Origin of the sequence: Enterobacter sp. BNK-22 (genome assembly GCF_048684805.1) — a bacterium.
Classification (GTDB): Bacteria; Pseudomonadota; Gammaproteobacteria; order Enterobacterales; family Enterobacteriaceae; genus Enterobacter; species Enterobacter quasiroggenkampii.
The window spans coordinates 1-57,276 of sequence record NZ_JBLQTT010000001.1 but is presented as its reverse complement, the minus strand read 5'-3'; the positions used below and the strand labels follow the sequence as shown (position 1 = coordinate 57,276).

At 56.0% G+C, this 57,276-nt stretch carries 51 protein-coding genes, 1 tRNA gene and 3 rRNA genes (1 of these 55 only partly in view); 15 read left to right on the top strand and 40 right to left on the bottom strand.

Translation table 11 applies throughout. From position 1 onward, the window contains the following. The 7 genes from hscA to trmJ all read right to left on the bottom strand — a co-directional run. A protein-coding gene (gene hscA / locus ACMGGE_RS00275) for a Fe-S protein assembly chaperone HscA (protein WP_420293223.1) crosses the window boundary here: on the bottom strand, nt 1-905 show its 5' portion. 946 nt of this gene lie to the left of the window's left edge; 905 of the gene's 1,851 nt are visible here — the first part of the coding sequence; it begins with the start codon at nt 903-905; its stop codon lies beyond the left edge, outside the window. Between the two features lie 14 nt (nt 906-919). Continuing rightward, on the bottom strand, nt 920-1,435 hold the full coding sequence (gene hscB, locus ACMGGE_RS00270; protein ID WP_024908642.1) for a co-chaperone HscB: 516 nt from the start codon (nt 1,433-1,435) through the stop codon (nt 920-922). 80 nt (nt 1,436-1,515) lie between these two features. Continuing rightward, the gene (iscA, locus tag ACMGGE_RS00265; protein WP_003860659.1) at nt 1,516-1,839 is read right to left on the bottom strand and encodes an iron-sulfur cluster assembly protein IscA; all 324 of its coding nucleotides are present in this window, start codon (nt 1,837-1,839) and stop codon (nt 1,516-1,518) included. 13 nt (nt 1,840-1,852) lie between these two features. Then, nucleotides 1,853-2,239 (bottom strand): Fe-S cluster assembly scaffold IscU, encoded by a 387-nt coding sequence (iscU, locus tag ACMGGE_RS00260; protein WP_003860661.1) that lies wholly within the window; start codon nt 2,237-2,239, stop codon nt 1,853-1,855. A gap of 24 nt (nt 2,240-2,263) precedes the next feature. Then, a complete protein-coding gene (iscS, locus tag ACMGGE_RS00255; RefSeq protein WP_217187350.1) occupies nt 2,264-3,478 on the bottom strand; it encodes a cysteine desulfurase in 1,215 nt (404 codons plus the stop codon). A gap of 119 nt (nt 3,479-3,597) precedes the next feature. Beyond that, a complete protein-coding gene (gene iscR / locus ACMGGE_RS00250) occupies nt 3,598-4,089 on the bottom strand; it encodes a Fe-S cluster assembly transcriptional regulator IscR (RefSeq protein WP_045399615.1) in 492 nt (163 codons plus the stop codon). A 231-nt stretch (nt 4,090-4,320) separates the two neighbouring features. Next, nucleotides 4,321-5,046, bottom strand: a complete 726-nt coding sequence (trmJ, locus tag ACMGGE_RS00245) for a tRNA (cytosine(32)/uridine(32)-2'-O)-methyltransferase TrmJ (RefSeq protein WP_008502159.1) — start codon at nt 5,044-5,046, stop codon at nt 4,321-4,323. A gap of 131 nt (nt 5,047-5,177) precedes the next feature. Between trmJ and suhB the strand changes: the two genes are divergently transcribed. Beyond that, a complete protein-coding gene (suhB, locus tag ACMGGE_RS00240; protein WP_003860668.1) occupies nt 5,178-5,981 on the top strand; it encodes an inositol-1-monophosphatase in 804 nt (267 codons plus the stop codon). 59 nt (nt 5,982-6,040) lie between these two features. Here the strand turns inward: suhB and ACMGGE_RS00235 are convergent, their stop codons facing one another. Then, entirely contained in the window at nt 6,041-7,021 is a 981-nt protein-coding gene (locus ACMGGE_RS00235) for a nickel/cobalt transporter (RefSeq protein ID WP_420293222.1), read from the bottom strand. Beyond that, complete coding sequence (locus tag ACMGGE_RS00230; protein WP_167211952.1) at nt 7,012-7,650, bottom strand: DUF1007 family protein; 639 nt, start codon at nt 7,648-7,650, stop codon at nt 7,012-7,014. The genes ACMGGE_RS00235 and ACMGGE_RS00230 overlap by 10 nt, the downstream gene beginning before the upstream one ends. A 125-nt stretch (nt 7,651-7,775) precedes the next feature. Here ACMGGE_RS00230 and csiE point away from each other — a divergent pair, with 125 nt between their 5' ends. Then, a complete protein-coding gene (gene csiE, locus ACMGGE_RS00225; RefSeq protein ID WP_420293221.1) occupies nt 7,776-9,053 on the top strand; it encodes a stationary phase inducible protein CsiE in 1,278 nt (425 codons plus the stop codon). Here csiE and ACMGGE_RS00220 read toward each other — a convergent pair whose 3' ends face one another. Further along, nucleotides 9,054-10,193, bottom strand: coding sequence for a 3-phenylpropionate MFS transporter (locus ACMGGE_RS00220; RefSeq protein ID WP_045908544.1), 1,140 nt, complete (start codon nt 10,191-10,193; stop codon nt 9,054-9,056). It abuts the gene before it with no gap. 173 nt (nt 10,194-10,366) lie between these two features. Here ACMGGE_RS00220 and ACMGGE_RS00215 point away from each other — a divergent pair, with 173 nt between their 5' ends. Continuing rightward, complete coding sequence (locus tag ACMGGE_RS00215) at nt 10,367-10,789, top strand: DoxX family protein (protein ID WP_420293220.1); 423 nt, start codon at nt 10,367-10,369, stop codon at nt 10,787-10,789. A gap of 54 nt (nt 10,790-10,843) precedes the next feature. Here the strand turns inward: ACMGGE_RS00215 and glyA are convergent, their stop codons facing one another. After that, nucleotides 10,844-12,097, bottom strand: coding sequence for a serine hydroxymethyltransferase (gene glyA / locus ACMGGE_RS00210; RefSeq protein WP_008502165.1), 1,254 nt, complete (start codon nt 12,095-12,097; stop codon nt 10,844-10,846). A gap of 304 nt (nt 12,098-12,401) precedes the next feature. Here glyA and hmpA point away from each other — a divergent pair, with 304 nt between their 5' ends. Beyond that, nucleotides 12,402-13,592, top strand: a complete 1,191-nt coding sequence (gene hmpA, locus ACMGGE_RS00205) for an NO-inducible flavohemoprotein (protein WP_420293219.1) — start codon at nt 12,402-12,404, stop codon at nt 13,590-13,592. Between the two features lie 79 nt (nt 13,593-13,671). Here the strand turns inward: hmpA and glnB are convergent, their stop codons facing one another. From glnB to purL, 5 genes are all read right to left on the bottom strand, one after another. Then, on the bottom strand, nt 13,672-14,010 hold the full coding sequence (gene glnB / locus ACMGGE_RS00200) for a nitrogen regulatory protein P-II (protein WP_003860685.1): 339 nt from the start codon (nt 14,008-14,010) through the stop codon (nt 13,672-13,674). Nucleotides 14,011-14,090: 80 nt separating this feature from the next. Continuing rightward, nucleotides 14,091-15,428, bottom strand: coding sequence for a two-component system response regulator GlrR (glrR, locus tag ACMGGE_RS00195; RefSeq protein WP_045908542.1), 1,338 nt, complete (start codon nt 15,426-15,428; stop codon nt 14,091-14,093). Continuing rightward, nucleotides 15,415-16,152, bottom strand: a complete 738-nt coding sequence (gene qseG / locus ACMGGE_RS00190; protein WP_420293218.1) for a two-component system QseEF-associated lipoprotein QseG — start codon at nt 16,150-16,152, stop codon at nt 15,415-15,417. The genes glrR and qseG overlap by 14 nt, the downstream gene beginning before the upstream one ends. 1 nt (nt 16,153) lies before the next feature. Continuing rightward, on the bottom strand, nt 16,154-17,581 hold the full coding sequence (qseE, locus tag ACMGGE_RS00185; RefSeq protein WP_048029580.1) for a two component system sensor histidine kinase QseE/GlrK: 1,428 nt from the start codon (nt 17,579-17,581) through the stop codon (nt 16,154-16,156). Between the two features lie 532 nt (nt 17,582-18,113). Next, on the bottom strand, nt 18,114-22,001 hold the full coding sequence (purL, locus tag ACMGGE_RS00180) for a phosphoribosylformylglycinamidine synthase (RefSeq protein ID WP_126534756.1): 3,888 nt from the start codon (nt 21,999-22,001) through the stop codon (nt 18,114-18,116). 267 nt (nt 22,002-22,268) lie between these two features. On the opposite strand from purL, the gene mltF reads away from it, so the two are divergent. Then, nucleotides 22,269-23,819: a membrane-bound lytic murein transglycosylase MltF gene (gene mltF / locus ACMGGE_RS00175; RefSeq protein WP_048029578.1), complete on the top strand. Its 1,551-nt coding sequence runs from the start codon at nt 22,269-22,271 to the stop codon at nt 23,817-23,819. Here the strand turns inward: mltF and tadA are convergent. From tadA to murQ, 4 genes are read right to left on the bottom strand one after another with little or no spacing between them, the layout of a single operon-like run. Continuing rightward, nucleotides 23,707-24,213: a tRNA adenosine(34) deaminase TadA gene (tadA, locus tag ACMGGE_RS00170; RefSeq protein ID WP_214608234.1), complete on the bottom strand. Its 507-nt coding sequence runs from the start codon at nt 24,211-24,213 to the stop codon at nt 23,707-23,709. The genes mltF and tadA overlap by 113 nt on opposite strands. A 57-nt stretch (nt 24,214-24,270) precedes the next feature. Beyond that, nucleotides 24,271-24,906, bottom strand: coding sequence for a phosphatidylglycerophosphatase C (gene yfhb, locus ACMGGE_RS00165; RefSeq protein WP_045908537.1), 636 nt, complete (start codon nt 24,904-24,906; stop codon nt 24,271-24,273). 3 nt (nt 24,907-24,909) lie between these two features. Next, nucleotides 24,910-26,271: a PTS transporter subunit EIIC gene (locus tag ACMGGE_RS00160; protein WP_045908536.1), complete on the bottom strand. Its 1,362-nt coding sequence runs from the start codon at nt 26,269-26,271 to the stop codon at nt 24,910-24,912. A gap of 11 nt (nt 26,272-26,282) precedes the next feature. Continuing rightward, nucleotides 26,283-27,176, bottom strand: a complete 894-nt coding sequence (murQ, locus tag ACMGGE_RS00155; protein ID WP_420293217.1) for an N-acetylmuramic acid 6-phosphate etherase — start codon at nt 27,174-27,176, stop codon at nt 26,283-26,285. A 117-nt stretch (nt 27,177-27,293) separates the two neighbouring features. Here murQ and ACMGGE_RS00150 point away from each other — a divergent pair, with 117 nt between their 5' ends. Both ACMGGE_RS00150 and ACMGGE_RS00145 read left to right on the top strand, forming a co-directional pair. Next, nucleotides 27,294-28,142 carry a MurR/RpiR family transcriptional regulator gene (locus ACMGGE_RS00150; protein ID WP_023294330.1) on the top strand — a complete coding sequence of 283 codons (849 nt, stop codon included), beginning with the start codon at nt 27,294-27,296 and terminating at the stop codon, nt 28,140-28,142. Between the two features lie 46 nt (nt 28,143-28,188). Continuing rightward, nucleotides 28,189-28,449, top strand: coding sequence for a YfhL family 4Fe-4S dicluster ferredoxin (locus ACMGGE_RS00145; protein ID WP_008502177.1), 261 nt, complete (start codon nt 28,189-28,191; stop codon nt 28,447-28,449). Here the strand turns inward: ACMGGE_RS00145 and acpS are convergent. The 12 genes from acpS to rseD form a co-directional block, all read right to left on the bottom strand. Then, the gene (acpS, locus tag ACMGGE_RS00140) at nt 28,446-28,826 is read right to left on the bottom strand and encodes a holo-ACP synthase (protein WP_008502178.1); all 381 of its coding nucleotides are present in this window, start codon (nt 28,824-28,826) and stop codon (nt 28,446-28,448) included. The two genes, ACMGGE_RS00145 and acpS, sit on opposite strands and share 4 nt — an antisense overlap. After that, on the bottom strand, nt 28,826-29,557 hold the full coding sequence (gene pdxJ / locus ACMGGE_RS00135) for a pyridoxine 5'-phosphate synthase (protein ID WP_045908533.1): 732 nt from the start codon (nt 29,555-29,557) through the stop codon (nt 28,826-28,828). The genes acpS and pdxJ overlap by 1 nt, the downstream gene beginning before the upstream one ends. Nucleotides 29,558-29,590: 33 nt before the next feature. Beyond that, nucleotides 29,591-30,298, bottom strand: a complete 708-nt coding sequence (gene recO, locus ACMGGE_RS00130) for a DNA repair protein RecO (RefSeq protein WP_023333058.1) — start codon at nt 30,296-30,298, stop codon at nt 29,591-29,593. A gap of 17 nt (nt 30,299-30,315) precedes the next feature. Continuing rightward, nucleotides 30,316-31,221: a GTPase Era gene (era, locus tag ACMGGE_RS00125; RefSeq protein ID WP_008502181.1), complete on the bottom strand. Its 906-nt coding sequence runs from the start codon at nt 31,219-31,221 to the stop codon at nt 30,316-30,318. Continuing rightward, a complete protein-coding gene (gene rnc, locus ACMGGE_RS00120) occupies nt 31,218-31,898 on the bottom strand; it encodes a ribonuclease III (RefSeq protein WP_003860711.1) in 681 nt (226 codons plus the stop codon). The genes era and rnc overlap by 4 nt, the downstream gene beginning before the upstream one ends. 222 nt (nt 31,899-32,120) lie before the next feature. After that, nucleotides 32,121-33,095: a signal peptidase I gene (gene lepB / locus ACMGGE_RS00115; protein WP_045908532.1), complete on the bottom strand. Its 975-nt coding sequence runs from the start codon at nt 33,093-33,095 to the stop codon at nt 32,121-32,123. A gap of 15 nt (nt 33,096-33,110) precedes the next feature. Next, nucleotides 33,111-34,910 (bottom strand): translation elongation factor 4, encoded by a 1,800-nt coding sequence (lepA, locus tag ACMGGE_RS00110; protein ID WP_008502183.1) that lies wholly within the window; start codon nt 34,908-34,910, stop codon nt 33,111-33,113. A gap of 184 nt (nt 34,911-35,094) precedes the next feature. Beyond that, nucleotides 35,095-35,571, bottom strand: a complete 477-nt coding sequence (rseC, locus tag ACMGGE_RS00105; protein WP_032653064.1) for a SoxR-reducing system protein RseC — start codon at nt 35,569-35,571, stop codon at nt 35,095-35,097. Then, nucleotides 35,568-36,521: a sigma-E factor regulatory protein RseB gene (gene rseB / locus ACMGGE_RS00100; RefSeq protein WP_023308851.1), complete on the bottom strand. Its 954-nt coding sequence runs from the start codon at nt 36,519-36,521 to the stop codon at nt 35,568-35,570. Before rseB ends, rseC begins: the two co-directional genes overlap by 4 nt. Continuing rightward, nucleotides 36,521-37,171 (bottom strand): anti-sigma-E factor RseA, encoded by a 651-nt coding sequence (gene rseA, locus ACMGGE_RS00095; protein WP_008502186.1) that lies wholly within the window; start codon nt 37,169-37,171, stop codon nt 36,521-36,523. Before rseA ends, rseB begins: the two co-directional genes overlap by 1 nt. Before the next feature lie 31 nt (nt 37,172-37,202). Next, nucleotides 37,203-37,778, bottom strand: a complete 576-nt coding sequence (rpoE, locus tag ACMGGE_RS00090; protein ID WP_006176728.1) for an RNA polymerase sigma factor RpoE — start codon at nt 37,776-37,778, stop codon at nt 37,203-37,205. Beyond that, nucleotides 37,775-37,858, bottom strand: a complete 84-nt coding sequence (rseD, locus tag ACMGGE_RS00085) for a rpoE leader peptide RseD (RefSeq protein WP_223605340.1) — start codon at nt 37,856-37,858, stop codon at nt 37,775-37,777. The genes rpoE and rseD overlap by 4 nt, the downstream gene beginning before the upstream one ends. A gap of 343 nt (nt 37,859-38,201) precedes the next feature. On the opposite strand from rseD, the gene nadB reads away from it, so the two are divergent. After that, a complete protein-coding gene (nadB, locus tag ACMGGE_RS00080) occupies nt 38,202-39,821 on the top strand; it encodes an L-aspartate oxidase (RefSeq protein WP_045908531.1) in 1,620 nt (539 codons plus the stop codon). On the opposite strand, the gene trmN is transcribed toward nadB, so the two are convergent. After that, nucleotides 39,806-40,543, bottom strand: a complete 738-nt coding sequence (trmN, locus tag ACMGGE_RS00075) for a tRNA(1)(Val) (adenine(37)-N(6))-methyltransferase TrmN (RefSeq protein ID WP_048226267.1) — start codon at nt 40,541-40,543, stop codon at nt 39,806-39,808. The genes nadB and trmN overlap by 16 nt on opposite strands. Before the next feature lie 132 nt (nt 40,544-40,675). Between trmN and srmB the strand changes: the two genes are divergently transcribed. After that, nucleotides 40,676-42,004, top strand: coding sequence for an ATP-dependent RNA helicase SrmB (gene srmB / locus ACMGGE_RS00070; RefSeq protein ID WP_023344704.1), 1,329 nt, complete (start codon nt 40,676-40,678; stop codon nt 42,002-42,004). A gap of 50 nt (nt 42,005-42,054) precedes the next feature. Here the strand turns inward: srmB and grcA are convergent, their stop codons facing one another. Further along, the gene (gene grcA / locus ACMGGE_RS00065) at nt 42,055-42,438 is read right to left on the bottom strand and encodes an autonomous glycyl radical cofactor GrcA (protein WP_420293216.1); all 384 of its coding nucleotides are present in this window, start codon (nt 42,436-42,438) and stop codon (nt 42,055-42,057) included. Nucleotides 42,439-42,752: 314 nt separating this feature from the next. Between grcA and ung the strand changes: the two genes are divergently transcribed. Beyond that, a complete protein-coding gene (gene ung / locus ACMGGE_RS00060; protein WP_023333064.1) occupies nt 42,753-43,442 on the top strand; it encodes a uracil-DNA glycosylase in 690 nt (229 codons plus the stop codon). 40 nt (nt 43,443-43,482) lie between these two features. On the opposite strand, the gene ACMGGE_RS00055 is transcribed toward ung, so the two are convergent. Further along, the gene (locus tag ACMGGE_RS00055) at nt 43,483-44,583 is read right to left on the bottom strand and encodes a tRNA/rRNA methyltransferase (RefSeq protein ID WP_045908529.1); all 1,101 of its coding nucleotides are present in this window, start codon (nt 44,581-44,583) and stop codon (nt 43,483-43,485) included. A 204-nt stretch (nt 44,584-44,787) separates the two neighbouring features. Between ACMGGE_RS00055 and trxC the strand changes: the two genes are divergently transcribed. From trxC to ACMGGE_RS00030, 5 genes are all read left to right on the top strand, one after another. Continuing rightward, nucleotides 44,788-45,207, top strand: a complete 420-nt coding sequence (trxC, locus tag ACMGGE_RS00050; protein WP_045908528.1) for a thioredoxin TrxC — start codon at nt 44,788-44,790, stop codon at nt 45,205-45,207. Between the two features lie 69 nt (nt 45,208-45,276). Next, nucleotides 45,277-45,975 carry a tRNA-uridine aminocarboxypropyltransferase gene (gene tapT, locus ACMGGE_RS00045; protein ID WP_420293215.1) on the top strand — a complete coding sequence of 233 codons (699 nt, stop codon included), beginning with the start codon at nt 45,277-45,279 and terminating at the stop codon, nt 45,973-45,975. Between the two features lie 35 nt (nt 45,976-46,010). Continuing rightward, entirely contained in the window at nt 46,011-48,674 is a 2,664-nt protein-coding gene (locus ACMGGE_RS00040) for a bifunctional acetate--CoA ligase family protein/GNAT family N-acetyltransferase (RefSeq protein ID WP_196346716.1), read from the top strand. 110 nt (nt 48,675-48,784) lie between these two features. Next, nucleotides 48,785-50,140 (top strand): CDP-diacylglycerol--serine O-phosphatidyltransferase, encoded by a 1,356-nt coding sequence (gene pssA, locus ACMGGE_RS00035; RefSeq protein WP_023294337.1) that lies wholly within the window; start codon nt 48,785-48,787, stop codon nt 50,138-50,140. A gap of 45 nt (nt 50,141-50,185) precedes the next feature. Continuing rightward, a complete protein-coding gene (locus ACMGGE_RS00030) occupies nt 50,186-50,509 on the top strand; it encodes a YfiM family lipoprotein (protein ID WP_045908525.1) in 324 nt (107 codons plus the stop codon). Here ACMGGE_RS00030 and ACMGGE_RS00025 read toward each other — a convergent pair. The 5 genes from ACMGGE_RS00025 to ACMGGE_RS00005 form a co-directional block, all read right to left on the bottom strand. After that, nucleotides 50,506-51,801 carry an MFS transporter gene (locus tag ACMGGE_RS00025; RefSeq protein ID WP_045908524.1) on the bottom strand — a complete coding sequence of 432 codons (1,296 nt, stop codon included), beginning with the start codon at nt 51,799-51,801 and terminating at the stop codon, nt 50,506-50,508. The two genes, ACMGGE_RS00030 and ACMGGE_RS00025, sit on opposite strands and share 4 nt — an antisense overlap. A 209-nt stretch (nt 51,802-52,010) precedes the next feature. After that, nucleotides 52,011-52,126 (bottom strand): 5S ribosomal RNA (rrf, locus tag ACMGGE_RS00020). Nucleotides 52,127-52,197: 71 nt separating this feature from the next. Next, nucleotides 52,198-55,102 (bottom strand): 23S ribosomal RNA (locus ACMGGE_RS00015). A 183-nt stretch (nt 55,103-55,285) separates the two neighbouring features. Continuing rightward, a tRNA-Glu gene (locus ACMGGE_RS00010) sits at nt 55,286-55,361 on the bottom strand. 85 nt (nt 55,362-55,446) lie between these two features. Continuing rightward, a 16S ribosomal RNA gene (locus tag ACMGGE_RS00005) occupies nt 55,447-56,988 on the bottom strand. The 16S, 23S and 5S rRNA genes sit together here with 1 tRNA gene alongside, the layout of an rRNA operon. Nucleotides 56,989-57,276 lie beyond the last annotated feature (288 nt).

The following is a 57,276-nucleotide window of genomic DNA, read 5'->3' as shown; positions in this document are numbered from 1 at the left end:
TCGCTGAACTGATCGCGGGTGATATCACCCTGCCAGCCCGCAACATTGACGGTAACCGTCTGCGCATCGCTCAGGGCGATTTTGGCGTCGATGGCCGCATCCAGCAGTTCACGCTGTACGCGCGCATCGCTGCGATCGCTGATGCCCGCCTGCTCGCGGATGTAGTCCGCCAGCAGATGGTCGAAGTCATCACCTCCCAGCGCGGAATCCCCGCCGGTCGCCAGCACTTCAAACACCCCGCGGCTCAGGCGCAGGATAGAGATATCAAACGTCCCGCCGCCGAGATCGTAAACCGCGATCACCCCTTCCTGACCGGAATCGAGGCCGTAGGCAATCGCCGCCGCCGTCGGTTCGTTCAGCAGACGCAGCACATGCAGGCCCGCCAGACGCGCGGCGTCTTTGGTGCCCTGACGCTGTGCATCGTCAAAGTAGGCAGGAACGGTGATCACCACGCCGTCCAGATCGCCACCGAGCGTTGCCGTAGCACGCTCAGCCAGCGCTTTGAGGATGTCAGCAGAAACACGAATCGGGTTCAGCAGACCGGCCGCGGTCGCAATCATCGGCAGGCCGTTTTCACTTGCCTGCAGCTGATACGGCAGATGCGGGTAGCGGGTCTGAATATCGGCCAGCGAGCGGCCGATCATGCGCTTGACGGAGCTGATGGTATTCGCCGGATCGCGCGCGGCGTTAGCGCGGGCGTCATAGCCTACCGCGTGACCCTGATGCTGGTAGTGGACCACGGAAGGCAGCAGATGGCGCCCCTGCTCGTCAGCCAACGTTTCCGCCTGGCCGCTGCGCACGGTCGCCACGAGGGAATTGGTGGTGCCCAGATCAATACCCACCGCCAGACGACGCTGGTGCGGTGCGGCACTTAAGCCAGGCTCACTAATTTGTAATAAGGCCATAATTGCTTCCGAAATTAAAAATCGAGCAGCTTTTCTTCGAGTTGTTCAGCACTGCTTCGCAGTTTATCGAGAAAACGGAGTTTGCGCACAGTATCTGCCGCCACGTCCCAGGTCTCGTTGTTCAGTTGCTCCACCATCTGCTGATGGCGGGTATCGAACATGCCCTTTACGCGCGTAATAAAGCTTTCCAGACGCGCTTCGTCTTTGGCCTGTTCAATCTCATCGAGCTCTTCGCGAAGCTCCAGCTGCTCCATCAGAAACGCCGTGTCACGCACGGTGTGCTGTTCGCTCGCCAGATCAAAACCGTGGAGCGAGAGCAGATATTCAGCGCGCGCCAGCGGATGGCGCAGCGTCTGCCAGGCCTGGTTGATGGTGGCAGAGTGAGAAACCGCAGCCAGCTGCTCTGCCTGAGTACCGCTCGCGAATTTGTCCGGATGGTACTGACGCTGCAGATCCTGAAAACGGATCGTCAACGCCTGGAGATCAATCGGGTATTGAGCGGGTAGTCCGAAGAGAGTGAAGTAATCCATAACAATCTCAGGGGTAGCCTGTTAAAACAAACCCCACGCGTAGCGGGTAACGCCACGGTGGGGTTTCGGATGACGCGCGGTTAAACGTGGAAGCTTTCGCCGCAACCACACTCGTCTTTGACGTTCGGGTTCGTGAATTTGAACCCTTCGTTCAGGCCTTCTTTAACGAAGTCCAGCTGAGTGCCGTTGAGGAATTGCAGGCTTTTGCCATCGACCACCACCTTCACGCCCTTGTCTTCAAACACGGTGTCGTCAGACGCCGGTTCGTCAACAAACTCCAGTACGTAAGCCATACCAGAACAGCCGGAGGTACGTACGCCCAGTCGCAGGCCAAAGCCTTTACCACGGTTCGCCAGAAAAGAGCTTACTCGCGCGGCAGCGCTGTCGCTAAGGGTAATCGACATACTCAAACCTCAATTATTTTGCTTCACGTTTGCTTTTGTAATCCGCAATGGCGGCTTTGATCGCGTCTTCTGCCAGAATTGAGCAGTGAATTTTCACCGGTGGCAGTTCGAGTTCTTCAGCAATATCCGTGTTCTTGATTGCCTGTGCTTCGTCCAGAGACTTGCCCTTCACCCATTCGGTGACCAGGGAGCTGGACGCGATAGCAGAACCGCAGCCGTAGGTCTTGAAGCGCGCGTCTTCAATGATACCTTCATTGTTGACTTTAATCTGCAACTTCATCACGTCGCCACACGCTGGCGCACCGACCATGCCGCTACCAACAGATTCATCGCTGTTGTCAAAAGAGCCAACGTTGCGTGGGTTTTCGTAATGATCGATGACTTTTTCGCTGTATGCCATGATTGAATTCTCCTTATGTACCGATTAGTGATGTGACCATTCAATGCTGTTCAGATCCACGCCCTGCTTGAACATTTCCCACAGTGGAGAAAGGTCGCGCAGACGGCCAATGGAGTTGCGAACCAGCTTGATGGTGTAGTCAATCTCTTCTTCGGTAGTGAAACGACCTAAAGAGAAACGGATAGAGCTGTGTGCCAGCTCGTCAGTCATACCCAGCGCACGCAGCACGTAGGATGGCTCAAGGCTTGCAGACGTACAGGCAGAACCGGAAGAAACCGCCAGGTCTTTGAGCGCCATGATCAGCGACTCGCCTTCAACATAGTTGAAGCTGACGTTGAGGATGTTCGGTGCGCCCTGCTCGAGATCGCCGTTCAGATACACTTCTTCCATATCTTTCACGCCGTCCCACAGACGGTTACGCAGCGTGCGCAGGCGTGCCATCTCGGTTTCCATCTCTTCTTTTGCAATGCGATAGGCTTCGCCCATGCCCACGATCTGGTGAACAGGCAGCGTACCGGAACGCATGCCGCGCTCGTGACCGCCACCGTGCATCTGCGCTTCGATGCGGATACGGGGTTTACGACGAACGTACAGCGCGCCAATCCCTTTCGGGCCATAGATTTTGTGGCCGGAGAAGGACATCAGGTCCACTTTCAGCTGGCTCAGGTCGATAGGCAGTTTGCCCACGCTCTGGGTCGCGTCCACGTGGTAGATGATACCGCGCGCACGGCACATTTCGCCGATGGTCGCGATGTCTTGTACCACGCCGATTTCGTTGTTGACGTGCATGATGGAGACCAGAATGGTGTCCTCACGCATGGCCGCTTCGAGCTCTTTCAGATCGATGATGCCGTTGCTCTGTGGCGCCAGGTAGGTGACTTCATACCCTTCACGCTCCAGCTGACGGCAGGTGTCCAGCACGGCTTTGTGTTCGGTTTTGCTGGTGATGATGTGCTTGCCTTTTTTCTGATAAAAGTTGGCTGCACCTTTGATCGCCAGGTTGTCGGATTCGGTCGCACCGGAGGTGAAAACAATCTCACGCGGGTCGGCACCCACCAGGTCAGCAATCTGATTACGGGCGATATCAACCGCCTCTTCAGCATGCCAGCCAAAACGGTGTGAACGGGAAGCTGGGTTACCAAAGTTTCCGTCCAGGGTCAGACACTGCATCATTTTCTCGGCAACACGCGGGTCCACCGGCGTGGTTGCGGAGTAGTCGAGATAAATCGGTAATTTCATTGCTCTATAAACTCCGTACATCGCTTCAATGCAAGGAATCAGGCAACCGGCTGGATGTACGACCGAGTACACGGGGCGAGTCTTCGCCCCGGCCTGATTCTGAAATACTTATCGTTTTATTACGCGCGTAATTTGACGTCGATAGCGTCCTGCGCGCGGGTGCTGCGTTGGGAATCATGGCCGTGCTGACGGCCCGATACGTCCAGAACTTCCTGGTTATTCACCAGCTCACCGAGGGTGATGTTGTTCAGGAAGCCGGTCAGACGGTCGCTCAGATCGCGCCACAGCGCGTGGGTCAGGCACTTATCGCCGCCCTGGCAGCCGCCTTTACCCTGGCAACGGGTCGCGTCAACGGATTCGTCAACTGCGCTGATCACTTCGCCAACTGCAATACTGCCCGCGTCTTTACCCAGCAGATAACCGCCGCCTGGGCCACGAACGCTGGAAACCAGTCCATTTTTACGCAGTCTGGAGAACAGCTGTTCCAGATAAGAGAGGGAGATCCCTTGTCGTTCAGAAATATCAGCCAACGGAACCGGGCCCGCTTCGGAGTTGAGCGCAACGTCCAGCATCGCGGTCACGGCATAACGCCCTTTAGATGTCAGTCTCATGTCTTACTTAACCTCAAACTCGCCCCTGCCCGGGGTTTTTTATTGTAAAATGGGGTATTGCATAGCAGGGCCAAGTCTGACATTCCTGACTAAAATGGTCAACTATTTACTTGACTGTTTTAGTCAGGTATTTAACCTTCCGTGCCGTTTTTTGTCGGGTGGCGCTTCGCTTACCCGACCTACGGTTTTGTAGGCCGGGTAAGCGAAGCGCCACCCGGCGAACAGACGACACTACTCTTTATTCTTTTGCTCAATCGACGCCAGGATCCCGCGCAGGATGTTCAGCTCCTGGCTTTCCGGACGCGCGCGGGTAAACAGACGGCGCAGCTTATTCATCACCTGACCCGGGTGGCCTTCGCGGATAAAGCCGGTCGAGAGCAGCGTCTGCTCCAGGTGACCGTAGAAACGCTCAAGGTCGTCCACCAGCGGGTAAGCCGTCTCTTCTTTAGGCTCAACCTCTTTTTCCTGCGTTGCCAGCCACGCCATACGCACTTCATAGGCGATAACCTGCACCGCCATCGCCAGGTTCAACGAGCTGTACTCCGGGTTTGCCGCAATCGCGACGTGATAATGACACTTCTGCAGTTCATCGTTGGTCAGGCCAACGCGCTCGCGGCCAAACACCAGTGCAACCGGTGCCTGTTCTGCTTCCGAGACACTTTTCAGGCCGCATTCACGCGGATCGAGCATTGGCCACGGCAGCGTGCGTGAACGCGCGCTGGTACCGACAACGAGGCTGCAGCCAGCCAGCGCTTCGTCAAGAGTATCGACGATCTGGGCATTGCCGATCACGTCGCTGGCCCCGGCCGCCAGCGCGATAGCCTGCGAGTCAGGTTTCACCAGCGGGTTAACCAGCCACAGGTTCGTTAAGCCCATGGTTTTCATAGCGCGGGCAACGGAGCCCATGTTGCCGGTATGCGATGTTTCGACCAGCACAATTCGAATGTTTTGCAGCATAATTTTTAATGTCTGAATTCAGTGTCTGAAGAATATTTGGGCATATTATCATAAACGGGAGACATAATCCGATCCCGCTGCTATACTCTGCGCCGATTTTCCTGTTCTTTAACATCCAGTGAGAGAGACCGATGCATCCGATGCTGACCATCGCCGTGCGCGCAGCGCGCAAGGCGGGTAATGTAATTGCCAAACACTACGAAACGCCAGACTCCGTAGAAACCAGCCAGAAAGGCAGCAATGATTTCGTGACTAACGTCGATAAAGCCGCAGAAGCGATTATTATCGAAACGATCCGCAAATCTTACCCACAGCACACCATCATCACCGAAGAAAGCGGTGAACATGAAGGTACCGATCAGGATGTTCAATGGGTTATCGATCCACTGGATGGCACCACCAACTTCGTCAAACGCCTGCCACACTTCTCTGTGTCTATCGCAGTACGCATTAAAGGCCGTACTGAAGTCGCCGTTGTGTACGATCCAATGCGTAACGAACTGTTCACCGCGACCCGCGGTCAGGGCGCGCAGCTGAACGGCTACCGTCTGCGCTGCAGCAACGCACGTGATCTGGACGGCACCATCCTGGCGACCGGTTTCCCGTTCAAGGCGAAACAGCACGCGACCACCTATATGAATATCCTGGGCAAACTGTTCACCGAATGCGCGGACTTCCGTCGCACCGGTTCTGCTGCGCTGGATCTGGCCTACGTGGCAACCGGCCGCGTTGACGGTTACTTCGAACTCTCACTGAAGCCATGGGATTTTGCTGCGGGCGAGCTGATCGCGCGTGAAGCAGGCGCCATTGTTTGCGACTTCACCGGCGGCCATAACTATATGTCTACCGGCAACATCGTTGCGGGTAACCCACGCGTTGTTAAAGCCATGCTGGCCAACATGCGTGATGAACTGAGCGATGCGCTGAAGCGTTAATCCAGTTTGTTAAGCCCGGTGGCGCTACGCTTACCGGGCCTACAAAATCCCTCAGTACGCTAGAAAGGCCGTAATCCCCTTCCCACCGGTACCGCACTCATCCACATCGTCACCGCCGCCGCCAGCAGAATCACCCCACCCGCCAGCGCAAGCGTGGTCCACCCTATCTGTCGCCACAGCACCGGCGTTTTATTGCCGCTGAGTTTGACCGCCAGCTGACGGAAGCTGTGTACCAGCAGCGCTAAAGACGAAATGGTAAGAGAGGTTCCAGCCGCCATCGCCAGCGCGGACAGCATGCCCCAGCCAAACACGCCTATCACCTTACTGAACAGCAGCACCATGATGGCACCCGAGCACGGGCGCATGCCCATCGAGAGAACGATCATCAACCGCGCGCGCCAGTCGTCGCCGTTCTGTAATTGTTCCTGCGTGGGTAAATGCTGATGTCCGCAGCCGCAGTGTTCATCATGAACGTGGTGCGGCGTAAAGGCTTTGAATGTCGGTTTTTGCAGCAGCACGCGCAGCTTTTTCAGCGCCCGCCAGCAGAGGATCAGCCCCAGCACGCCCACCAGCGCGTAGCTCCCTTTCTCCAGCCAGAAGCTGCTCATGTGCAGCTGGCGCGCCGGAAGCTGCAAAAGTGAAAGCACAACAACGACCAGCGCAATCGCCACGCCGCCCTGCAGCAGCGAGGAGGCCAGAGTCAGGCCGATGCTCGATTTCAGCTTTGACGGATGGGTGGCGAGCCAGGTCGTAATCACGATTTTGCCGTGCCCCGGCCCCAGCGCGTGCAGAACGCCATAGACAAAACTGAACGCCAGCAGGGATCCGCCCGCTTTGGTCGGGTTCTCCGCCACCGCCTTCAGCAGTCCGCTCATCTGCTGGTTGACCTCACGCTGCCAGATAATGCTTTTCATCATAACCTGCGGCCAGGCCTGCCACAGCCACAGCGCGCCGCAAACCGCTAACAGCAAAAAGAGCGCCAGCGGCCAGAGATACAGCCAGCGGCGAGGTTTCCGAACCGGAGAGGAGATCACTGACATTGTAACGTCACCTCCTGTGCGAACTGTTTACCCAATTCCATATCCTCGGGTGGGGCATCGTCCTTGTCGAGTGAGACCGCAAAGTTCAGCATCTCTTCGCTGGGCTTCGGGGTATGAACGCCAATTTTGCAGCTTTTTTGCAGCGCGTCCGGCAGCCGTACGTCGCTGTCTTTGTCATAGCGCATATCAACATAGTAAGTGGGATCAAAAGTGGAAAACGTGTACGTTTGCCCGGCCAGCGGCTGAGGATGCGCCAGCGGAAGCACGAACGTCAGCACCGCCTGGTGCCCTTCACGCGTCATCCCGTATTCCGTTGGTCGGTTCAGAAATTTGACCTTTTGGCCGTTATGCCAGAACTCGGTGAAGTAGTGCTGGCCGAGCACGTTGGCCATTACTTCCGCTGCCAGCTTTTTCCAAATTTCATCGCCGGGCTTCGCGTTTCCCGCGTCATAGAGCAGGTCAGCCGAGGTGATTTCATCCATCGTCCAGCGCATTTTCAGGCCGCTCAGCTGCGTGCCGTCGGTAACCAGCTCGGTTTTGAGGTCAATAAAGCTGTGAGGGTGTGCGCTGGCAGTTAAGCTGATAACCGCCAAAAATAACGCCATCGCACATTGTTTAACTGTTTGCATCAATTCCTCACGTCAAAAATTCTGTGATGTTCCCCAGCAATCCTGAATGAAAGGCCTGCCGGCGCGCTTTTCAGCGCTCATCCTTTAGCTATTCTTATCAAACATTCACACTGGATACCCGACAGATGATGCCGACGCTTGAAATTCCATCTGTGCTTTCCAGTTCGCAGCGCCGCTGCCAGGTGCTTTTGATGCTTTACCTGCCCGATGCTGCCGTCACCGCACAGAGCATAATCGCTGCCAACGGCGTGGACGACGCGATGGCACGGCAAGATATAGCCGAGACGCGCGATGAAATCCAGCGCTATCACCGGCTGGATATCGTTACGCACCACGACGGCTGCTACCGGATTGAAGGCACAGCCCTGAATCAGCGTTTATGCCTGCTGCACTGGCTGCGCCGGGCGCTACGGCTTTGCCCGCAGTTCGTCTCGCACCAGTTTACCCCCGCATTAAAAACCGCGCTTAAACAACACGGCATCGCGCGCCCGCTTTACGACGATGCGAACCTGCGGGCGCTGATCGGCTTCTGCTCACGCAAGCTGCAGCGCCAGTTTGAATGCCGCGACGTCCAGTTTTTACAGCTCTATCTGCAATACTGCCTCATTCAGCACCAGCTCGGGAATACGCCGCAGTTTTCCCACGTTCAGCGCAGCTGGACCCAGTCGAGGGGGGAGTATTTTACAGCGCAGGAGATCGTGCGCCACTGGAGACGGCGCGTCCCGCAGGGTGCCCACGGGGATGAACAGCTGTTTCTGGCGCTGCTGTTTATGATGCTCCGCACGCCCGATCCGGTGCTTGATAAGCACCAGCAGGATCAGCGTCTGCGCCGGGCCATCGTGCGCATGGTGGCCCGCTTTCGTTCCCAGACGGGGATGAACTTCAGCGATGAGCAAGGGCTGACCGATCAGCTGTATATCCATCTGGCTCAGGCGCTTGACCGTTCGCTGTTTGAAATCGGCATCGACAATAGCCTGCCGGAGGAGATCCACCGCCTTTATCCCCGACTGTTACGCACGACGAAAGAGGCGCTGTTTGAGCTGGAGGCGGAATTTGGGCTACGTTTTTCCGATGAAGAGATGAGCCTCGTGGCGGTGATTTTTGGGGCCTGGCTGATGCAGGAGACTGACCTGCATGAAAAACAGGTGATCCTGCTGACGGGAGAAGACAAAGCCTGTGAGGAGCAGATCGAACAGCAGCTTCGCGAGCTGACGCTGCTGCCGCTCAACATTCGCTATCTGACGCTGCAGGCTTTTCAGAAAGAGGGAGCGCCGCGCGAAGCCGCGCTGGTTATCACCCCCTATCCGACTGCCCTGCCGCTGTTCTCGCCGCCGTTGATTCATGCCGTTGAGACATTGAACGCGCAGCAGCAAGAACATATTCGCGCCATGCTGGAATCGTAGTTACGCGCGTGCGGCCACTTTCGGTCGAACAAACATTGCCGGTAGCGCCACCAGAGCCATTACCCAGAACACGCCATGCCCCAGATGCTGGTAGAGGAACCCTGCAAAGACCGTCATGATCGCGATACTGCCCCCCATTGCCACTGCCGAATAGACGGCCTGCAGGCGAATCACGTCCCCGCCCTCGCGCGCAGCGATATAGCGCATGGCCGCCAGATGGCACACGGTAAAGGTGCCGCAGTGAAGAATTTGCGCCACAATCAGCCACGGCAGATCGGTCGTCCAGCCCATAATCCCCCAGCGCGCCACCCCGCACACGGCGGAAAGCAGCAGCAGGTCACGCGCGCCAAAGCGGCGGAACAGTTTTTTGCTCAGGGCAAAGATAATGACTTCGGCCACCACGCCCAGCGACCACAGATAGCCCACGGCGGAAGCGGAATATCCTGCGCCTTGCCAGTAGATGGCGCTGAAACCATAGTACGCCGCATGTGCCCCCTGAAGGAGGCACACGCACGCCAGAAAACGCCAGCTCTGCGCGACCAGGCTCCGCCATGCGGGCCAGCCAGCGCTCTCCTGATGGCGGCTTTCCCCTTGCGGCATCACCGACGGTCGCAGCAGCATGCCCAGCAGCATCGAGGCAATACCGATACTCAGCAGGGCAAGAATGGCGCGGTAATCGTACAGGCTGACCAGTTTGCCCACCAGCGCCGAGCCAATCACAAAGGCGATAGAGCCCCACAGGCGCACGCGACCGTAATCCATGGTGATCTGCTTTTGCCAGGTGTTCGCCAGGGCATCCGTCAGCGGCACCAGCGGTGAGAAGAACAGGTTAAAGCCGACCATCACCACCATCAGCCAGGCAAACTGATGGCTGACCCAGAAGCAGGCCACAAAGACCAGGGTCAGCAGAGCCAGAATGCGTACGGCCTTGATCAGTAAGGAGGGATCGCTGACGCGCGGGGCGATCAGCAGGCTGCCGAGGAAACGCGCCACCAGCCCGGCCCCCAGCAGGACGCCGATGGTCTCGGGCGTCAGGCCGATACCCTTAAGCCAGACGCTCCAGAAAGGCAGAAAAATGCCGTAGCTAAAGAAATAGGTGAAATAACTGAGCGCCAGCCAGCGCGTGGAATGCAAGACCATGAATCCCTCCCGAAATCGAGGCCATAGTCTGGCGAGAATATAAAAATTAAGCAAGTAGATAGCCTGCTATAAATTAACGAAAATTTAACATCTTGTGCAATCGTCTGGCTTATGGCAGGGAATGGAAATATGTATTACGTTTAAATTACTCCACTTGCAGAGGTTTTTCTGCCATGAACTCACTACGTTATCTCGATTTCGGCCAGTCACGTCACCTGCTGCTGCTCATTGGCCGCATCGCGCTTGTCGTGCTGTTTATAATCTTTGGTTATCCAAAAGTGACGGGGTTTAGCGGCACCGTACAATACATGACCTCGCTGGGCACGCCGATGCCCATGCTGGCGGCCATTATTGCGGTAGTCATGGAAGTGCCTGCCGCCATTCTGATCGTACTGGGCTTTTTCACCCGTCCTCTCGCGGTACTGTTTGTGTTCTACACTCTCGGAACGGCGGTGATTGGGCATCATTACTGGGATATGACCGGTGATGCGGTCGTACCGAATATGATTAACTTCTACAAGAATATCAGTATTGCTGGCGCCTTTATTTTGCTGGCGATTGTCGGACCTGGCGCCATCTCCCTGGACCGGCGTTAAGCCATAAAAAAAGGCCGCATGCGCGGCCTTTTTTATTTCTGCAAAGCAGAGGAATTATGCGTAAACCGGGAAGCGTGCGCAGATATCCAGAACTTTACCTTTGACGCGCTCGATGACGGCTTCGTCATTGATGTTGTCCAGAACGTCACACATCCAGCCAGCCAGCTCTTTCACTTCTGCTTCTTTGAAGCCGCGGCGAGTCACGGCCGGGGAACCGATACGGATACCGGACGTCACGAACGGGCTCTTCGGATCGTTTGGCACGCTGTTTTTGTTCACGGTGATGTTGGCGCGGCCCAGGGCTGCGTCAGCTTCTTTACCGGTCAGGTTCTTATCAACCAGATCCAGCAGGAACAGGTGGTTTTCAGTCCCGCCGGATACCACTTTGTAGCCACGGTTCAGGAACACTTCCACCATCGCTTTGGCGTTCTTAGCAACCTGCTGCTGGTAAACCTTGAACTCTGGCTCCATCGCTTCTTTCAGCGCGACCGCTTTTGCCGCGATAACGTGCATCAGTGGGCCGCCCTGCGCGCTTGGGAACACCGCGGAGTTCAGTTTTTTGTACAGCTCTTCGTCACCGCCTTTCGCCAGGATCAGGCCACCGCGTGGACCCGCCAGGGTTTTGTGGGTGGTGGTGGTCACAACGTGAGCGTGTGGAACCGGGTTCGGGTAAACGCCTGCAGCGATCAGACCCGCAACGTGCGCCATGTCAACGAACAGGTAAGCACCGATGCTGTCTGCGATTTCGCGCATTTTTGCCCAGTCAACGATACCGGAGTAAGCAGAGAAGCCACCGATGATCATCTTCGGTTTGTGCTCTTTAGCCTGCTTCGCCATGTCTTCGTAGTCAATTTTACCGGACTCATCAATACCGTAAGGGATGATGTTGTACAGTTTGCCGGAGAAGTTAACCGGGGAGCCGTGAGTCAGGTGGCCGCCCTGCGCCAGGTTCATACCCAGAACGGTATCGCCCGGCTGCAGCAGCGCGGTGTAGACCGCGAAGTTAGCCTGAGAGCCAGAGTGCGGCTGGACGTTTGCATAGTCAGCGCCAAAAAGTTCTTTCGCACGATCGATAGCCAGCTGCTCAACGATATCAACGTACTCGCAACCGCCGTAATAGCGTTTGCCCGGGTAACCCTCAGCGTATTTGTTGGTCAGCTGAGAACCCTGCGCCTGCATAACGCGCGGGCTGGTGTAGTTTTCGGAGGCGATCAGTTCGATGTGCTCTTCCTGACGTACTTTTTCCTGCTCCATAGCCTGCCACAGTTCGGCATCATAATCGGCAATGTTCATTTCACGCTTTAACATCCGCATCTCCTGACTCAGCTAACAAGTAAATTTTGGCCTGAAAAGGCAGTCCTGTTGGACGACGGGCAACAGTATAACTGATTAGTTCTGTGATAACAGGTCTTGACAAACGATTTTACGCAAACGTTTTCCTACCCGCCACGCAAGGGTTTGAGGAATAAAGCCCTCGCCCTTTCCAGCGGATTTCTTTTCAGGTTTGTGATGCATATTTTTCATCTTGCAAAGAACCATTTACAACGCAGGGGTATTTTTTATAAGATGCATTTAAAATACATCATTAAAGTGACATCAAAAGGACGCGCTCATGCTCGACGCTCAAACCATCGCTACCGTAAAAGCCACCATTCCCCTGCTGGTGCAAACCGGCCCTAAACTCACCGCCCATTTCTACGATCGCATGTTCACGCACAACCCGGAGCTCAAAGAGATTTTCAACATGAGCAACCAGCGTAACGGCGATCAACGTGAAGCGCTGTTCAACGCCATCGCGGCGTACGCCAGCAATATTGAAAACCTGCCAGCGTTGCTGCCTGCGGTGGAAAAAATCGCGCAGAAACATACCAGCTTCCAGATCCAACCCGAGCAGTACGACATCGTGGGTGGTCACCTGCTGGCAACGCTGGACGAGATGTTCAGCCCGGGCCAGGAGGTGCTGGACGCGTGGGGTAAAGCCTACGGGGTGCTGGCAAACGTGTTTATCAACCGTGAAGCGCAGATCTACAGCGAAAACGCCAGTAAGAACGGCGGCTGGGAAGGCACGCGCGCGTTCCGCATCGTTGAGAAAACGCCGCGCAGTGCGTTAATCACCAGCTTCGAGTTTGAGCCGGTGGACGGTCAACCGGTGGCCGATTACCAGCCAGGGCAGTATCTGGGCGTGTGGCTGAAGCCTGAAGGTTTCCCGCATCAGGAGATACGTCAGTATTCTCTTACCCGCAAGCCAAACGGTAAAGGCTACCGCATTGCGGTGAAGCGTGAGGACGGCGGTCAGGTTTCCAGCTGGCTGCACAACGAAGCGAACGTGGGCGACGTGGTCCATCTGGCCGCGCCAGCGGGCGACTTCTTTATGGCCGTTGAAGCCCATACGCCGGTCACGCTGATCTCTGCGGGCGTCGGCCAGACGCCGATGTTGGCGATGCTTGATACGCTGGCAAAATCACACCACGGTGCACAGGTTAACTGGTTCCATGCCGCCGAAAACGGCGACGTGCACGCTTTTGCGGATGAGGTGAAAACGCTCGGGGCCTCCCTGCAGCGTTTCACCGCGCACACCTGGTATCGCCTGCCGACGGAAGCAGACCGCGCAGCTGCCCGCTTTGACAGCGAAGGTCTGATGAATTTAAGCCAGATGGAAGGGGCGTTTAGCGCGCCGGACATGCAGTTCTACGTCTGCGGGCCGGTGGCGTTTATGCAGTATGCCGCGCAGCAGCTGGTGGGGCTGGGAGTAAACAAAGACAGCATTCATTACGAGTGCTTCGGCCCGCATAAGGTGCTGTAATCGCCGGCGGCGCTTCGCTTGCGCGGGCCTACGAAGAGTTTTGTAGGCCGGGTAAGCGCAGCGCCACCCGGCAAGAACGTTAAATCGCGGCGTCGTCTTCTTCGCCGGTACGGATACGGATCACGCGCGCCACGTCAAAGACGAAGATTTTACCGTCGCCAATTTTGCCGGTTTGCGCCGTGCGGATAATGGTGTCCACGCAGGTGTCCACGATATCGTCGCTGACCACGATTTCAATTTTCACTTTCGGCAGAAAGTCGACCATGTATTCTGCGCCACGGTAAAGCTCGGTGTGACCTTTCTGACGACCAAAACCTTTCACTTCCGTCACGGTCATCCCGGTGATGCCGACTTCCGCCAGCGCTTCACGCACATCATCCAGTTTGAAAGGTTTAATAATCGCATCAATCTTTTTCATGGTGGGTCCTTAAACTCTTGCCTGTAAGCTGCCTCGTAATCGATTGCTCACAGTACCATATTCAGGCGAATTTTGCGGTACTACTCTTTAAAATCGTTCGCTTCCAGCTCGTGACGCGAGAGCAGCTTGTAAAACTCGGTGCGGTTGCGACCGGCCATCCGCGCCGCGTGGGTCACGTTACCTTTGGTGATCTGCAGCAGCTTGCGCAGATAGTTCAGCTCAAACTGGTTACGCGCTTCGGCAAAGGTCGGCAGCGCCGTGTTTTCCCCTTCCAGCGCCTGCTCCACCAGCGCGTCGCTGATGACCGGTGAGGAGGTCAGCGCCACGCACTGCTCAATCACGTTGACCAGCTGACGCACGTTACCCGGCCAGCTTGCGGCCATCAGCCGCTTCATCGCATCGGTGGAAAACGCGCGCACGAACGGTTTATGACGATCGGCCGCCTGGCGCAAAAGATGGTTCGCCAGCAGCGGGATGTCTTCCGCACGTTCGGCCAGCGCCGGGATTTTCAGGTTGACCACGTTCAGACGGTAGTAGAGATCTTCGCGGAACTCGTTGCGGGCCATCACTTTTGGCAGATCGCGGTGGGTAGCGGAGATAATTCGCACGTTAATATCGATATCGCGGTTGCTGCCCAGCGGGCGCACTTTGCGCTCCTGCAGCACGCGCAGCAGCTTGACCTGCAGCGGCGCGGGCATGTCGCCAATCTCGTCCAGGAACAGCGTGCCGCCTTCCGCCGCCTGGAACAGCCCTTCACGGCTGCTTACCGCGCCGGTGAATGCGCCGCGGGCATGACCAAACAGTTCAGATTCAAGCAGCTGCTCCGGGAGCGCGCCGCAGTTAATCGCAATAAAGGCGTTCTTGCTGCGCGGGCTGGCGTTATGAATCGCCTGCGCGAGGATCTCTTTTCCGGTTCCGCTCTGGCCGTTGATGAGCACGCTGACGTCAGACTGCGCCACCATCCTCGCCTGTTCAAGCAGGCGCAGCATCACGGGACTGCGGGTGACGATAGGCTCCCGCCACGCTTCATCCCCCGCCGGAGCGGCATGTTCCAGCGCGCTGTCGATAGCCTTATACAGCGCATCTTTGTCCACCGGCTTGGTCAGGAAGCTGAATACCCCCTGCTGCGTCGCGGCAACCGCATCCGGGATCGACCCGTGCGCGGTCAGGATAATCACGGGCATACCCGGCTGCTGCTTCTGGATCTCCGCAAACAGCTGCAGGCCGTCCATTTCATCCATCCGCAGGTCGCTTATCACCAGATCGATTTTCTCGCGGCTGAGAATTTTCAGCCCCTCCAGCCCGCTTTCCGCGGTCACGACGCTGTAGCCTTCACTCACCAGACGCATCCCCAGCAGCTTTAACAGACCGGGATCGTCATCCACCAGTAAGAGATGGGCTGGTTTACGGCTCGTCATGCTTCACATCCTCTTGTTTCGGCGCATCGCTGTCCGGCGCAGCGGATGAACTCCCCGGCTGATATTTACGCGACGAGAGCTGTCGTTCGATATCGGTCAGGTTCTCCAGCTTACGCGTCGTGGTATCCAGTTGCGTACGTAAATGTTGCTGCTGTTGACGCAGTGTATCAAGCTCGCTATCGGTTGACTGTTGCAGCTTGCTGTAGCGGGAGCGCTCTTCAGAAAGCTGAAGCTGTAGCGTCTGTCCCTCGCGCCAGAGCTGGTATACCGGGCGGATCTGTACCGGAAGATTGACCACAAACGTGTCCAGTCGGGTCACGTTGGCGCGGCGTTCGACGGGAGTGATTTTCGCATCCGCCAGCAAAATCCCACGCTTGAACGCGTCCTGCCAGGTATCATCATCCAGCATCGCCGCTTTCGCGCGGGCGTCAACCGGCGCCAGACGCTGGGCGCAGTCTATCCCGCGCAGCCAGAACAGCGGGTTACTTTCGACGTCATGGCCTGAGAGGTTCCAGATGTCGTCACAGCGGGTTGAGAGGAAATCGGCCAGCTGGTTATCGGGCCATTTATCTTCTTGTTTATCGCTAATCGCGCTTTGCGGCACATGGGAAATACACCCAGCCAGAAATAAACAGGGCAGGCTCAGGCGAAGCGTGCTGCGGGAAAACACCGCGCGTACGGCGCGGGAAAAGACGTGTGACATACTCACCAGACATAGATTCATTTTATTGATTTTTCCGGCTCAGGGGCAGTTCAATACGGAAGCAAACATCCGAACGTTCGTCCGTGGCAATGTTTAGCTCACCCTGCATGCGTCGTATGCAGTCCCGGGCGATGCTTAAGCCCAGACCACTGCCTTTCACCGCACCTTTCCGCTGATGACTCCCCTGGAAAAAGGGCTCGAAGATCATGGTTTTTTCGTCATCGGGGATCGGGGTGCCGGTGTTAGCGACGTCTATAAACACCCGGGAACCCTTCGTATAGCTTCGGATATAAATGTTACCGGATTCAGTACCATAGTGCACCGCATTGGAATAAAGATTATCCAGAACGCTCATTAGCAGCATGGGTTCAGCGAGACAGGTCGGCGCATTCAGCTCTACACCGGTATGCATCATTTTAGCTCTTGCTGGCAAGCTATGGGCGGAGATCACCATATCCACCAGCGGTTCAATGTCGACGTTTTCCAGTACAACCGCCCCGTCAGCCAGCTTGCGGTTGTAATCCAGTAGTTGCTCAATCAGCTTCTGCAGATTGCGGCTGCTGTTATCCAGGATCTCGACAATTTCTTTCTGTTCGGGGGTAAGCGGCCCTGCCACTTCGTCCGCCAGCAGTTCCGTCCCTTCGCGCATGCTGGCCAGCGGCGTTTTAAGCTCATGGGAGATATGGCGCAGGAACTGATGACGCTGTGATTCAAGCCACGCCAGGCGCTCGGACAGCCAGATAATACGCTGACCGACGGAACGCAATTCGCGAGGGCCTTTAAAAGCGACCGTATCACCCAGCGATTTTCCCTCCCCCAGGCGGTTGATCATTCTCTGGATCCCCTTCACCGGGCCGATGATCATGCGGGTAAAGAGCAGAACCAGCCCGAGGCTCACGAGGAACAGCACCAGCGCCTGCCAGCCGAAGAACTGGCCGCGCTCGGCAATCTCCTGCTGAAGCTGCTGGCCGCGCGAGAAAATCACCGTGCGGGTTGACTGCACCATCTCGGTGTTGGCGTTGGCGAAGGCTTCCAGGCGCGCGGCGGCGGCGGCATCGGGTCCACTATTTTGGCACTGCAGCTGTGCGAGATCGTTCAGATCCTGACGTAACGCCTGATACAGCTTGTCGTCAGGCAATACGCCGGCGTGGGCGTCCAGCATTTCGCTGTAGCGCTTGCGCTGACTCTGGTACACCTTTTCCAGCGTGCGATCGTCAAGCACGCAGTACTGACGATAGCTGCGCTCCATCTCCAGGGCGGCGTTGGTCATGGCCTCACTGCGCCGGGCGTCAATAAGCGTCGTGCGGTTGGTTAATGCCGCCTGCGCGCTCAGCGCGTTCAGGCTTTGCCACGCCTGCCAGGCAAGGATCAGCAACGGCAGCAGGATCAGCAGAAAGGCCATCATGACGAGCTGTCGCAGGGAGCGGGGAAAAACGGGCCAGCGTTTCAACGCATTACTCTCTTAATGGGGGTTTACGCAGAGCGTAACTGAGTCTGCCCTTCAGATACAACAAAGCCGGGTAAAAACCCGGCTTTGTCATGGAATGAGGCGGTGCCTAACTCGACGTTTCGCCCTGGCCTGATAAAGCATCGCTATGATCAGTAGTTGGACGGCAGGCACCTTTTTGTGCGTCATTCGAAGTTTATGTAGCACGTCCCGAAGGGGCTGACATAAGAAGGTGAATGAGCCACTGGTTAATATTATGCAACACCCGTGCCAGAATGCAAAACAAAAAATTAACACCTTGAAATATATAATTTTTACTCGCTTAAACCGTTCGTTATCGGTTGAATGATTTTCAGGCTAAGTGTCGCTGTTCAGCAACACCTTAACGGGAACCTTTCCTGCCACATATAAATCAATAAGTTAAATGTCTCCTTTTGGAGACACTCAAACCAAAGGGTTGTCGCGATTTTGCGACAGAGACAAAAAAGCCCGGTGGCGCTCGCGCTCACCGGGCCTACAGTCAGGACGCTGAAACTTAACCCAGCTGCTTACGCGCGTTGCGGAAGATACGCATCCACGGGCTGTCCTCGCCCCAGTTTTCCGGGTGCCAGGAATTGCTCACGGTACGGAACACACGTTCAGGATGCGGCATCATGATGGTTGCACGACCGCTTTCGCTGGTTACCGCAGTAATACCGTTCACCGAACCGTTCGGGTTGGCCGGGTAGGTTTCGGTGACCTTGCCGAAGTTATCGACAAAGCGCAGCGCTACCAGACCTTTGCTCTCCAGCTGAGCCAGATGCGCGGCATCACGCACTTCGACCTGACCTTCGCCATGGGACACCGCGATTGGCATCTGCGACCCGACCATTCCCTGCAGCAGCAGAGACGGGCTCTGGGTCACTTCCACCAGGCTGAAGCGTGCTTCGAAGCGGTCAGACTGGTTACGCACAAAGCGCGGCCAGGCTTCGCTGCCCGGGATCAGTTCGCGCAGGTTAGACATCATCTGACAGCCGTTACACACGCCCAGCGCCAGGGTCTGCGGACGATGGAAGAAGGTTTCGAACTCGTCGCGCACGCGGCTGTTGAAGAGGATAGATTTCGCCCAGCCCTCGCCCGCACCCAGCACGTCACCGTAGGAGAAACCACCGCACGCCACCAGCGCCTGGAAATCTTCCAGACCGGTACGTCCGGCCAGCAGGTCGCTCATGTGAACGTCGATAGCGTCAAAGCCCGCGCGGTGGAAGGCGGCAGCCATCTCAACGTGGGAGTTAACGCCCTGCTCGCGCAGCACGGCCACTTTCGGACGCGCACCGGTCGCAATGTACGGCGCGGCGATGTCTTCGTTGATGTCGAAGGAGAGCTTCACGTTCAGGCCTGGATCCTGGTCATTGGCCTTCGCGTTGTGCTCCTGATCGGCACATTCCGGGTTATCACGCAGGCGCTGCATCTGCCAGGTGGTTTCCGCCCACCACATGCGCAGCGTGGTGCGGCTTTCGCTGAACACGGCGTGACCGTCAGCTTCAATGACGAAGCGATCGCCCTGAACGGCTTTACCCAGATAGTGCACGCAGTCAGCCAGACCGTGCTGCGCCAGAATCGCTTCAACCGCGTCGCGATCTGCCGCACGCACCTGAATCACGGCGCCCAGCTCTTCGTTAAACAGCGCCGCCAGACGATCTTCACCCAGCGTAGCGATGTTGGCTTCAACCCCACAGTGGCCGGTGAAGGCCATCTCTGCCAGGGTTACCAGCAGGCCGCCGTCGGAACGGTCGTGGTAGGCCAGCAGCTTACGCTGCGCCACCAGCGCCTGGATGGCGTCGTAGAAGCCTTTCAGCTGCGCCACGTCGCGCACGTCGGCTGGCTTATCGCCAAGCTGACGGTAAACCTGCGCCAGCGCGGTGGCGCCGAGCGCGTTGTGGCCTTTACCCAGGTCAATCAGCAGCAGGGCGTTATCTTCGGTCGCCAGCTGCGGCGTAACGGTGTGACGCACGTCTTCCACGCGGGCAAACGCGGTGATCACCAGCGACAGCGGGGAGGTCATCTCGCGCTGCTCGTTACCTTCCTGCCAGCGGGTTTTCATCGACATGGAGTCTTTGCCCACCGGAATGGTCAGGCCGAGGGCAGGACACAGCTCCTCACCCACCGCCTTCACGGCTTCATACAGGCCCGCATCTTCGCCTGGGTGACCGGCAGCGGCCATCCAGTTTGCGGAGAGCTTGATACGTTTGATATCGCCAATCTGCGTGGCGGCGATGTTGGTCAGCGCTTCACCGACCGCCAGACGGGCAGAGGCCGCGAAGTCCAGCAGCGCGACCGGGGTGCGTTCACCCAGCGCCATCGCTTCGCCGTAGTAGCTGTCGAGGCTCGCGGTGGTCACGGCGCAGTTCGCCACCGGGATCTGCCACGGGCCAACCATCTGATCGCGGGATACCATACCGGTCACGGTACGGTCGCCGATGGTCACCAGGAAGGTTTTCTCAGCAACAGCTGGCAGGTGCAGCACGCGATTAACGGCTTCAGCCACGGTAATGCCCTGGCGATCCAGCGCTTTGCCCGCCGCTTTACGGGTCTGCACGTCGCGGGTCATCTTCGGCGTTTTACCGAGCAGAACGTCGAGCGGCAGATCGATCGGCTGGTTGTCGAAATGGGTGTCGCTCAGAGTCAGGTGCTGCTCTTCGGTCGCTTCACCGATGACGGCATACGGCGCGCGCTCGCGGCGGCACAGCTCGTCAAACAGCGGCAGCTGATCCGCCGCAACGGCCAGCACGTAGCGCTCCTGGGATTCGTTACACCAGATTTCCAGTGGGCTCATGCCCGGCTCATCGCTCAGGATATCGCGCAGGTTGAAACGGCCACCGCGACCGCCGTCGCTCACCAGCTCCGGCATGGCGTTGGACAGACCGCCCGCGCCCACGTCGTGGATAAAGAGGATCGGGTTAGCATCGCCCAGCTGCCAGCAGCGGTCGATCACTTCCTGGCAGCGACGCTCCATCTCAGGGTTGTCACGCTGCACGGACGCGAAGTCGAGATCCGCATCCGACTGGCCGGAGGCCATCGAAGAGGCCGCACCGCCGCCCAGACCGATGTTCATCGCCGGGCCGCCGAGCACGATCAGCTTCGCGCCGACGACGATCTCGCCTTTCTGCACGTGATCGGCACGGATGTTGCCGATCCCGCCCGCCAGCATGATCGGTTTGTGGTAGCCGCGCAGCTCTTCGCCGTTGTGGCTGTCCACTTTCTCTTCATAGGTACGGAAGTAACCGTTCAGCGCCGGACGACCAAATTCGTTGTTAAACGCCGCGCCGCCCAGCGGGCCTTCGGTCATGATATCCAGCGCGGTCACAATGCGCTCTGGCTTGCCGAAGTCTTCTTCCCACGGCTGTTCAAAGCCCGGGATACGCAGGTTGGAGACGGAGAAACCGACCAGACCCGCTTTGGGTTTTGCACCACGACCGGTCGCCCCTTCGTCACGGATTTCACCGCCGGAGCCGGTCGCCGCACCCGGCCACGGGGAGATCGCGGTCGGGTGGTTGTGGGTTTCAACCTTCATCAGGATATGCGCGGGCTCCTGATGGAAGTCATAGCGCCCTGCTTCGCGATCGGCGAAGAAGCGGCCCACCTCGGAACCTTCCATCACCGCGGCGTTGTCTTTATAGGCAGACAGCACGTGGTCAGGGGTTTGCTCCATGGTGTTTTTGATCATTTTGAACAGCGACTTTGGCTGCTGTTCGCCGTCAATAATCCAGTCGGCATTGAAAATCTTGTGACGGCAGTGCTCAGAGTTCGCCTGCGCGAACATATAGAGCTCGATGTCGTTCGGGTTACGGTTGAGCTTAACGAACGCATCCTGCAGGTAGTCGATTTCGTCTTCTGCCAGCGCCAGGCCGAGACGCAGGTTGGCGTCAATCAGTGCCTGACGGCCCTGCCCCAGCAGGTCCACGCTCTGTACCGGCGCAGGCTGATGGTGGGAGAAAAGCTTCTGCGCGTCATCGAGAGAGGCAAACACGCTCTCCATCATGCGGTCGTGCAGTTCAGCCGCGACCGCCTGCCACTGCGCGTCGCTCAGGGTAGAGGCTTCCACGTAGTACGCCACGCCGCGCTCCAGACGGTTAATCTGGCTCAGGCCACAGTTGTGGGCGATGTCGGTGGCTTTGGAAGACCAGGGGGAGATGGTGCCCGGACGCGGCGTCGCAAGGATCAGTTTGCCGGTTGGCGTATGGCTGCTGAGGCTTGGGCCATACTTGAGCAGGCGTTCCAGCTGTACGCGCTCCTCTGCATTCAGGGGGGCATTCAGGTCAGCAAAATGGACATACTCAGCGTAAATATTGCTTACCGGAAGGTCGGCCGCCTGAAAACGTGCCAGCAGTTTGGTAATACGGAAGGCAGACAGTGCAGGCGAACCACGCAGAATTTCCATCATAAGTCTCTCGTCTTCGAAGCGCCGGGGCGCTTACAGTGTGCGCAAGGGGGGAAAACGGGCGTCATTATAGAGAATCCTGAGCGCCGACGAAACCGTTTGCGTCGAAATAAAATTGACGAAGAGATTTAACAATAGATGTGACCTGTCTCTCTAATTGGTTGCCAAGTGGCGCAAGTTTACGCAAAATGCCGCTCATTCAATGGCAAACCTTATTGTTAACATGGCTACAGCAGACTGAGGCAACCGGCGTCGCAGAGAATTAACTAATTGAAAAAATTAAAGATTAATTATCTGCTCATCGGCATTGTAACGTTGCTGCTGGCAGTGGCCCTCTGGCCTTCCCTCCCCTGGATCGGCAAAGCCGAAAACCGTATCGCCGCCATTCAGGAGCGGGGGGAATTGCGCGTCAGTACCCTTAACTCTCCGCTGATTTACAGCGACATCAACGGCAAAATCATTGGCCTGGATTATGAACTGGCACAACAGTTCGCCGATTATCTTGGCGTGAAGCTAAAAATCACCGTCCGCCAGAATATCAACCAGCTGTTTGATGACCTCGATAACGACGATGCCGATATGCTTGCCGCCGGGCTGGTGTATAACAGCGAGCGCAGCAAAAACTACCAGCCAGGCCCGACCTACTACTCCGTTTCGCAGCAGCTGGTTTATCGCGTCGGGAGCCTGCGCCCGCGCTCGCTGGCCTCGATTAACGATCGGCAGCTGACGATTGCCCCTGGTCACGTGGTGATTGACGATCTGCGTGAACTCAAGGAGAAGAAATATCCGGACCTGAGCTGGACGGTGGATGCGAAACTCGGCACGACGGAACTGCTGGAGCAGGTAAAAGATCAGAAAGTCCCCTACACCATCGCCGATTCGGTCGCGATCAGCCTGTTCCAGCGGGTGCATCCTGAAATCGCCGTGGCGCTGGACGTCACCGACGAGCAGCCTGTGACCTGGTTTACTCAGCTTGATGACGATCAGACCCTCTCTGCCGCGATGCTCGATTTCTTCAACACCATGAATGAAGACGGTACGCTGGCGCGCCTGGAGGAGAAGTACCTCGGGCATGGTGATGACTTTGACTACGTTGACACCCGCAGCTTCCTGCGTGCGGTAGACAGCGTCCTGCCGGACCTGCAGCCGCTGTTCGAAAAATACGCCCAGGAAATTGACTGGAAACTGCTGGCGGCTATTTCGTATCAGGAATCCCACTGGGATACCCAGGCCACGTCTCCGACTGGCGTACGTGGTTTGATGATGTTAACCAAAAATACCGCGCTGAGCCTGGGCGTCAATGACCGTACCGATGCGGAACAGAGCATCAGCGGCGGCGCGCGCTACCTGCAGGATATGATGGCCAAAGTCCCGGAAACGGTGCCGGAAGAGGAGCGGATCTGGTTCGCGCTGGCGGCCTACAATATGGGCTATGCGCATATGCTGGATGCGCGAGCGCTGACGGCAAAAACAAAAGGCAACCCGGACAGCTGGTCAGACGTAAAGCAGCGGCTGCCGCTGCTGAGCCAGAAGCCATGGTATAACAAGCTGACGTACGGCTACGCGCGTGGGCATGAAGCCTACGCCTACGTGGAAAATATCCGTAAATATCAGATTAGCCTGGTCGGGTATCTGCTGGAGAAAGAGAAAGAGGCGACAGAGGCCAAACAGCTGGCCCAAAGCTACCCTGTCGTGGCGCCGGACGAGCTTAATCGGCCGACGGCTTCAATTCTGCCTTTTGCTGCTTTTTCTGCTGACGGCGCATTCGAAAGAAATCGCTTAATAGCCCCGAACACTCTGGTGCAAGCACCCCGCCGATAGTCTTCACCTGGTGGTTCATCCCCGGGTGACCCAGCACGTCCATCAGTGAACCGGCCGCGCCGGTTTTTTCATCCCGCGCCCCAAAGACCAGAGTCCCGATCCGGCTGTGCACCATCGCCCCGGAACACATCACGCATGGCTCAAGCGTCACATACAGCGTGGTATCAAGCAGGCGATAGTTTTGCAGCACCAGACCGCCCTGACGAAGCGCCATGATTTCGGCGTGCGCGGTAGGATCGTGGCGACCAATGGGGCGGTTCCATCCTTCACCAATCACCTGGTTATTGTGGACCAGCACGGCGCCCACGGGCACTTCGCCCTCGTCCCAGGCACGCTGAGCCAGCGTCAGCGCATGGCGCATCCAGTATTCATGGTCGAGTTCAGGGTTGGACAACGGTTGATACTCCAGTCGAAAAGCGGGGCGCATTATACACGCCGATTATGGATAAGACTATTCGAGTTGCTGGAGTTCACCTGATGGCGTAACGCGCCAGCGGTGCTGGCAAAAATAGAGCAGCGGGTTGTCCTGTTTACTGTCGCTGTAGCCGCTGTACAGGCGCAGCGGCGTACCGATGCGTTTCTCCAGCTGGACCACTTTTTCATGCCCCAGGCAGCGCATCGTCAGCACCCAACCGCCGTAGCCGCGGGCAATTTGCGTGGCAATAAGATTCACGCGCGGAAGCCAGGGGGTATCAAAATAGACTTGCTCCACCAGCGTCTGCGGGGAGCCGGTAATCAGCCAGATGTCCGCATCATTCGCGTCGAGATAGCCCGTAAGGCGCGCCTGCACCACCGGAAAGGCGGCAACGTGGCCGCGAAACCAGTGCGCAAAATCCTGCTCCAGCTGTTTAAGCCGCGCTTCGCTGTGCCCAAACGTACATCCCCACAGCAGCAGGCTCATCGGCCATCGCGCCGCACGGCCTTTCACCAGCAGCGCGATACCGATCGCCGGTAAGAGCGGTAGCACGAGCAGCGCATTCAGAGGTAGACGCCGCAGCAGGTAACGCATAAACGTACCAAACATATCCTGCTGATGCAGCGTGCCATCCAGGTCGAAAAAGACAACGCGACGCGCGTGATTTGCCAAACCTTACTCCTCTGGGTCGTTGAATCCTAATAGCCAGGTAAACAGGAACCCGGCGATCACCGCTACTAAATAGCCTAACAGATAGAGCATCACTTTTCCGGTCACGATGGTTAATGCCAGCGGTAAACCCGAAATGCCAAAGGTAATAACGGTTGCGACCTTCCAGTAGCTGATCAGCGCCCCGCCTACCGCGCCGCCCAGACAGGCCGCGAGGAACGGTTTACCCAGCGGCAGCGTGACGCCAAAAATTAGCGGCTCGCCAATACCGAGCAGGCCGACCGGGAGTGCGCCTTTAATCACCTTTTTCAGACGCGCGTTGCGGGTTTTCATCAGTACGGCAATCGCCGCACCGACCTGCCCTACCCCCGCCATCGACAGGATAGGCAGCAGCGCATTATAGCCGTGCGCCTGCACCAGCTCGACGTGGATCGGTACCAGCCCCTGATGCAGCCCGGTCAGCACCAGCGGCAGGAAAGTACCCGACAGCACCGCGCCCACTAACAGGCCGCCACGGTCAATCGCCAGCGACGCACCGTGGGCGATGGCTTCAGAGATCCACCCGCCTAACGGCTGGAGGGCGACAATCGCTACGCTACCGGTAATCAGCGTAGTCAGCAGCGGGTTGAGAATCAGCTCGATAGAGCCTGGCAGAACCGCGCGCAGCCTTTTCTCAATCCAGCACATCAGGATGACCACCAGCAGCACCGCAATCACCCCGCCGCGGCCGGGCTGGAGCGCCTCACCAAACAGCGTGATCTGCGCCAGCTGCGGGCTGGACAAGATGCCCGCCATCACGCCGCCCATCGCCAGCGATCCGCCAAACACCTTCGCGGTATTGACCCCGACCAGAATGTTCATGATGGCGAACACCGCGCTGCCGAAGATCCCGAGAATCCCCAGCAGGTTCGGATACTGCGTGGCGAAATCCCCCACAATATCCGGTCGCTTGAGGATATTGATGATCCCGGTGATCAGGCCCGAAGCAATAAACGCCGGGATCAGCGGAATAAAGACGTTTGCGAGCTGTCGCAGCGCGTCGCTCATCGGGGCTTTATATTTGGCCTTCACCTGCGCTTTGGTGCGCTCAGCATCGTCAATCGACACGCTCGCGCTAACGCCCATCAGCGCCCGCATGGCATCGACAACCTGCGCCGCTTTCCCCGGGCCGACAATCAGCTGATGCTGCTGACCCTGTTTCACGTAGCCGCTGACGCCGGAAAGTTGCTTCAGACGTGGCACGTCAAGCTGGTCGTCGTTATGCACCTCGACGCGTACCCGCGTCATGCAGTTTTCGAGACGCTGAATATTTTTTTCCCCACCGATCCCCTGCAGGATACCGCTGGCGAGCGCTGCTGTTTTGTCCATACACGCCTCTGTTAGTTTTCTAATGCCGCCCGTAAGAAGCCGTTATGCGCATCGAGTTTGGCTCTCGCGCTCGCCGCATCCAGCCCGCTTAAGATCATCAGAATGGCAGGCTTAACATCGTGATCGGTCTGTTTGAGCACCGCTTCCGCCTCTTCACGCCCTGCGCCCGTCGCCTCCATCACCATGCGGCAGGCTCTGTCCACAAGCTTGACGTTGGTGGCCTGCATATCCACCATCAGGTTCTGATACACCTTGCCGAACTTCACCATCGCGCCGGTGGAGATCATATTGAGCACCAGCTTTTGCGCGGTCCCGGATTTCAGGCGCGTGGAGCCGGTGAGCGCTTCCGGCCCGACCACCGGAGAGATAGCGATAGCGGCCACCTGTGCAATCGGTGAGCCTGGGTTACAGGAGATGGCGACCGTCGTGCAGCCGGTCTGGTTAGCGTATTCCAGCCCGCCAATGACGTACGGCGTGCGCCCGGATGCCGCCAGCCCGACCACCAGATCCTTCGCCGTCAGATTCAGCGCCTTCAGGTCATCCTCGCCCAGCTGTTTGTTATCTTCCGCCCCTTCAACGGCTTTCAGCAGCGCACCGGGTCCACCGGCAATCAGCCCAACCACCAGACCATGCGGCACCCCAAAGGTGGGCGGACATTCTGACGCGTCTAGGACCCCAAGACGCCCGCTGGTCCCCGCCCCCATGTAAATAATGCGTCCACCGGCCTTGAGGGCTTCCGCCGCCGCATCTATCGCTTTCGCCACCTCAGGTAATGTCTCTTTCACTGCCTGCGCGACCAGCGTATCCTGTTGATTAAAGCGGTTAACCAGCTCCAGGGTGGAGAGCGCATCCAGATCCATGGTTTGCGGGTTACGCGTTTCAGAAACAAGTGAGCCAAGATTCATTTTTGTACCTCAAGAATTTTTAATTCATAATAATCACACTATAATGGAATATAAAATTCATTCAGGCGAGCAAAATCCGTATTTGCGCAGATAATCACATTTTCGCCAGGAGACCGTATGAACTGTTTAATTCGCATTCGCCAGCGCTACGCAGGCTTTGCCCAAAGCGACAAGAAGCTGGCGGATTTTCTGCTTTCTCAGCCCGACCACGCGCGCCATCTCAGCTCGCAGCAGCTGGCGAGTGAAGCCGGGGTGAGCCAGTCCAGCGTGGTGAAATTTGCGCAGAAGATTGGCTTTAAGGGCTTCCCCGCCCTCAAGCTGGCGATCAGTGAAGCGCTGGTCAGTAACCCCAATCCGCAGTCCATGCCGGTGCATAATCAGATCCGCGGAGACGATCCGATGCGGCTGGTCGGCGAAAAGCTGATCAAAGAGAACGTGGCGGCCATGCATGCGACGCTCGATGTGAATACGGAAGAGAAGCTGCTGGAGAGCGTGGCGATGCTGCGCGGCGCGCGGCGGATCGTTCTGACCGGCATCGGCGCGTCCGGACTTGTGGCGCGTAACTTTGGCTGGAAGCTGACAAAAATTGGCCTTAACGCCATCGTCGAGCAGGATATGCACGCCCTGCTGGCGACCGTACAGGCGATGGATCCTGACGATCTGCTGCTGGCGATATCCTATTCCGGCGAGCGCCGCGAGATCAACATGGCCACCGATGAAGTGCTGCGCGTCGGCGGTAAAATTCTGGCGATCACCGGTTTTACGCCGAATGCCCTGCAGCAGCGAGCCACGCGCTGTTTATATACCATTGCCGAGGAGCAGGCCACGCGCAGCGCGGCTATCTCGTCCACCAGCGCACAAATGATGCTGACGGACCTGCTGTTTATGGCGCTGGTGCAGCAGGATCTGGAGCGTGCGCCCGAGCGCATTCGCCACAGCGAAGAACTGGTAAAGAAACTGGTTTGACGCGTATAATGCCCGCCCAGTTTGTGTTGTTTCTGAGAATTTCCTGATGGCGCTGTTAATTACCAAAAAATGCATTAATTGCGATATGTGCGAGCCCGAATGCCCGAACCAGGCCATTTCGATGGGCGACAGCATTTATGAGATTAACAGCGACCGCTGCACCGAATGCATCGGCCACTATGAAACGCCGACCTGTCAGAAAGTGTGCCCGATCCCCAATACCATCCTGAAGGATCCGGCACACGTCGAGAGCGAAGAGCAGCTGTGGGATAAGTTTGTCCTGATGCACCACGCGGACAAACTTTAACTTTCGATGATCACCGTTGCGCTGGCATAGTGACGCTCATCCGCGATCGTCACGTGCACGTGATTCACGCCCAGCTTCTCGGCCAGCTTTTGCGCCTCGCCCCATAAGCGCAGGCTTGGCTTACCCAGCTCATCGTTAAACACTTCAAACTGGTTGAACGCCAGACCGTTACGAATGCCGGTTCCGAAGGCTTTGGCGGCCGCCTCTTTTACCGCAAAGCGCTTCGCCAGGAAACGCACAGGCTGCTGATGCGCTTCCCAGATGGCCCATTCGTTATCGCTCAGCACGCGTCTTGCGAGGCGATCGCCGCTGCGGGCGATCACCGCTTCAATGCGGGCTATTTCAACGATATCAGTGCCTAAGCCCAGAATGGCCATTACTGACGCGCTTCCTGCATCAGGCGTTTCATTTCTGAGACCGCCTCTTTCAGGCCGCTCATCACCGCACGGCCAATAATCGCGTGACCGATGTTCAGCTCGTGCATTTCCGGGATGGCGGCAATGGGCTTCACGTTATGGTAGGTCAGGCCGTGACCGGCATTGACCTTCAGACCCAGGCTCGCCGCGTAGGTAGCCGCTTTGGCAATACGCTCCAGCTCTTTCGCCTGCTCTTCATCATTTTTGGCATCGGCATAGCAGCCGGTGTGAATTTCGATATACGGCGCGCCCACGTCGGCTGCCGCTTTAATCTGGGTGAAATCGGCGTCAATAAACAGCGAAACCAGGATACCGGCATCCGCCAGGCGCTTGCAGGCATCGCGCATTTTGTCGAGCTGACCGGCCACATCCAGACCGCCTTCGGTCGTCACTTCCTGGCGTTTTTCCGGCACCAGGCAGCAGAAGTGCGGCTGGGTCTCACAGGCAATCGCCAGCATCTCTTCGGTGACCGCCATCTCCAGATTCATACGGGTATCCAGCGTCTGGCGCAGAATGCGCACGTCGCGGTCGGTGATGTGGCGACGGTCTTCACGCAGATGAACGGTAATGCCGTCGGCGCCAGCCTGTTCAGCGATAAACGCCGCCTGAACCGGATCGGGATACGCCGTGCCGCGCGCATTACGCAGCGTGGCGATATGATCGATGTTGACGCCTAACAGTAATTCAGCCATGACAATCCTCGGTTTTCTTTTCGATTCTGTGGTCTAACGTTTCGGCACAAACTGCCTGAATAATTCGCGGCTCTTTAAGGGCTTGCCGCCAAGATACGGCTTGAGGGCAATCCGGGTAAAGCGTTTTGCTGCGCGCAGGGTATCCTGATCGGGAAACTCGCGCTCATACAGCGCCCGGAGCTGGCGCCCGGTAAAGGTGCTATTGTCGATCACGATGCTGGCAATAAAGCCCTTTTCTTCTCGGTAGCGGTAGGTCATGGTGTCTTCCACTTCATCACCGCTGCCCGCACAGTGCAGAAAATCGACCCCGTACCCAAGATGGCCCAGCAGCGCCAGTTCAAAACGCCGCAGCGCAGGCTCGGGTGTGCCGGTCGCGCCAGCCAGCGCCTGGATACAGTGCAGATAATCAAAGAAAAGTTCAGAGAAGCGCGTCTCATGTTCAAGAACGCGTGAGATGAGTTCATTGACATACAGGCCGCTGTAGAGCGTGATGCCCGAGAGAGGAAGCGCCAGGGAGACGGCTTCGGCGCTGCGCAGGGTTTTAACTTCCCCTCGCCCACCAAAACGTACCAGCAGCGGCGTGAAAGGCTGTAAGGCACCTTTCAGGTTAGAACGTTTGGAACGTGCGCCTTTTGCAACAAGGCGCACGCGGCCAGACTCTTCCGTGAAGACGTCCAGCATCAGGCTGGTTTCGCTCCAGGGACGACTATGCAGGACAAAGGCGCGCTGCCATCCATCCATATGCTCGTCGTCTTGAGTTACTGGTCTTCGCCGTAACCGAGGCTGCGCAGAGCACGCTCATCATCGGCCCAGCCAGATTTGACTTTCACCCACAGTTCGAGGTGAACCGGCGCTTCGAACATCTCCTGCATGTCCTTACGGGCTTCAATGCCGATAGTTTTGATCTTGGCGCCTTTGTTGCCGATCACCATCTTCTTCTGCCCTTCACGCTCAACGAGGATCAGGCCGTTGATGTCGTAGCCGCCACGCTCGTTGCTCTGGAAACGCTCGATCTCCACCGTCACAGAGTACGGCAGTTCAGCACCCAGGAAACGCATCAGCTTTTCACGGATGATTTCAGACGCCATAAAGCGCTGAGAACGATCGGTGATGTACTCTTCAGGGAAGTGGTGAATCGCTTCCGGGAGATGCTTACGCACGATGCCCGCGATGGTGTCCACGTTCAGCCCCGTCTCTGCAGACAGCGGGACGATATCAAGGAAGTTCATCTGGCTACCGAGCCACTGCAGATGCGGCAGCAGATCGGCCTTTTCCTGCACGTTGTCAACTTTGTTGACGGCGAGGATGACCGGCGTTTTGCCGTCGCGCAGCTTGTTCAGCACCATCTCGTCGTCCGGCGTCCAGCGGGTGCCTTCCACAACGAAAATCACCAGCTCCACGTCGCCAATCGAGCTGCTCGCAGCCTTGTTCATCAGACGGTTGATGGCACGCTTCTCTTCCATGTGCAGGCCCGGGGTATCGACGTAGATCGCCTGATACGCGCCTTCAGTATGGATACCGACGATGCGGTGACGCGTGGTCTGCGCCTTACGCGAGGTGATGGAAATCTTCTGCCCAAGCAGATTATTCAACAGGGTGGATTTGCCGACGTTCGGGCGCCCGACGATGGCAATAAATCCGCAATAGGTCTTTTCTTCGCTCATTCCAGCTCCAGCATTTTTAACGCCTGTTCGGCGGCAGCCTGTTCAGCCTTACGACGGCTTGAACCTGTGCCCACCACCGGTTCACTCAGGCCACTGACCTGGCAATGGATGGTAAATTCCTGATCGTGCGCTTCGCCACGAACCTGCACCACCAGATAAGATGGCAGCGGCAGATGACGACCCTGCAAATATTCCTGCAGGCGCGTTTTGGGATCTTTCTGTTTATCGCCCGGGCTGATTTCGTCCAGACGGGTCTGATACCAGTTCAGGATCAGCTTTTCTACGGTCTGGATATCGCTGTCCAGGAACACACCACCAATTAATGCTTCGACCGTATCGGCAAGAATAGATTCACGACGGAAGCCGCCGCTTTTCAGTTCACCCGGCCCAAGACGCAGACATTCGCCCAGTTCAAATTCGCGCGCGATTTCCGCAAGGGTATTACCCCGAACCAGCGTGGCACGCATGCGGCTCATATCCCCTTCATCCACACGCGGGAAACGATGATAAAGCGCATTCGCAATCACGAAACTTAAAATAGAGTCGCCTAAAAACTCGAGACGCTCATTATGTTTGCTGCTGGCACTGCGGTGGGTTAATGCCTGTTGCAACAACTCCTGATGATGAAAAGTGTAGCCCAGCTTCCGTTGAAGCCGATTAATTACGATGGGGTTCATGCGATACCAATAAATGAATGCGTCAAAAATGCAGCACACGAAACCGACCTGAGAAAACCAACGCGGTTTCGTGTGCCGTGGCACCCTTGCAGGGCCAACCTTAAACTTCGGGGGAATATTCTATACACAACGACAGGGGATGTCGTTAGTTCGAAGAGATTTATCGGTGAAATAATTCGTGTAGCCGCTTTAATTAGCGGCTACACGTTCATTTAGTGAGAATTAATGGATTCCGCCAATACGATTCAGGCGTACGCCGGTCGGCCATTCGCCTTCCTGCTTCTCAAAACTCATCCAGATCGCGGTCGCTTTACCCACCAGATTCGCTTCCGGCACAAAGCCCCAGTAACGGCTGTCCGCAGAATTATCGCGGTTGTCACCCATCATGAAGTAATGGCCCGGCGGTACAATCCAGCTTGCCAGCTGTTGGCCCGGCTGACGATAGTACATACCCAGCTGATCCTGCGCGATTGGCACGGTGAGGATCCGGTGCGTCACGTCGCCCAGCGTCTCTTTGCGCTCAACCAGACGGATACCGTTATCTTTGGTTTCGCCTTTCGGTACCTGGAAGAATCCGCTGGTCGCTTCACCGCCGTTATGACGGGCAAAGGTCTGCACAAAATCACTTGGCTCGACGTTTGAGTAGGTGATTGGCAGCGCGTTTTCACATGCGGTACCGGAACTGCAGCCTGGCTGAACGGTGACTTCTTTCGCAACCGGATCGTAAGTCACTTTGTCACCCGGCAGACCTACCGCACGCTTGATGTAGTCCAGGCGCGGATCTTCCGGATATTTGAACACCACGATGTCACCACGTTTTGGATGACCGGTTTCGATCAGCGTTTTCTGGTAGATCGGATCTTTAATGCCGTAGGCAAACTTCTCTACCAGAATAAAATCACCAATCAGCAGCGTTGGCATCATTGAACCTGATGGGATCTGGAACGGTTCGTAAATAAACGAACGTACCACCAGCACAATCGCCAGCACCGGAAACACCGAGGCGCCCGTTTCCAGCCAGCCCGGTTTCGGACCGACTTTCTTCAGGGTTTTCGCGTCAATACCATCGCCAGTGGCTGCCTGTGCGGCAGCCTGACGTTCACGACGTTTTGGGGCGAAGATAAACTTATCCAGACACCACAGCAGACCTGTCACCAGGGTAGCAATGACCAGGATCAGGGCAAACATGTTCGCCATGCCAACTCCTTAGGGTTATTTGCCGTCTTTACCAACATGAAGGATGGCAAGGAATGCTTCCTGCGGCAGCTCGACGTTACCGACCTGCTTCATACGCTTCTTACCTTCTTTCTGCTTCTGGAGCAGCTTTTTCTTACGGCTGACGTCACCGCCATAGCACTTCGCCAGAACGTTTTTACGCAGCTGTTTCACGGTGGAACGCGCGATAATGTGGTTGCCGATGGCCGCCTGAATCGCGATATCGAACTGCTGACGCGGGATCAGATCTTTCATCTTCTCAACCAGTTCGCGACCACGGTATGGCGCATTGTCGTTGTGGGTGATCAGCGCCAGCGCATCCACACGCTCGCCGTTGATCAGCACGTCCACACGCACCATGTTGGAGGCCTGGAAGCGTTTGAAGTTGTAATCCAGTGACGCATAGCCACGGGAGGTGGACTTCAGACGGTCGAAGAAGTCGAGTACCACTTCCGCCATCGGGATTTCGTAGGTCAGCGCGACCTGGTTACCGTGGTAAACCATGTTGGTCTGCACGCCGCGCTTCTCAATACACAGCGTAATGACGTTACCGAGGAATTCCTGCGGCAGCAGCATGTGACATTCGGCAATAGGCTCACGCAGCTCGTGAATATTGTTCAGCGGCGGCAGCTTGGACGGGCTGTCGACGTAGATCACTTCTTTCGAGGTGGTTTCAACTTCATACACTACCGTCGGCGCGGTGGTGATCAGGTCCAGATCGTATTCACGCTCCAGACGCTCCTGAATGATCTCCATGTGCAGCAGACCGAGGAAGCCACAGCGGAAGCCGAAGCCCAGCGCCGTTGAGCTTTCTGGCTCGTAGAACAGGGAGGCATCGTTCAGGCTCAGCTTGCCAAGCGCATCACGGAAGTTTTCATAGTCGTCAGAGCTGACCGGGAACAGGCCCGCGTAAACCTGCGGCTTCACCTTTTTAAAGCCTGGCAGCGCTTTTTCTGCCGGGTTACGCGCACCGGTCAGGGTATCGCCCACCGGCGCACCGAGGATGTCTTTGATAGCGCATACCAGCCAGCCTACCTCGCCGCATGTCAGCTCGGTACGGTCAACCTGTTTTGGCGTGAAGATACCCAGACGGTCAGCATTGTAGACCTGTCCGGTACTCATAACCTTGATTTTGTCGCCTTTGCGCATGGTGCCGTTTTTAATACGCACCAGGGAGACAACGCCCAGATAGTTATCGAACCAGGAGTCGATAATCAGCGCCTGCAGCGGGGCATCCGGATCGCCTTCCGGGGCCGGAATATCACGCACCAGGCGCTCCAGCACGTCGGTCACGCCGACACCGGTTTTAGCAGAGCAGCGCACGGCATCGGTCGCGTCAATGCCGACAATATCTTCAATCTCTTCCGCGACGCGCTCAGGATCGGCGGCTGGCAGGTCAATCTTGTTCAGAACCGGCACAACTTCGAGGTCCATTTCCATCGCGGTGTAGCAGTTTGCCAGGGTCTGGGCTTCTACGCCCTGCCCGGCATCGACTACCAGCAGCGCGCCTTCACAGGCCGCGAGCGAGCGTGAAACCTCATAGGAGAAGTCAACGTGGCCTGGGGTGTCGATAAAGTTCAGCTGATAGGTTTCGCCATCAGCCGCCTTGTAATCCAGCGTGACGCTCTGCGCTTTGATGGTGATACCGCGTTCGCGTTCCAGGTCCATGGAGTCCAGAACCTGGGCTTCCATTTCACGATCAGACAGGCCACCGCAAATCTGGATAATACGGTCAGACAGCGTCGACTTACCGTGGTCAATGTGAGCAATGATCGAAAAGTTACGTATGTTCTTCATATAGTTAAATAATTATGCCTTACGAATTCCTGGAGGCCGCTGTTCTTAGCCTGACGTTTTTCAGTGCGAAAACGCAGCATTCTACACTACATCTCCGCTACCTGGAAATGGACTTAGCGCCAGGTATAGCGTGAAGAAAGGACGTTTTCTGTTTTAAGACGTAAAAATGATAAAGCCCGATGAATCACCGGGCCTCAGAAGAGAGCGTCTCGACGCGAAGCTGGTCTGGCGCCAGCCCAACGCTGAGAATGACAGGCTGCCACTCCTCGCGCGCGGCAAGCGTCGGGGAGAGGCCTTTGGCAAGCCAGAATCCCCCCAGACCACCTAATGCGGCACCGCACATGGCGGCTCCGTCGGTGCCAAACAGCATCTGGAAAACGCCGCCCATAATAAACAGCCCGATCAGCGGAGAGAGATAGACCAGCATGGCGGAGCTGAGCAGACTGCCTTCCGCGATGCCCAGTTCAACCTTCTGCCCGGCCATCAGCGGCTGTTCGCTTGGCACAGAAATCGTGTGCGATGTTTGTGGCCCGAGCTTATTCAGCACGCGGCTGCCGCAACCGGCTCGGGATGCGCAGCTATTACATGAGGCTTTTACATCGCAACTCACCAGCGCAATGCCGTTTTGCCACGAGACTACCGTCGCCCACTCTTTGATCATTGTGCGGCCCTGAATTTAATGCTGTCGGAGATGCGCTTCGCCGTTTGCGGAGGAAGTTCACCCACAATGGTGATCTCTGCGTTATCGCGTACCGTTGTGCTCACCGTACGGCGCCCGGTACGCAGCATTTGTTCGGCGCTGTTTGCCGTTGCGCGATTGATATTCACCGAGAAGCTGAACAAACCATCGGAATAGAGGCGCGATTCCACCGGCGTTTCAATCGTTGGCAGCTGACGACGGCTGCTGGACACTTCGCTAAACCCTTGTGGGATCCAGGCAGGTACCCAGTTGAAATTAACGGAATCGCCTGCCGGAACGGAAAGCAGCGGCGGCAGGCTGGCCTTAGCCAGATTCTGCATGCTGTTGCCAACCTGATTGTTCACGCTGAAGGAGATAACGCGGAACTGTTCCAGCGTTTCACCGTCACGGTCAAGCAGATCTACACGCATGGGGAGCTTGGTTTCCGCGTCGATCCAGACAATATAGCTGTAGCGCGTTCCATCCCGGGCGACAACGCGGATCACCTCACACAGTCTGTCCGCAATACGCGTACGCCCTACCGAGATAAAATCATAGTAAGGGGCCAGCCGTTTGAAGTCGGTGTAAATGAGTGACGGCAGAGAATCAACGATATAGTCGCCATTCAGCGTGAAAGGCTCCAGGCCGGGCTCGAAATAGCTGATTTCGTTACCACGCTGGACAACTTCCCGACGCGGGCCATCCATCTGTAAAAGCTGGGCGAGCGGCTGATTATCAAGACGGGCATGGCGATAGCGTAACGACTCGACGCCCTGCTTATTGATGCTGATAAATGCCAACTCGTAATTGAGTGACTGGCTGGCCAGATTCATTTGCTGCAACAACGCCCCGGATGATACATCAGCCGAGGCGTTGGCAGAGAAGAACAGGCTACCCGCCATCAGAGACATGGCGAACCAAAGTTGCTTCATTACTGCGATTGCGTTCCTAAAGTTTGGTTTCCGGGCACCTGCACAGCAGCTTGCTGTGTCTGCGCCTGCTCAAACTGAAGCTGTTCAGAGTGCAGACGACGCTGCAACTCGTAATCCTGCAACATCGCATTAATGCGACGGCGCTGCTCCTGAACCTGCTGTTGCTGGCCGCCGCTGGCGGAAGCATCAGCCGGTACGCCCAGGCTTACCGGGCTGGCTTTGCCCATCATCGGCAGTGTGTTAAACACTGGCGCTTCTGGCTGCTGATTAGTTTCAGACTGAGTATTATAGTGCTGGACGCCAACGATAACTGCAAGCGATACGCATGCAGCCACACCCATTTGGGTAAGCTGGCTGGCCCACGGACGCACCTTTTGCCAGAATGGCATTTTCTGCCACTGGTGAGGCGCGGGTTGAGCTTCAGGAATCAGCGGAGTGGTCTGATGAACAGGCTCATTCTCAATCGCCGCCATGACGCGGGCTGAGATATCGAAATGGAGAACCTCGCCGGTGTCACCGCGAAGGGTGTCACGGATGAGATGGTAACTCTCCCAGGTCTCTTGCATTTCGGGAGAATGAGACAGCTCGTTGAGCAGCTCACTATCCACCGTTTCACCATCCATTAAAGCGGAAAGTTTTTCTTTCTGCATGCCTAATACCTTTTCCAGTATCCCGCTATCGTCAACGCCTGATAAGCGGTTGAACTTTATTATCAATAGCTTCTCGCGCACGGAAAATTCGTGAACGTACCGTGCCGACCGGACAATCCATGATAGCGGCTATCTCTTCATAGCTCAGACCATCCAGCTCCCGTAACGTAATTGCCATGCGTAAATCTTCCGGGAGCGACTCGATCGTGCGAAAAACGATTTGTCTCAGTTCTTCTGACAACATTAAGTTCTCAGGGTTCGAAATTTCTTTCAATGCGCCGCCACTTTCGAAGTTTTCGGCGTCGATTGCGTCCACATCACTAGAAGGCGGACGACGGCCCTGAGCGACCAGATAATTCTTTGCCGTATTGACCGCAATACGGTACAGCCAGGTATAAAAAGCACTATCTCCCCGGAACGAATCCAGCGCGCGATAGGCCTTAATAAAAGACTCTTGCACCACATCAGGCACATCGCCTGACGGTACATAGCGGGAAACCAGGCTCGCCACCTTATGCTGGTAGCGCACCACCAGTAAGTTAAAGGCTTTCTGATCTCCCTTCTGGACCCGTTCAACCAGGACCTGGTCCGTTAACTGCTCGCTCATCCGAGGTAATGTCTCCCCAAACCTAAATTCCACGCGTTATCGAAACGCCACTCTAAAAATACCGCACTTTGAGCAAGCACCGAATTAGAGTGTCTGATCTTCAATAAGTTCCGTAACGCCTTTGTTTTTGTTCATCGCGCCGCAGACTGTTCATTTTCTCTCATTATAAGTCTGTTCACGATACGCACCACTTTCTGACAAGAAACATCTTTTTCCCGCCAGAAGAGTAACGCAACCCAGTCTTTATTTCATCACAAAATCTGACGCTAACGATCTGCTTCGCAAAATAATTTCACTCATTTACCCTCCGTTTACCTCTGCTTACGCGTTTAGTCATTGCAACAGCCATTAAAAAAAACGTGCGATAAATCGCATTCAGGTGCTATTCTGGCCCAACACTGTTTAGTAAATTAAACAACAATCATGAACACAACACCTGAACTCCATTGTGATGTACTGATCATCGGCAGCGGCGCTGCCGGTCTCTCTCTGGCGCTACGCCTGGCCGAGCATCAAAACGTTATCGTTCTGAGTAAAGGGCCGATAAGCGAGGGTTCCACGTTTTATGCCCAGGGCGGGATTGCCGCCGTGTTTGATGAGACAGACAGCATTGCCTCCCACGTCGACGATACGCTGATTGCCGGGGCCGGGATCGTGGATGCGCATGCCGCAGAGTTTGTCGCCAGCAATGCCCGCCATTGCGTGCAGTGGCTCATCGACCAGGGCGTCTTATTCGATACGCAGGTTCAACCCAACGGTGAAGAGAGCTACCACCTGACGCGTGAAGGCGGCCATAGCCACCGCCGCATCCTGCACGCAGCGGATGCCACCGGGAAAGAAGTGGAGACCACGCTGGTCGGCAAGGCGCTGAGCCATCCTAATATTCGGGTGCTTGAACGAAGTAACGCCGTTGACCTGATTATCTCCGACAAGATTGGCCTGCCGGGCACGCGTCGCGTGGTGGGCGCCTGGGTCTGGAACCGCAATAAAGAGAAGGTGGAAACTTGCCAGGCGAAAGCTGTAGTGCTGGCCACGGGCGGTGCCTCTAAAGTATATCAGTACACCACGAACCCGGACATTGCCTCCGGAGACGGTATCGCGATGGCCTGGCGCGCCGGCTGCCGGGTGGCGAACCTTGAGTTCAATCAGTTTCACCCAACCGCCCTGTTTCATCCTCAGGCGCGCAACTTCCTGCTGACGGAAGCCCTGCGCGGCGAAGGCGCCTATCTGAAACGCCCTGACGGCACCCGCTTTATGCCGGACTTTGACTCTCGTGGCGAACTGGCCCCGCGCGATATCGTTGCCCGCGCCATCGACCATGAAATGAAGCGTCTTGGCGTGGATTGCATGTATCTTGATATCAGCCACAAGCCTGCAGAGTTTATTCGCCAGCACTTCCCGATGATTTACGAAAAGCTGCTCAACCTTGGCATCGATTTAACGCGCGATCCGGTGCCGATTGTGCCAGCCGCCCACTATACCTGCGGTGGAGTCATGGTTGACGATCATGGGCGTACCGATGTCGATGGCCTGTATGCTATCGGTGAGGTCAGCTATACCGGGCTTCACGGCGCGAACCGTATGGCGTCTAACTCGCTGCTTGAGTGCCTGGTCTACGGCTGGTCGGCCGCAGAAGACATCACCAAACGCATGCCCTACGCCCGCGAGACAGAGCGCCTGCCTGCCTGGGATGAAAGCCGCGTGGAAAATCCGGACGAGCTGGTCGTGATCCAGCATAACTGGCATGAGCTACGGCTGTTCATGTGGGATTACGTCGGGATTGTGCGCACCACGAAACGTCTTGAGCGCGCGCTGCGCCGCATCACGATGCTGCAGCAGGAAATTGATGAGTATTATGCCAATTTCCGCGTATCGAATAATCTGCTGGAGCTGCGCAATCTGGTGCAGGTTGCCGAGCTGATCGTTCGCTGCGCGATGATGCGTAAAGAGAGCCGCGGGTTGCACTATACGCTGGACTATCCGGATCAGCTTGCGGAATCCGGCCCGTCGATCCTCGCCCCGCAGGTTTACATAAACAGATAAAACGCCTGGGTCAGGGCAGTGTAATCTTTGGAATAACGCTGGTCTGGCCCACGGATCACCATTCGATCGTTAAAGCATTCACCCTCTTTCGGCGAGAGCGCCAGCAGCACGCGGTGTGGCAGTCGGCCTTCCGTATCCGAAATATCGGTACGCAAACGTAACGTCCAGCCAATCTCCTGCGCGATACCGATGAACGTGTTGCCGGTACTCTCTGGCAGGACCACGCAGAAAAAGCCTTCTTCGGAGATGAGTTCGGCCGCACTGGTGAGCAGCGCTTTATGATCGAGGGAACGGGTATAACGCGCCTGTTCGCGCTCGGGTGTCCCGCACTCAACGCCGGGCGCGTAGTAGGGAGGGTTGCTGACGATCAGATCGTAACGCGCGGTTTGTTCAGGCGCCCAGGCGAGCACATCGGCGCAGTCCACTTTCATGCGGGCAGCCCAGGGGGATTCGGCCACATTTTCACTTGCCTGCTCTGCCGCCTGCGCATCCAGTTCGACGGCATCGATGGTGACATGTTCTTCCGTGCGCTGCGCCAGCATTAACGCCACCAGCCCGCTGCCGGTACCGATATCAAGAATACGCTTAACCCCTGCGACAGGCGCCCACGCGCCCAGTAAAATACCGTCCGTACCGACCTTCATGGCACAGCGATCGTGAGCGACAAAAAATTGTTTAAACGTAAAACCATCGCGGCGCAGCTGCGCTTTGAGTTGAGACATGTCGGAGCAACCTTCTAAGTGAAACTGGAGTAGCATAGGGGAAAGCGAAGTGGCCGAAAAGCGATATCCATACAAACAGATGAAGATTACAGCCGTAACGTCTATAATCAGCGCCCCACACAGAGGTAGAACATGACTGTAACGACTTTTTCCGAACTTGAACTCGATGAAAGCCTGCTCAATGCACTTGAGAGCAAAGGCTTTACACGCCCGACCGCCATTCAGGCAGCGGCCATTCCGCCTGCGCTTGAGGGCCGCGATGTGCTCGGTTCTGCGCCAACCGGCACGGGGAAGACAGCAGCCTATTTGCTGCCTGTGTTGCAGCATCTGCTCGATTTTCCACGTAAAAAATCTGGCCCGCCGCGTATTTTAATCCTGACGCCGACGCGCGAACTGGCCATGCAGGTGGCCGATCACGCGCGTGAACTCGCGGCAAATACCCATCTGGATATCGCGACCATCACCGGCGGCGTTGCGTATATGAACCACGCCGAAGTGTTCAGCGAAAACCAGGACATCGTCGTTGCGACGACGGGCCGTCTGCTGCAGTACATTAAAGAAGAGAACTTCGACTGCCGTGCGGTTGAAACGCTGATCCTCGACGAAGCCGACCGTATGCTGGACATGGGCTTCGCACAGGATATCGAGCACATTGCCGGGGAAACGCGCTGGCGTAACCAGACGATGCTGTTCTCTGCCACCCTCGAAGGGGAAGCGATTAAAGACTTCGCAGAGCGTCTGCTGGAAGATCCGGTAGAAGTGTCGGCGACGCCGTCCACCCGTGAGCGTAAGAAGATCCACCAGTGGTACTACCGCGCGGACAACCTTGAGCACAAGGTCGAATTGCTCAAACACCTGCTGAAGCAGGAAGATGCGCTGCGCACAATCGTGTTTGTCCGTAAGCGCGAGCGCGTGCATGAGCTGGCAGAAATGCTGCGTAACGCCGGGATCAACAACTGCTATCTTGAAGGCGAGATGGCGCAGATCAAGCGTACCGAAGGCATTAAGCGCCTGACCGATGGCCGCGTTAACGTGCTGGTTGCCACAGACGTTGCCGCTCGCGGGATCGACATCCCTGACGTCAGCCACGTCATTAACTTCGATATGCCGCGCAGCGGCGATACCTATCTGCACCGTATTGGCCGTACCGGCCGCGCGGGCCGCAAAGGGATTGCGATTTCACTGGTCGAAGCGCATGACTACCTGCTGCTGCAGAAAATTGGCCGCTATGTTGACGAGCCGCTGAAAGCGCGGGTTATTGATGGCTTGCGCCCAACCACACGTGCGCCGAGTGAAAAAATGACGGGTAAACCGTCCAAGAAAGCGCTCGCGAAACGTGCTGAGAGAAAAGAGAAAGAAAAAGAGAAACCACGCGTGAAGCAGCGCCACCGCGACACCAAAAATATTGGTAAGCGCCGTAAGCCAAGCTCTGCCGCACCAGAGACAAAAACGGAAGAGTAAAAAAAGCCGGGGAAATCCCCGGCTTTTTTATTCCCCCCGTAGCTGAAGCCTTACAGGCTTTCAGTAAAGGTACGCGCGATAACGTCGCGCTGCTGTTCTGAGGTCAGAGAGTTGAAGCGTACCGCATAGCCGGACACGCGAATGGTCAGCTGTGGGTATTTTTCTGGGTGCTCAACCGCGTCCATCAGCGTTTCGCGACGCAGTACGTTTACGTTCAGGTGCTGACCACCTTCCACGCGCACTTCCGGTTTCACTTCCATTGGAATTTCACGGTATTCGATTTCGCCCAGTTTGCTCACCGGCACGATTTCATCTTCAGCAAAACCCGCTTTCGCGACGACACAGCGCGCTTCGTTTTTCTCGCTGTCCAGCAACCAGAAAGAGTTGAGCAGATCGTCATTTGCAGCTTTAGTAATCTGGATACCTGTAATCATGTGTTGCCTCCCTTAGGCTACATTAACTGATGTCGGCCTCTCGCGGCCAATTGGTAAAACCATTGTTTCTTGTGTGTATATATATCATTCACACCTCGGTGATTTATTGATTTAAATCAACAAAAACACCAACCACATAAAGAGTGTGGTTTGAATTTATTGCTTTAGATCAATTTCACGACCTTACCAATTCAATTCAACCTGCATATTTTCAACATAAATTTAGCCACTTAGCGCGCATTTCAGTGTGCTATTTTGCTCACCGGGCTTTAACAGGTAAGCTAGTCAGAGATTGAAATTCGCAGGAGAGCGAGATGACGACACCTTTAACCTGGCATGACGTGCTGGCAGAAGAAAAGCAGCAGCCCTATTTTATCAATACGCTCAGCACCGTTGCGGCTGAGCGCCAGTCCGGACAGACGATTTACCCGCCGCAGAAAGATGTGTTCAACGCCTTTCGCTACACCGAACTGAGCGATGTGAAAGTGGTCATTCTGGGCCAGGATCCCTATCACGGCCCGGGCCAGGCGCATGGGCTGGCGTTTTCCGTACGTCCCGGCGTGGCGATACCCCCTTCTCTGCTCAATATGTATAAAGAGCTTGAGGGAACCGTGCCCGGGTTTACCCGGCCAAACCATGGCTACCTGGAAAGCTGGGCGCGTCAGGGCGTGCTGTTATTGAACACGGTACTCACCGTTCGGGCCGGCCAGGCGCACTCGCACGCCAGCCTGGGCTGGGAGACGTTCACCGATAAAGTCATCAGCCTGATCAACGAACACCGTGAAGGGGTCGTGTTTTTACTCTGGGGATCGCACGCGCAGAAGAAAGGGGCGATTATTGACCGTCAGCGTCATCACGTGTTGAAAGCGCCGCACCCGTCACCGCTGTCTGCACATCGCGGTTTCTTTGGCAGTAATCATTTTGTTCTGGCGAACGAATGGCTGGAAAAACGTGGCGAAACGCCCATTGACTGGATGCCTGTGTTACCGGCAGAGAGCGAATAGTATTTGAATGTGCCGGGTCTGACCCGGCACATGAAGGGGCTTATGCCTTATTCTGACGCCACCATTCGGCCAGCAGTACGCCGGTCGCAACGGATACGTTCAGACTTTCCACATTGCCTGTCCCATCAATAGAGACGCTCAGATCCGCACTGGAGAGGGCCGCATCAGACAGACCATCGCGTTCCTGACCCAGCACCAGCACCATTTTGCGTGGCAGCGTCGCTTTAAACAGCGGCGTACCGGCATGGCTCGAGGTGGTCACGATGGAATAACCCGCTTTACGGAACTGCTCAAGGGCATCCAGCACGCTGTCGCCGGTGATCGGCTGTACGTGTTCGGCTCCGCCTTCCGCAGTACGGATCGCGGCACCGGATTCCAGCAGCGCGGCATCCTGCAACAGCACGCCTTTCACGCCAAAGTGAGCGCAGCTACGCATCATTGCGCCCAGGTTATGCGGGTTGCCCACGTCTTCCAGCGCCAGTACACAGTCATCGGCATCCGCCTGACTGACCCACTGCTGAACGGTCGTACCGTTACGTTTTTTGATCAGGAAGCAGACGCCGCCGTGGTGTTCTGTACCGGATGCTTTGGTCAGCTCGGCATCATCAACCACGTGGTAGGCTTTGCGGTTTGCCGCCATCCAGCGCAGCGCTTCTTTAAAGCGCGGGGTTACGCTCTGAATAAACCAGGCGCGGACGATACATTCAGGACGGCTCAGGAACAGCGCCTGGCAGGCGTTTTCACCATACACGCGAGTCTCTTCCGCACGCTGACGGCGCAGCACTTCCGGGTCGATAAAGCTTTTACCGCTGATACCGCCGTGATCGGCCTTTTCTGGCGTTTCGTCGCCAGGGGCACGAGAAACGGTGCGCCACGGGGAGGCGTTATCACGTGAGAAGTCATCCCGCGGACGGTCATCGCGTTTGCGATCGTCACGCTTGCGGTCATCACGTTTGCGGTCATCACCGCGGTTGTTTCTGTCATCGCGGGCGGGGCGACGGCCACCGTCTGCACGAGAAGACGCCGGACGCCCGCCACCTTTTCCGGTACGCGGATTTTGGGTGCGTTTATCAGAGTCATCATCACTGCGGACATACATCACTTTGACCTTGCCGCTTTTATTTTTCATTTCGTCGTTCATGCTTTTCTCCACCAGCGCTGCGCGAAGCGCGCAGATTACCCGATGTGCCAGCGCATAGCCATAATTTCGTACAAAAGCCTGTGACTATTGTTCTCATTGAATAAAACGCATTGTTGTTTCAAACAGGCTCATTGATAATATGTAACATATTAGAAACATTATCGGCATTTTGCCGCTGTCCCACGGCTCTATCAGAGGTTAGTTATGAATACCGTATGTGCCAACTGTCAGGCTCTTAACCGCATTCCGGACGATCGGATTGAAGATGGTGCGAAATGTGGACGCTGCGGCCATGAATTGTTTGATGGCGAGGTCATTAACGCGACGGGTGCTACGCTGGACAAACTCCTCAAGGACGATCTTCCTGTTGTGGTTGATTTCTGGGCGCCCTGGTGCGGCCCATGCCGGAGCTTCGCGCCGATCTTCGAAGACGTGGCCGAAGAGCGCAGCGGAAAAATACGTTTCGTTAAGGTCAATACTGAAGCTGAACCTGAACTGAGCGCCCGTTTTCGTATTCGCAGCATCCCGACCATTATGATTTTCAAAAATGGTGAAGTGCTCGATATGCTCAACGGTGCGGTGCCTAAAGCGCCTTTTGAAAGCTGGTTAAACGAGTCGCTGTAACATTCTCGGGGCACATCTTGTGCCCCGTTCTCGCCTCTGCGAAAATAGGGTTTTTCCTGCATTTCGCCCATGACTGATAACGCTGTTCTTCAATTACGCGCCGAACGCCTTGCGCGCGCTACCCGACCGTTTCTCGCGCGCGGAAACCGTATTCGCCGCTGTCAGCGCTGCCTGCTGCCGCTGAAGGTTTGCCTGTGCGAGACGCTGGCGCCGAGTACGGCCCAGAGCCGTTTTTGTCTGGTCATGTTTGATACCGAGCCGATGAAGCCCAGCAATACCGGTCGCCTCATTGCCGATATTCTGCCGGATACCGCGGCATTTCAGTGGTCCCGTACGGAGCCCCCTCAGGCGCTGCTCGACTTAGTGGCAAGCCCGGACTATCAGCCGATGGTCGTTTTCCCTGCGTCATATGCAGGTGTCGATCGCCAGGTGCTTTCGACGCCGCCAGCCGGTAAACCGCCGTTGTTTATTATGCTGGACGGCACCTGGACCGAAGCGCGAAAAATGTTTCGTAAAAGCCCGTATCTCGACGCACTGCCGGTGATTTCTGTCGATCTGTCCCGCGTCTCCGCCTATCGCCTGCGTGAAGCGCATGCTGACGGGCAATACTGCACCGCCGAAGTGGCCATTGCGCTTCTGGACCTGGCGGGTGATACCGCTGCGGCTCAAGCCCTGGGCAACCATTTCTCCTGTTTCCGGGAACGCTATCTGGCGGGAAAAACCGTTCATAAGGGCAGCGTCATAGCAGCCGAGACGGAAAGCGTTTAAAATCATCAGGTCGCTTGCATTCACAGGAGGCCTGCATGAGCCAGCGAGGGTTAGAAGCGCTACTTCGTCCTAAATCCATTGCCGTCATCGGCGCATCAATGAAACCGGATCGTGCTGGCTATCTGATGATGCGCAACCTGCTGGCCGGGGGATTTAATGGCCCCGTCATGCCCGTCACACCGGCGTATAAAGCCGTTCAGGGGGTGCTTGCATGGCCTGATGTACAGAGCCTGCCTTTCGTACCGGATCTGGCCGTACTGTGTACAAACGCAAAACGGAATCCGGAACTGCTGGAATCGCTCGGCAAGAAAGGTTGTAAAACCTGCATTATTCTCTCGTCTCCGCCTGAACAGAAAGCCGAGCTTCTGGCCTGCGCCAGCCGCTATCAAATGCGCATTCTTGGGCCAAACAGTCTGGGCCTGCTCGCCCCCTGGCAGGGTCTGAATGCCAGCTTCTCTCCGGTTCCAATCCGCAAAGGCAAGCTCGCTTTTATCTCGCAGTCGGCTGCGGTATCGAACACCATTCTCGACTGGGCGCAGCAGCGTGAAATGGGATTCTCCTACTTCATTGCGCTCGGTGACAGCCTGGATATCGACGTTGATGAGCTGCTGGATTTTCTGGCGCGCGACGGCAAAACCAGTGCGATCCTGCTTTATCTTGAACACCTCAGCGACGCGCGTCGTTTTGTCTCGGCGTCGCGAAGCGCGTCGCGCAATAAGCCGATCCTGGTGATCAAAAGCGGACGCAGCCCTGCGGCACAGCGTCTGCTGCATTCGCATTCCGGCATGGATCCCGCCTGGGACGCCGCCATTCAGCGCGCGGGTTTGCTGCGGGTACAGGATACGCACGAGCTTTTTTCCGCCGTTGAGACGTTAAGCCATATGCGCCCGTTGCGCGGCGAGAAGTTAATGATTGTCAGTAACGGCGCCGCCCCTGCCGCACTCGCCCTGGATGAGCTGTGGCGGCGCTTCGGCAAGCTGGCCACGCCGAGTGAAGAGACGCTGCAGCGCCTGAAAGACGCGCTTCCGACCAGCGTGACGCCCGGCAATCCGCTTGATTTGCGCGATGATGCCAGCAGCGAGCGCTATATCAAGGCCATTTCCATTTTGCTGGATAGCCAGGATTTCGATGCGCTGATGATTATCCACTCCCCCAGCGCGGTCGCGCCGGGCAGCGAAAGCGCGCGCGCGCTCATTGAGGCGGTGCGCAACCATCCGCGAGGCAAATATGTCACCCTGCTGACCAACTGGTGCGGAGAGTTTTCTTCGCAGGAGGCGCGACGTCTGTTCAGCGAAGCCGGACTGCCAACCTACCGCACGCCGGAAGGCACCATTACCGCGTTTATGCATATGGTGGAATATCGCCGCAACCAGAAACAGCTCCGCGAGACGCCGGCGTTGCCCGGTAATCTGACGGCCAATACCGTCGACGTTCACCGGCTGTTGCAGCAGGCAATCGAAGAAGGCGCGACGTCGCTGGATACGCATGAAGTCCAGCCCATTCTGGGCAGCTACGGGATGCAGACCCTGCCGACCTGGATCGCCAGCGATAGCGCTGAGGCCGTGCATATTGCCGAGCAGATTGGCTATCCGGTTGCCCTGAAGCTGCGCTCCCCGGATATTCCGCATAAGTCTGACGTTCAAGGTGTGATGCTCTACCTGCGTACGGCGACTGAGGTGCAGCAGGCCGCAGATGCCATTTTTGACCGGGTCAAAATGGCGTGGCCACAGGCAAGGATCCACGGGTTGCTGGTGCAAAGCATGGCTAACCGCGCAGGCGCTCAGGAGTTACGGGTGGTGGTCGAACACGATCCCGTCTTCGGCCCGCTCATCATGCTGGGTGAAGGCGGCGTGGAGTGGCGCCCGGAGGAGCAGGCCGTGGTGGCGTTACCGCCGCTGAACATGAACCTGGCACGTTATCTGATTATCCAGGCGATCAAAAGCAAAAAGATCCGCGGCCGGAGCGCGCTGCGTCCGCTTGATATTGCCGGGCTAAGTCAGTTCCTGGTGCAGGTCTCTAACCTGATTGTGGATTGTGCCGAGATCCAGCGGCTGGACATTCATCCGCTGCTCGCCTCCGGCAATGAGTTTACGGCGCTGGACGTGACCCTGGATATCGCGCCATTCGAAGGAGACAGAGAGAGCCGCCTTGCGATCCGCCCGTATCCCCTGCAGCTGGAGGAGTGGGTTGAGATGAAAAATGGGGAACGCGCCTTGTTCCGCCCTATTCTGCCGGAAGATGAGCCCCAGCTGCGGGCCTTTATCTCTCAGGTCACGAAAGAGGATCTTTATTATCGCTATTTTAGCGAAATCAACGAATTTACCCACGATGATTTAGCCAATATGACCCAGATCGACTACGATCGAGAAATGGCGTTTGTTGCCGTTCGTCGCGCCGATAAGGGTGATGAGATCCTCGGCGTCACGCGTGCGATTTCTGACCCGGATAACGTCGATGCGGAGTTTGCCGTGCTGGTACGCTCCGATCTTAAAGGTCTGGGCCTGGGAAGACGACTGCTGGAAAAACTCATCAGTTATACGCGAGATCACGGATTGTTACGCCTTAATGGCATTACTATGCCTAACAATCGCGGTATGGTGACCCTGGCGCGAAAACTTGGGTTTGACGTTGATATTCAGCTGGACGAAGGTATTGTTGCCTTGTCCCTCAGTCTGTCATCAGCAGACAAACGCGAGTAAGCTACTGGAAATGTTACCCACTTTGGACGGGACTGGTGGTATCATTGTCCGCTTATGTTGTTTGCATAGTACAGACAACCCTTCAATGAACAGAGAAGAAACGCACTGTGATGTTGTCAAAATTTAAGCGTAATAAACATCAACAACACCTTGCTCAACTACCGAAGATTTCTCAGTCAGTTGATGATGTAGAGTTCTTTTACGCTCCCGCTCATTTTCGGGAGACGCTTCTGGAAAAGATTGCCAGCGCCACGCGACGCATTTGTATTGTGGCACTGTATCTTGAACAGGATGAAGGCGGGCGCGCGATCCTGAACGCGCTCTATGAAGCCAAACGTCAGCGTCCGGAACTGGATGTTCGCGTGCTGGTAGACTGGCATCGCGCTCAGCGTGGCCGAATTGGCGCTGCAGCGTCAAACACCAATGCTGACTGGTATTGCCGCACGGCGCAGGAAAATCCTGGTGTTGACGTGCCTGTTTATGGCGTCCCGGTGAATACCCGTGAAGCGCTCGGCGTTCTTCATTTCAAGGGGTTCATTATTGATGACAGCGTGCTATACAGCGGCGCCAGTCTCAATGATGTCTACCTTCATCAGCTCGATAAATATCGCTACGACCGTTACCATCTGATCCGTAATCCGCAGATGGCCGATATCATGTTCAACTGGGTTGATAAAAATCTGGTTCATGGCCGTGGTGTTAATCGTCTTGACGATCCCGAGCGCCCTAAAAGCCCGGAAATCAAAAATGATGTTCGCGCCTTCCGCCAGGAGCTGCGCGATGCGGTCTATCATTTCCAGGGCGATGCGAATAACGAAGAGTTATCCGTTACCCCGCTGGTAGGGCTCGGCAAATCGAGCCTGCTGAACAAAACGATTTTCCATCTGATGCCGTGCGCGGAGCAGAAACTCACTATCTGCACGCCGTATTTCAACCTTCCTGCCGTGCTGGTGCGTAATATCATTCAGCTGCTGCGCGAGGGTAAAAAAGTGGAAATCATCGTGGGTGATAAAACGGCAAACGACTTCTTTATTCCCGAAGATCAGCCGTTCAAAATCATCGGTGCATTGCCTTATCTCTATGAGATTAACCTTCGCCGTTTCCTGAGCCGCTTACAGTATTACGTCAACACTGACCAGCTGGTTGTGCGTCTCTGGAAAGATGAAGACAATAGTTACCATCTGAAAGGCATGTGGGTCGACGATGAGTGGATGCTGCTGACCGGTAACAACCTGAACCCGCGCGCGTGGCGACTGGATCTGGAAAACGCTATCCTGATCCATGATCCGCAGCATGAGTTAGCCGCCCAACGTGAACGCGAGCTGGAGCTGATTCGCACCCATACAACCGTGGTGAATCACTACCGCGAACTGCAGAGCATTGCCGATTATCCGGTGAAAGTTCGCAAGCTTATTCGCCGCTTACGTCGTATCCGTATCGACCGACTTATCAGCCGTATTCTGTAATGTCCAGGCCCTGTCACCCGCAGGGCTTTTTTATGGGGCCCGTTGATGCGTATTCCTTTGTTACTGAGTGTCATTTTCCTGAGTGGCTGTAGCCATATGGCCAACGATAGCTGGTCCGGACAGGATAAAGCACAGCATTTTCTCGCCTCCGCGATGTTGTCCGCAGCCGGTAATGAATATGCCCAGCATCAGGGATACAGCCGGGACCGTAGCGCGGCGATCGGGCTGATGTTCTCAGTAAGTCTTGGGGCATCAAAAGAACTGTGGGATAGCCGCCCCGCAGGGAGCGGCTGGAGCTGGAAAGATTTCGCCTGGGATGTCGCTGGCGCAACGACCGGCTATGCCGTATGGCAGATGGCGCGGTATTAAAGTCGAATGCCTTTCCCTTTGCGATGCAGCATCAGGGAGACAACAAACGCCAGTGCCCCCATTCCCGTTACGTACCAGAAGAATGTCGTTTCGCTTCCCCATGATTTAAGTGACAGCGCTACGTACTCCGCCGATCCGCCAAACACCGCGTTGGCGACCGCATAAGAGAGCCCTACCCCTAACGCACGGACCTGCGCCGGGAACATCTCGGCTTTCAGTATCCCGCTGATGGAGGTGTAGAAACTGACAATCACCATCGCCACCATCACCAGCGCAAAGGCAGCATACGGTGAAGAGACATGCTGAAGCGCAGTCAGAATGGGGACGGTACATAATGCCGACAATCCGCCAAAAATGAGCATCGACGTACGTCGGCCAATTTTATCCGAGAGCGCGCCGACGATCGGCTGTATGAGCATAAAGACAAACAGTGCCACGGTCATGACCACGCTGGCGACGTTTGCGTGCATGCCGGTGGTGTTTACCAGGTATTTTTGCATATAGGTGGTGAACGTATAAAAACTGAGAGAGCCGCCTGCAGTGAAGCCCAGCACCATCAGGAAAGCTTTGCGGTTACGCCATAACCCTTTGAATGTTCCCGCCTCCTTCAGCATCCTGACCTCTTTCTGAGAGGTTTCATCTAGCTGACGGCGTAGCCAAAGTGCAACGACCGCCAGTACAGCGCCCATTGCGAAAGGGATCCGCCATCCCCAGGCGTGAAGTTGTTCGTCCGTCAGAATTTGCTGCAGGATCACCACCACAAGAATGGCCAGCAGTTGACCGCCAATCAGCGTGACGTACTGGAATGAGGCGTAAAAACCTTTACGGCCTTCCAGTGCAATTTCACTCATGTAGGTTGCACTGGTACCGTATTCACCGCCCACCGATAATCCCTGGAATAAGCGGGCCAGCAAAAGTAGTGCCGGTGCCCAGGTACCAATCGATGCATATCCTGGTAAGCAGGCGATCACCAGCGAGCCAAAGCACATCATGCACACCGAGATCAGCATAGAGGCCTTACGCCCGCGACGATCCGCAATACGGCCGAACAGCCAGCCCCCGATGGGTCGCATCAAGAAGCCTGCGGCGAAGACTCCTGCCGTTTGTAGCAGCTGCGTGGTGGTGTTGCCGGAGGGGAAGAAAATATGTGCGAAGTAGAGTGAACAGAATGAGTAGACGTAAAAGTCGAACCATTCAACCAGATTCCCTGAAGAGGCGCTGATGATTGCCCATACCCTTCTTCGGGTATCACTGTGAGCCAGCGTCCCGTTTGATGTCATGCTTTCTGTCATTGTGATTATGCTCCTGCCATAAACTGCGGCGTATTGAGCCTGGAGACTCAATAACCTCGTAAATGAAATGTTATAATTTTGTTATAAATCGCATTGAGACAGAGATCACACATTCCATTAGCAGGATAAGGGATTAAGACAAAAGCCAGAGTGGAAAAACAAAAGCAAAAAACCCCGCACCTTACGGTACGGGGTTCTTCTTATTTGATGCCTGGCAGTTCCCTACTCTCACATGGGGAGACCCCACACTACCATCGGCGCTACGGCGTTTCACTTCTGAGTTCGGCATGGGGTCAGGTGGGACCACCGCGCTAAAGCCGCCAGGCAAATTCTGTTTAATCTGTATCAAGGCTGAAAATCGTGTCTGTCTCTTCGCCGAAACATCTTCGGCGTTGTAAGGTTAAGCCTCACGGTTCATTAGTATCGGTTAGCTCAACGCATCGCTGCGCTTACACACCCGACCTATCAACGTCGTCGTCTTCAACGTTCCTTCAGGAGACTTAAAGTCTCAGGGAGAACTCATCTCGGGGCAAGTTTCGTGCTTAGATGCTTTCAGCACTTATCTTTTCCGCATTTAGCTACCGGGCAGTGCCATTGGCATGACAACCCGAACACCAGTGATGCGTCCACTCCGGTCCTCTCGTACTAGGAGCAGCCCCCCTCAATTCTCCAGCGCCCACGGCAGATAGGGACCGAACTGTCTCACGACGTTCTAAACCCAGCTCGCGTACCACTTTAAATGGCGAACAGCCATACCCTTGGGACCTACTTCAGCCCCAGGATGTGATGAGCCGACATCGAGGTGCCAAACACCGCCGTCGATATGAACTCTTGGGCGGTATCAGCCTGTTATCCCCGGAGTACCTTTTATCCGTTGAGCGATGGCCCTTCCATTCAGAACCACCGGATCACTATGACCTGCTTTCGCACCTGCTCGAGCCGTCACTCTCGCAGTCAAGCTAGCTTATGCCATTGCACTAACCTCCTGATGTCCGACCAGGATTAGCTAACCTTCGTGCTCCTCCGTTACTCTTTGGGAGGAGACCGCCCCAGTCAAACTACCCACCAGACACTGTCCGCAACCCGGATTACGGGTCTACGTTAGAACACCAGCCATTAAAGGGTGGTATTTCAAGGACGGCTCCACGCAGACTGGCGTCCACGCTTCAAAGCCTCCCACCTATCCTACACATCAAGGACCAGTGTTCAGTGTCAAGCTATAGTAAAGGTTCACGGGGTCTTTCCGTCTTGCCGCGGGTACACTGCATCTTCACAGCGAGTTCAATTTCACTGAGTCTCGGGTGGAGACAGCCTGGCCATCATTACGCCATTCGTGCAGGTCGGAACTTACCCGACAAGGAATTTCGCTACCTTAGGACCGTTATAGTTACGGCCGCCGTTTACCGGGGCTTCGATCAAGAGCTTCGCGTTGCCGCTAACCCCATCAATTAACCTTCCGGCACCGGGCAGGCGTCACACCGTATACGTCCACTTTCGTGTTTGCACAGTGCTGTGTTTTTAATAAACAGTTGCAGCCAGCTGGTATCTTCGACTGATTTCAGCTCCACCCGCAGGGGCTTCACCTACATATCAGCGTGCCTTCTCCCGAAGTTACGGCACCATTTTGCCTAGTTCCTTCACCCGAGTTCTCTCAAGCGCCTTGGTATTCTCTACCTGACCACCTGTGTCGGTTTGGGGTACGATTTGATGTTACCTGATGCTTAGAGGCTTTTCCTGGAAGCAGGGCATTTGTTACTTCAGCACCGTAGTGCCTCGTCATCACACCTCAGCGTTAATAAGGTACCGGATTTACCTGGAACCTCCGCCTACATGCTTAAACCGGGACAACCGTCGCCCGGCTAACATAGCCTTCTCCGTCCCCCCTTCGCAGTAACACCAAGTACAGGAATATTAACCTGTTTCCCATCGACTACGCCTTTCGGCCTCGCCTTAGGGGTCGACTCACCCTGCCCCGATTAACGTTGGACAGGAACCCTTGGTCTTCCGGCGAGCGGGCTTTTCACCCGCTTTATCGTTACTTATGTCAGCATTCGCACTTCTGATACCTCCAGCATGCCTCACAGCACACCTTCAACGGCTTACAGAACGCTCCCCTACCCAACAACACATAGTGTCGCTGCCGCAGCTTCGGTGCATGGTTTAGCCCCGTTACATCTTCCGCGCAGGCCGACTCGACCAGTGAGCTATTACGCTTTCTTTAAATGATGGCTGCTTCTAAGCCAACATCCTGGCTGTCTGTGCCTTCCCACATCGTTTCCCACTTAACCATGACTTTGGGACCTTAGCTGGCGGTCTGGGTTGTTTCCCTCTTCACGACGGACGTTAGCACCCGCCGTGTGTCTCCCGTGATAACATTCTTCGGTATTCGTAGTTTGCATCGGGTTGGTAAGCCGGGATGGCCCCCTAGCCGAAACAGTGCTCTACCCCCGAAGATGAGTTCACGAGGCGCTACCTAAATAGCTTTCGGGGAGAACCAGCTATCTCCCGGTTTGATTGGCCTTTCACCCCCAGCCACAAGTCATCCGCTAATTTTTCAACATTAGTCGGTTCGGTCCTCCAGTTAGTGTTACCCAACCTTCAACCTGCCCATGGCTAGATCACCGGGTTTCGGGTCTATACCCTGCAACTTAACGCCCAGTTAAGACTCGGTTTCCCTTCGGCTCCCCTATACGGTTAACCTTGCTACAGAATATAAGTCGCTGACCCATTATACAAAAGGTACGCAGTCACACCACGAAGGTGCTCCCACTGCTTGTACGTACACGGTTTCAGGTTCTATTTCACTCCCCTCGCCGGGGTTCTTTTCGCCTTTCCCTCACGGTACTGGTTCACTATCGGTCAGTCAGGAGTATTTAGCCTTGGAGGATGGTCCCCCCATATTCAGACAGGATACCACGTGTCCCGCCCTACTCTTCGAGTTCACAACCTGTGCATTTTCGTGTACGGGACTGTCACCCTGTACCGTGCGACTTTCCAGACGCTTCCACTAACACACAAGCTGATTCAGACTCTGGGCTGCTCCCCGTTCGCTCGCCGCTACTGGGGGAATCTCGGTTGATTTCTTTTCCTCGGGGTACTTAGATGTTTCAGTTCCCCCGGTTCGCCTCGTTAACCTATGTATTCAGTTAACGATAGTGTGACGAATCACACTGGGTTTCCCCATTCGGACATCGCCGGGTCAAAGGTTCATATCACCTAGCCGGCGCTTTTCGCAGATTAGCACGTCCTTCATCGCCTCTGACTGCCAGGGCATCCACCGTGTACGCTTAGTCGCTTAACCTCACAACCCGAAGATGTTTCACTTCCGATTGCGAAAATTTGAGAGACTCGAACACACCATTAAAGATGTGTCGTTTCAATTTTCAGCTTGATCCAGATTTTTAAAGAGCAAATATCTCAAACGTGACTCGCAAGTCAGTTTTGAGATATGACGGCAGGTGACTTTCACTCACGAACCAGCAAGTGGCGTCCCCTAGGGGATTCGAACCCCTGTTACCGCCGTGAAAGGGCGGTGTCCTGGGCCTCTAGACGAAGGGGACACTGAAGTCTCAATCGCAAGACGCCTTGCTATTTACTTTTCATCAGACAATCTGTGTGAGCACTGCAAAGGCAGGTTCTTTAAGGTAAGGAGGTGATCCAACCGCAGGTTCCCCTACGGTTACCTTGTTACGACTTCACCCCAGTCATGAATCACAAAGTGGTAAGCGCCCTCCCGAAGGTTAAGCTACCTACTTCTTTTGCAACCCACTCCCATGGTGTGACGGGCGGTGTGTACAAGGCCCGGGAACGTATTCACCGTAGCATTCTGATCTACGATTACTAGCGATTCCGACTTCATGGAGTCGAGTTGCAGACTCCAATCCGGACTACGACGCACTTTATGAGGTCCGCTTGCTCTCGCGAGGTCGCTTCTCTTTGTATGCGCCATTGTAGCACGTGTGTAGCCCTACTCGTAAGGGCCATGATGACTTGACGTCATCCCCACCTTCCTCCAGTTTATCACTGGCAGTCTCCTTTGAGTTCCCGGCCGGACCGCTGGCAACAAAGGATAAGGGTTGCGCTCGTTGCGGGACTTAACCCAACATTTCACAACACGAGCTGACGACAGCCATGCAGCACCTGTCTCAGAGTTCCCGAAGGCACCAATCCATCTCTGGAAAGTTCTCTGGATGTCAAGAGTAGGTAAGGTTCTTCGCGTTGCATCGAATTAAACCACATGCTCCACCGCTTGTGCGGGCCCCCGTCAATTCATTTGAGTTTTAACCTTGCGGCCGTACTCCCCAGGCGGTCGACTTAACGCGTTAGCTCCGGAAGCCACGCCTCAAGGGCACAACCTCCAAGTCGACATCGTTTACGGCGTGGACTACCAGGGTATCTAATCCTGTTTGCTCCCCACGCTTTCGCACCTGAGCGTCAGTCTTTGTCCAGGGGGCCGCCTTCGCCACCGGTATTCCTCCAGATCTCTACGCATTTCACCGCTACACCTGGAATTCTACCCCCCTCTACAAGACTCTAGCCTGCCAGTTTCGAATGCAGTTCCCAGGTTGAGCCCGGGGATTTCACATCCGACTTGACAGACCGCCTGCGTGCGCTTTACGCCCAGTAATTCCGATTAACGCTTGCACCCTCCGTATTACCGCGGCTGCTGGCACGGAGTTAGCCGGTGCTTCTTCTGCGGGTAACGTCAATCGATGAGGTTATTAACCCCACCGCCTTCCTCCCCGCTGAAAGTACTTTACAACCCGAAGGCCTTCTTCATACACGCGGCATGGCTGCATCAGGCTTGCGCCCATTGTGCAATATTCCCCACTGCTGCCTCCCGTAGGAGTCTGGACCGTGTCTCAGTTCCAGTGTGGCTGGTCATCCTCTCAGACCAGCTAGGGATCGTCGCCTAGGTGAGCCGTTACCCCACCTACTAGCTAATCCCATCTGGGCACATCTGATGGCAAGAGGCCCGAAGGTCCCCCTCTTTGGTCTTGCGACGTTATGCGGTATTAGCTACCGTTTCCAGTAGTTATCCCCCTCCATCAGGCAGTTTCCCAGACATTACTCACCCGTCCGCCGCTCGCCGGCAAAGTAGCAAGCTACTTTCCGCTGCCGCTCGACTTGCATGTGTTAGGCCTGCCGCCAGCGTTCAATCTGAGCCATGATCAAACTCTTCAATTTAAGTTTGATGCTCGTGAATTAAACTTCGTAATGAATTACGCATGTTCACTCAGAGACTTGGTATTCATTTATTGTCCGAAGACATTAAGAATCCATGTCACTTTGAGTGCCCACACAGATTGTCTGATAAATTGTTAAAGAGCAGTGCCGCTTCGTTTTCGCTGCGGCGCGGGGTGTGCATATTACGCTTTCCCGCTTCAGAGTCAAGCGTTTATTTTCGCTTTTCTCTGCTGACCCGGCGGCGTGTGTGCCGTTGTTCCGTGTCAGTGGAGGCGCATTATAGGGAGT

Excerpts from the sequence above, each read along its gene's own strand:
- nadB (WP_045908531.1), top strand. The coding sequence starts at position 38,202 with ATGAACACAACACCTGAACTCCATTGTGATGTACTGATCATCGGCAGC.
- rnc (WP_003860711.1), bottom strand. The coding sequence starts at position 31,898 with ATGAACCCCATCGTAATTAATCGGCTTCAACGGAAGCTGGGCTACACT.
- srmB (WP_023344704.1), top strand. The coding sequence starts at position 40,676 with ATGACTGTAACGACTTTTTCCGAACTTGAACTCGATGAAAGCCTGCTC.
- ACMGGE_RS00145 (WP_008502177.1), top strand. The coding sequence starts at position 28,189 with ATGGCGCTGTTAATTACCAAAAAATGCATTAATTGCGATATGTGCGAG.
- qseG (WP_420293218.1), bottom strand. The coding sequence starts at position 16,152 with ATGAATCTATGTCTGGTGAGTATGTCACACGTCTTTTCCCGCGCCGTA.
- iscS (WP_217187350.1), bottom strand. The coding sequence starts at position 3,478 with ATGAAATTACCGATTTATCTCGACTACTCCGCAACCACGCCGGTGGAC.
- ACMGGE_RS00055 (WP_045908529.1), bottom strand. The coding sequence starts at position 44,583 with ATGAACGACGAAATGAAAAATAAAAGCGGCAAGGTCAAAGTGATGTAT.
- recO (WP_023333058.1), bottom strand. The coding sequence starts at position 30,298 with ATGGATGGATGGCAGCGCGCCTTTGTCCTGCATAGTCGTCCCTGGAGC.
- acpS (WP_008502178.1), bottom strand. The coding sequence starts at position 28,826 with ATGGCCATTCTGGGCTTAGGCACTGATATCGTTGAAATAGCCCGCATT.
- purL (WP_126534756.1), bottom strand. The coding sequence starts at position 22,001 with ATGATGGAAATTCTGCGTGGTTCGCCTGCACTGTCTGCCTTCCGTATT.
- lepA (WP_008502183.1), bottom strand. The coding sequence starts at position 34,910 with ATGAAGAACATACGTAACTTTTCGATCATTGCTCACATTGACCACGGT.
- csiE (WP_420293221.1), top strand. The coding sequence starts at position 7,776 with ATGATGCCGACGCTTGAAATTCCATCTGTGCTTTCCAGTTCGCAGCGC.
- suhB (WP_003860668.1), top strand. The coding sequence starts at position 5,178 with ATGCATCCGATGCTGACCATCGCCGTGCGCGCAGCGCGCAAGGCGGGT.
- glnB (WP_003860685.1), bottom strand. The coding sequence starts at position 14,010 with ATGAAAAAGATTGATGCGATTATTAAACCTTTCAAACTGGATGATGTG.
- iscA (WP_003860659.1), bottom strand. The coding sequence starts at position 1,839 with ATGTCGATTACCCTTAGCGACAGCGCTGCCGCGCGAGTAAGCTCTTTT.
- pssA (WP_023294337.1), top strand. The coding sequence starts at position 48,785 with ATGTTGTCAAAATTTAAGCGTAATAAACATCAACAACACCTTGCTCAA.
- trmJ (WP_008502159.1), bottom strand. The coding sequence starts at position 5,046 with ATGCTGCAAAACATTCGAATTGTGCTGGTCGAAACATCGCATACCGGC.
- ACMGGE_RS00235 (WP_420293222.1), bottom strand. The coding sequence starts at position 7,021 with ATGTCAGTGATCTCCTCTCCGGTTCGGAAACCTCGCCGCTGGCTGTAT.
- ACMGGE_RS00160 (WP_045908536.1), bottom strand. The coding sequence starts at position 26,271 with ATGGACAAAACAGCAGCGCTCGCCAGCGGTATCCTGCAGGGGATCGGT.
- rseC (WP_032653064.1), bottom strand. The coding sequence starts at position 35,571 with ATGATCAAAGAGTGGGCGACGGTAGTCTCGTGGCAAAACGGCATTGCG.
- ACMGGE_RS00040 (WP_196346716.1), top strand. The coding sequence starts at position 46,011 with ATGAGCCAGCGAGGGTTAGAAGCGCTACTTCGTCCTAAATCCATTGCC.
- grcA (WP_420293216.1), bottom strand. The coding sequence starts at position 42,438 with ATGATTACAGGTATCCAGATTACTAAAGCTGCAAATGACGATCTGCTC.
- trxC (WP_045908528.1), top strand. The coding sequence starts at position 44,788 with ATGAATACCGTATGTGCCAACTGTCAGGCTCTTAACCGCATTCCGGAC.
- era (WP_008502181.1), bottom strand. The coding sequence starts at position 31,221 with ATGAGCGAAGAAAAGACCTATTGCGGATTTATTGCCATCGTCGGGCGC.
- murQ (WP_420293217.1), bottom strand. The coding sequence starts at position 27,176 with ATGAATCTTGGCTCACTTGTTTCTGAAACGCGTAACCCGCAAACCATG.
- glrR (WP_045908542.1), bottom strand. The coding sequence starts at position 15,428 with ATGACGAGCCGTAAACCAGCCCATCTCTTACTGGTGGATGACGATCCC.
- ung (WP_023333064.1), top strand. The coding sequence starts at position 42,753 with ATGACGACACCTTTAACCTGGCATGACGTGCTGGCAGAAGAAAAGCAG.
- hscB (WP_024908642.1), bottom strand. The coding sequence starts at position 1,435 with ATGGATTACTTCACTCTCTTCGGACTACCCGCTCAATACCCGATTGAT.
- rseB (WP_023308851.1), bottom strand. The coding sequence starts at position 36,521 with ATGAAGCAACTTTGGTTCGCCATGTCTCTGATGGCGGGTAGCCTGTTC.
- ACMGGE_RS00230 (WP_167211952.1), bottom strand. The coding sequence starts at position 7,650 with ATGCAAACAGTTAAACAATGTGCGATGGCGTTATTTTTGGCGGTTATC.
- ACMGGE_RS00220 (WP_045908544.1), bottom strand. The coding sequence starts at position 10,193 with ATGGTCTTGCATTCCACGCGCTGGCTGGCGCTCAGTTATTTCACCTAT.
- rpoE (WP_006176728.1), bottom strand. The coding sequence starts at position 37,778 with ATGAGCGAGCAGTTAACGGACCAGGTCCTGGTTGAACGGGTCCAGAAG.
- iscU (WP_003860661.1), bottom strand. The coding sequence starts at position 2,239 with ATGGCATACAGCGAAAAAGTCATCGATCATTACGAAAACCCACGCAAC.
- glyA (WP_008502165.1), bottom strand. The coding sequence starts at position 12,097 with ATGTTAAAGCGTGAAATGAACATTGCCGATTATGATGCCGAACTGTGG.
- rseA (WP_008502186.1), bottom strand. The coding sequence starts at position 37,171 with ATGCAGAAAGAAAAACTTTCCGCTTTAATGGATGGTGAAACGGTGGAT.
- hmpA (WP_420293219.1), top strand. The coding sequence starts at position 12,402 with ATGCTCGACGCTCAAACCATCGCTACCGTAAAAGCCACCATTCCCCTG.
- pdxJ (WP_045908533.1), bottom strand. The coding sequence starts at position 29,557 with ATGGCTGAATTACTGTTAGGCGTCAACATCGATCATATCGCCACGCTG.
- tapT (WP_420293215.1), top strand. The coding sequence starts at position 45,277 with ATGACTGATAACGCTGTTCTTCAATTACGCGCCGAACGCCTTGCGCGC.
- ACMGGE_RS00025 (WP_045908524.1), bottom strand. The coding sequence starts at position 51,801 with ATGACAGAAAGCATGACATCAAACGGGACGCTGGCTCACAGTGATACC.
- ACMGGE_RS00215 (WP_420293220.1), top strand. The coding sequence starts at position 10,367 with ATGAACTCACTACGTTATCTCGATTTCGGCCAGTCACGTCACCTGCTG.
- iscR (WP_045399615.1), bottom strand. The coding sequence starts at position 4,089 with ATGAGACTGACATCTAAAGGGCGTTATGCCGTGACCGCGATGCTGGAC.
- lepB (WP_045908532.1), bottom strand. The coding sequence starts at position 33,095 with ATGGCGAACATGTTTGCCCTGATCCTGGTCATTGCTACCCTGGTGACA.
- ACMGGE_RS00150 (WP_023294330.1), top strand. The coding sequence starts at position 27,294 with ATGAACTGTTTAATTCGCATTCGCCAGCGCTACGCAGGCTTTGCCCAA.
- trmN (WP_048226267.1), bottom strand. The coding sequence starts at position 40,543 with ATGTCTCAACTCAAAGCGCAGCTGCGCCGCGATGGTTTTACGTTTAAA.
- ACMGGE_RS00030 (WP_045908525.1), top strand. The coding sequence starts at position 50,186 with ATGCGTATTCCTTTGTTACTGAGTGTCATTTTCCTGAGTGGCTGTAGC.